This window comes from Streptomyces sp. NPDC093094 (genome assembly GCF_044754345.1).
Lineage (GTDB): Bacteria > Actinomycetota > Actinomycetes > Streptomycetales > Streptomycetaceae > Streptomyces.
This window is the reverse complement of record NZ_JBIVOX010000019.1, coordinates 54,378-111,207: the sequence shown is the minus strand read 5'-3', so window position 1 is coordinate 111,207 and position 56,830 is coordinate 54,378. Positions and strand designations below refer to the sequence as shown.

The 56,830-nt window shown below is 72.1% G+C and carries 45 protein-coding genes (1 of these 45 running past the window's edge); 25 read left to right on the top strand and 20 right to left on the bottom strand.

Translation table 11 applies throughout. The features are described from left to right. Window positions 1-63: 63 nt before the first annotated feature. Window positions 64-870: an alpha/beta fold hydrolase gene (locus ACIQGV_RS32080; RefSeq protein WP_402500847.1), complete on the top strand. Its 807-nt coding sequence runs from the start codon at window positions 64-66 to the stop codon at window positions 868-870. A 3-nt stretch (window positions 871-873) separates the two neighbouring features. Here ACIQGV_RS32080 and ACIQGV_RS32075 read toward each other — a convergent pair whose 3' ends face one another. Further along, on the bottom strand, window positions 874-1,614 hold the full coding sequence (locus ACIQGV_RS32075) for a hypothetical protein (protein WP_402500747.1): 741 nt from the start codon (window positions 1,612-1,614) through the stop codon (window positions 874-876). Window positions 1,615-1,837: 223 nt separating this feature from the next. On the opposite strand from ACIQGV_RS32075, the gene ACIQGV_RS32070 reads away from it, so the two are divergent. From ACIQGV_RS32070 to ACIQGV_RS32060, 3 genes are all read left to right on the top strand, one after another. Then, window positions 1,838-3,106: a histidine kinase gene (locus tag ACIQGV_RS32070; RefSeq protein ID WP_402500745.1), complete on the top strand. Its 1,269-nt coding sequence runs from the start codon at window positions 1,838-1,840 to the stop codon at window positions 3,104-3,106. Continuing rightward, a complete protein-coding gene (locus ACIQGV_RS32065; RefSeq protein ID WP_402500743.1) occupies window positions 3,091-3,744 on the top strand; it encodes a LuxR C-terminal-related transcriptional regulator in 654 nt (217 codons plus the stop codon). The genes ACIQGV_RS32070 and ACIQGV_RS32065 overlap by 16 nt, the downstream gene beginning before the upstream one ends. Window positions 3,745-3,932: 188 nt before the next feature. Continuing rightward, window positions 3,933-5,513, top strand: coding sequence for a DUF1996 domain-containing protein (locus ACIQGV_RS32060; RefSeq protein ID WP_402500740.1), 1,581 nt, complete (start codon window positions 3,933-3,935; stop codon window positions 5,511-5,513). 91 nt (window positions 5,514-5,604) lie between these two features. Here ACIQGV_RS32060 and ACIQGV_RS32055 read toward each other — a convergent pair whose 3' ends face one another. Continuing rightward, window positions 5,605-6,009: a hypothetical protein gene (locus tag ACIQGV_RS32055; RefSeq protein ID WP_402500738.1), complete on the bottom strand. Its 405-nt coding sequence runs from the start codon at window positions 6,007-6,009 to the stop codon at window positions 5,605-5,607. 110 nt (window positions 6,010-6,119) lie between these two features. Between ACIQGV_RS32055 and ACIQGV_RS32050 the strand changes: the two genes are divergently transcribed. From ACIQGV_RS32050 to ACIQGV_RS32030, 5 genes are all read left to right on the top strand, one after another. Then, on the top strand, window positions 6,120-6,620 hold the full coding sequence (locus ACIQGV_RS32050; RefSeq protein ID WP_402500735.1) for a tetratricopeptide repeat protein: 501 nt from the start codon (window positions 6,120-6,122) through the stop codon (window positions 6,618-6,620). A gap of 49 nt (window positions 6,621-6,669) precedes the next feature. Continuing rightward, window positions 6,670-8,589 (top strand): hypothetical protein, encoded by a 1,920-nt coding sequence (locus ACIQGV_RS32045; RefSeq protein WP_402500733.1) that lies wholly within the window; start codon window positions 6,670-6,672, stop codon window positions 8,587-8,589. 66 nt (window positions 8,590-8,655) lie between these two features. Next, window positions 8,656-9,561, top strand: coding sequence for a metal-dependent hydrolase (locus tag ACIQGV_RS32040; RefSeq protein ID WP_402500730.1), 906 nt, complete (start codon window positions 8,656-8,658; stop codon window positions 9,559-9,561). Next, the gene (locus tag ACIQGV_RS32035; RefSeq protein WP_402500728.1) at window positions 9,561-10,601 is read left to right on the top strand and encodes a PDR/VanB family oxidoreductase; all 1,041 of its coding nucleotides are present in this window, start codon (window positions 9,561-9,563) and stop codon (window positions 10,599-10,601) included. Before ACIQGV_RS32040 ends, ACIQGV_RS32035 begins: the two co-directional genes overlap by 1 nt. 82 nt (window positions 10,602-10,683) lie before the next feature. Beyond that, the gene (locus ACIQGV_RS32030) at window positions 10,684-11,373 is read left to right on the top strand and encodes a TetR/AcrR family transcriptional regulator (RefSeq protein WP_402500726.1); all 690 of its coding nucleotides are present in this window, start codon (window positions 10,684-10,686) and stop codon (window positions 11,371-11,373) included. Window positions 11,374-11,544: 171 nt separating this feature from the next. On the opposite strand, the gene ACIQGV_RS32025 is transcribed toward ACIQGV_RS32030, so the two are convergent. From ACIQGV_RS32025 to ACIQGV_RS31990, 8 genes are all read right to left on the bottom strand, one after another. Next, window positions 11,545-11,910: a 5-carboxymethyl-2-hydroxymuconate Delta-isomerase gene (locus ACIQGV_RS32025; RefSeq protein ID WP_402500723.1), complete on the bottom strand. Its 366-nt coding sequence runs from the start codon at window positions 11,908-11,910 to the stop codon at window positions 11,545-11,547. A 51-nt stretch (window positions 11,911-11,961) separates the two neighbouring features. Then, entirely contained in the window at window positions 11,962-17,370 is a 5,409-nt protein-coding gene (pulA, locus tag ACIQGV_RS32020) for a pullulanase-type alpha-1,6-glucosidase (RefSeq protein ID WP_402500720.1), read from the bottom strand. Window positions 17,371-17,497: 127 nt separating this feature from the next. Continuing rightward, entirely contained in the window at window positions 17,498-18,874 is a 1,377-nt protein-coding gene (locus ACIQGV_RS32015) for an alpha-amylase family protein (protein ID WP_402500718.1), read from the bottom strand. A 119-nt stretch (window positions 18,875-18,993) separates the two neighbouring features. Continuing rightward, a complete protein-coding gene (locus tag ACIQGV_RS32010) occupies window positions 18,994-19,827 on the bottom strand; it encodes a tetratricopeptide repeat protein (protein WP_402500715.1) in 834 nt (277 codons plus the stop codon). A 130-nt stretch (window positions 19,828-19,957) separates the two neighbouring features. After that, on the bottom strand, window positions 19,958-21,637 hold the full coding sequence (locus tag ACIQGV_RS32005; RefSeq protein ID WP_402500713.1) for a glycoside hydrolase family 13 protein: 1,680 nt from the start codon (window positions 21,635-21,637) through the stop codon (window positions 19,958-19,960). A 142-nt stretch (window positions 21,638-21,779) separates the two neighbouring features. After that, window positions 21,780-22,691: a sugar ABC transporter permease gene (locus ACIQGV_RS32000; protein WP_402500710.1), complete on the bottom strand. Its 912-nt coding sequence runs from the start codon at window positions 22,689-22,691 to the stop codon at window positions 21,780-21,782. A 13-nt stretch (window positions 22,692-22,704) separates the two neighbouring features. Further along, a complete protein-coding gene (locus tag ACIQGV_RS31995; RefSeq protein WP_402500708.1) occupies window positions 22,705-23,709 on the bottom strand; it encodes a carbohydrate ABC transporter permease in 1,005 nt (334 codons plus the stop codon). A gap of 100 nt (window positions 23,710-23,809) precedes the next feature. Next, complete coding sequence (locus ACIQGV_RS31990; RefSeq protein WP_402500705.1) at window positions 23,810-25,081, bottom strand: extracellular solute-binding protein; 1,272 nt, start codon at window positions 25,079-25,081, stop codon at window positions 23,810-23,812. A gap of 375 nt (window positions 25,082-25,456) precedes the next feature. Between ACIQGV_RS31990 and ACIQGV_RS31985 the strand changes: the two genes are divergently transcribed. Together ACIQGV_RS31985 and ACIQGV_RS31980 are read left to right on the top strand one after the other, a co-directional pair. Further along, window positions 25,457-26,491, top strand: coding sequence for a LacI family DNA-binding transcriptional regulator (locus tag ACIQGV_RS31985; RefSeq protein ID WP_402500703.1), 1,035 nt, complete (start codon window positions 25,457-25,459; stop codon window positions 26,489-26,491). Window positions 26,492-26,598: 107 nt separating this feature from the next. Continuing rightward, window positions 26,599-27,423, top strand: coding sequence for a phosphatase PAP2 family protein (locus ACIQGV_RS31980; RefSeq protein WP_402500702.1), 825 nt, complete (start codon window positions 26,599-26,601; stop codon window positions 27,421-27,423). A gap of 140 nt (window positions 27,424-27,563) precedes the next feature. Here the strand turns inward: ACIQGV_RS31980 and ACIQGV_RS31975 are convergent, their stop codons facing one another. Next, window positions 27,564-30,569 carry a bifunctional [glutamine synthetase] adenylyltransferase/[glutamine synthetase]-adenylyl-L-tyrosine phosphorylase gene (locus tag ACIQGV_RS31975; protein ID WP_402500700.1) on the bottom strand — a complete coding sequence of 1,002 codons (3,006 nt, stop codon included), beginning with the start codon at window positions 30,567-30,569 and terminating at the stop codon, window positions 27,564-27,566. A 408-nt stretch (window positions 30,570-30,977) separates the two neighbouring features. Between ACIQGV_RS31975 and ACIQGV_RS31970 the strand changes: the two genes are divergently transcribed. From ACIQGV_RS31970 to ACIQGV_RS31960, 3 genes are all read left to right on the top strand, one after another. Beyond that, on the top strand, window positions 30,978-31,418 hold the full coding sequence (locus ACIQGV_RS31970) for a VOC family protein (protein WP_402500697.1): 441 nt from the start codon (window positions 30,978-30,980) through the stop codon (window positions 31,416-31,418). An 812-nt stretch (window positions 31,419-32,230) separates the two neighbouring features. Then, window positions 32,231-34,402, top strand: a complete 2,172-nt coding sequence (locus tag ACIQGV_RS31965; protein WP_402500694.1) for an acyltransferase family protein — start codon at window positions 32,231-32,233, stop codon at window positions 34,400-34,402. Window positions 34,403-34,513: 111 nt separating this feature from the next. Next, window positions 34,514-34,654, top strand: coding sequence for a hypothetical protein (locus tag ACIQGV_RS31960; RefSeq protein ID WP_402500691.1), 141 nt, complete (start codon window positions 34,514-34,516; stop codon window positions 34,652-34,654). An 84-nt stretch (window positions 34,655-34,738) separates the two neighbouring features. On the opposite strand, the gene glnA is transcribed toward ACIQGV_RS31960, so the two are convergent. Next, window positions 34,739-36,100: a type I glutamate--ammonia ligase gene (gene glnA / locus ACIQGV_RS31955; RefSeq protein ID WP_402500689.1), complete on the bottom strand. Its 1,362-nt coding sequence runs from the start codon at window positions 36,098-36,100 to the stop codon at window positions 34,739-34,741. Between the two features lie 328 nt (window positions 36,101-36,428). Between glnA and ACIQGV_RS31950 the strand changes: the two genes are divergently transcribed. The 3 genes from ACIQGV_RS31950 to ACIQGV_RS31940 all read left to right on the top strand — a co-directional run bounded on the left by ACIQGV_RS31950 (window position 36,429) and on the right by ACIQGV_RS31940 (window position 39,597). After that, a complete protein-coding gene (locus ACIQGV_RS31950; protein ID WP_402500687.1) occupies window positions 36,429-37,097 on the top strand; it encodes a DUF3105 domain-containing protein in 669 nt (222 codons plus the stop codon). Next, window positions 37,094-37,720 (top strand): DUF305 domain-containing protein, encoded by a 627-nt coding sequence (locus ACIQGV_RS31945; RefSeq protein WP_402500685.1) that lies wholly within the window; start codon window positions 37,094-37,096, stop codon window positions 37,718-37,720. Before ACIQGV_RS31950 ends, ACIQGV_RS31945 begins: the two co-directional genes overlap by 4 nt. A 122-nt stretch (window positions 37,721-37,842) precedes the next feature. Beyond that, complete coding sequence (locus ACIQGV_RS31940) at window positions 37,843-39,597, top strand: NAD+ synthase (RefSeq protein WP_402500682.1); 1,755 nt, start codon at window positions 37,843-37,845, stop codon at window positions 39,595-39,597. Window positions 39,598-40,140: 543 nt separating this feature from the next. On the opposite strand, the gene ACIQGV_RS31935 is transcribed toward ACIQGV_RS31940, so the two are convergent. Both ACIQGV_RS31935 and ACIQGV_RS31930 read right to left on the bottom strand, forming a co-directional pair. Then, the gene (locus ACIQGV_RS31935) at window positions 40,141-41,361 is read right to left on the bottom strand and encodes an MFS transporter (protein ID WP_402500680.1); all 1,221 of its coding nucleotides are present in this window, start codon (window positions 41,359-41,361) and stop codon (window positions 40,141-40,143) included. A gap of 142 nt (window positions 41,362-41,503) precedes the next feature. Continuing rightward, on the bottom strand, window positions 41,504-42,553 hold the full coding sequence (locus ACIQGV_RS31930) for an endonuclease/exonuclease/phosphatase family protein (protein ID WP_402500677.1): 1,050 nt from the start codon (window positions 42,551-42,553) through the stop codon (window positions 41,504-41,506). 276 nt (window positions 42,554-42,829) lie between these two features. Here ACIQGV_RS31930 and panB point away from each other — a divergent pair, with 276 nt between their 5' ends. From panB to ACIQGV_RS31915, 3 genes are all read left to right on the top strand, one after another. After that, the gene (panB, locus tag ACIQGV_RS31925) at window positions 42,830-43,705 is read left to right on the top strand and encodes a 3-methyl-2-oxobutanoate hydroxymethyltransferase (protein ID WP_402500675.1); all 876 of its coding nucleotides are present in this window, start codon (window positions 42,830-42,832) and stop codon (window positions 43,703-43,705) included. 284 nt (window positions 43,706-43,989) lie between these two features. Beyond that, window positions 43,990-45,015, top strand: a complete 1,026-nt coding sequence (locus ACIQGV_RS31920; RefSeq protein WP_402500673.1) for an ATP-binding cassette domain-containing protein — start codon at window positions 43,990-43,992, stop codon at window positions 45,013-45,015. Further along, window positions 45,012-45,824, top strand: coding sequence for an ABC transporter permease (locus ACIQGV_RS31915; protein ID WP_402500671.1), 813 nt, complete (start codon window positions 45,012-45,014; stop codon window positions 45,822-45,824). Before ACIQGV_RS31920 ends, ACIQGV_RS31915 begins: the two co-directional genes overlap by 4 nt. A 10-nt stretch (window positions 45,825-45,834) precedes the next feature. Here ACIQGV_RS31915 and ACIQGV_RS31910 read toward each other — a convergent pair whose 3' ends face one another. Beyond that, the gene (locus ACIQGV_RS31910) at window positions 45,835-49,293 is read right to left on the bottom strand and encodes an AfsR/SARP family transcriptional regulator (protein WP_402500668.1); all 3,459 of its coding nucleotides are present in this window, start codon (window positions 49,291-49,293) and stop codon (window positions 45,835-45,837) included. Window positions 49,294-49,443: 150 nt separating this feature from the next. Between ACIQGV_RS31910 and ACIQGV_RS31905 the strand changes: the two genes are divergently transcribed. After that, window positions 49,444-50,244: a site-2 protease family protein gene (locus ACIQGV_RS31905; RefSeq protein WP_402500666.1), complete on the top strand. Its 801-nt coding sequence runs from the start codon at window positions 49,444-49,446 to the stop codon at window positions 50,242-50,244. On the opposite strand, the gene ACIQGV_RS31900 is transcribed toward ACIQGV_RS31905, so the two are convergent. Together ACIQGV_RS31900 and npdG are read right to left on the bottom strand one after the other, a co-directional pair. Further along, window positions 50,234-50,413 carry a hypothetical protein gene (locus ACIQGV_RS31900; protein WP_402500663.1) on the bottom strand — a complete coding sequence of 60 codons (180 nt, stop codon included), beginning with the start codon at window positions 50,411-50,413 and terminating at the stop codon, window positions 50,234-50,236. The genes ACIQGV_RS31905 and ACIQGV_RS31900 overlap by 11 nt on opposite strands. Before the next feature lie 62 nt (window positions 50,414-50,475). Beyond that, window positions 50,476-51,183 (bottom strand): NADPH-dependent F420 reductase, encoded by a 708-nt coding sequence (npdG, locus tag ACIQGV_RS31895; protein WP_402500660.1) that lies wholly within the window; start codon window positions 51,181-51,183, stop codon window positions 50,476-50,478. 124 nt (window positions 51,184-51,307) lie between these two features. On the opposite strand from npdG, the gene ACIQGV_RS31890 reads away from it, so the two are divergent. Next, entirely contained in the window at window positions 51,308-51,904 is a 597-nt protein-coding gene (locus ACIQGV_RS31890) for a hypothetical protein (RefSeq protein ID WP_402500658.1), read from the top strand. A 389-nt stretch (window positions 51,905-52,293) separates the two neighbouring features. Next, window positions 52,294-53,640 carry an MFS transporter gene (locus tag ACIQGV_RS31885; protein WP_402500656.1) on the top strand — a complete coding sequence of 449 codons (1,347 nt, stop codon included), beginning with the start codon at window positions 52,294-52,296 and terminating at the stop codon, window positions 53,638-53,640. A gap of 25 nt (window positions 53,641-53,665) precedes the next feature. On the opposite strand, the gene ACIQGV_RS31880 is transcribed toward ACIQGV_RS31885, so the two are convergent. Next, window positions 53,666-53,899 (bottom strand): hypothetical protein, encoded by a 234-nt coding sequence (locus ACIQGV_RS31880; RefSeq protein ID WP_402500653.1) that lies wholly within the window; start codon window positions 53,897-53,899, stop codon window positions 53,666-53,668. A gap of 59 nt (window positions 53,900-53,958) precedes the next feature. Between ACIQGV_RS31880 and map the strand changes: the two genes are divergently transcribed. Then, window positions 53,959-54,816, top strand: coding sequence for a type I methionyl aminopeptidase (map, locus tag ACIQGV_RS31875; protein ID WP_402500650.1), 858 nt, complete (start codon window positions 53,959-53,961; stop codon window positions 54,814-54,816). A 159-nt stretch (window positions 54,817-54,975) separates the two neighbouring features. Further along, entirely contained in the window at window positions 54,976-55,623 is a 648-nt protein-coding gene (locus ACIQGV_RS31870) for a heme oxygenase (biliverdin-producing) (protein WP_402500648.1), read from the top strand. Between the two features lie 93 nt (window positions 55,624-55,716). On the opposite strand, the gene ACIQGV_RS31865 is transcribed toward ACIQGV_RS31870, so the two are convergent. Then, window positions 55,717-56,361, bottom strand: a complete 645-nt coding sequence (locus ACIQGV_RS31865) for a PhzF family phenazine biosynthesis protein (RefSeq protein WP_402500646.1) — start codon at window positions 56,359-56,361, stop codon at window positions 55,717-55,719. 96 nt (window positions 56,362-56,457) lie between these two features. Further along, window positions 56,458-56,830, bottom strand: the 3' end of a protein-coding gene (locus ACIQGV_RS31860; protein ID WP_402500644.1) for an HtaA domain-containing protein. The gene runs 1,226 nt beyond the window's last position; only the last 373 of its 1,599 coding nucleotides appear in the window; its start codon lies off the right edge, out of view — the gene reads right to left on this strand; the stop codon is at window positions 56,458-56,460.

Here is a 56,830-nt window from a genome sequence, read left to right as displayed (position 1 = left end):
ATAATAGGGGGTGCTGTGCGTACGTACGACAGCGACGGCTTCGGCTCCGCGTACGACGAGGTGATGGCGAAGTGGCCGGCCGGGCACGAGGCGGTCGAGGTGCCCACGCCGTACGGCACGACGTACGTCAATGTCTGCGGTCCGCGGGACGGGCGCCCGCTCCTGCTGCTGCCCGGCGGCGGGGGCGCGACCTCGGCGTCCTGGTACGCGCAGGCGGCGGAGCTGGCCCGCACCCACCGGGTGCACGCGGTGGACCTGGTAGGGGCGCCGGGGCGCAGCGCGCGGACCGGCGACCGTCCGCTGCGGACGGTCGCCGATCTCACGGCGTGGGTGGACGCCCTGCTCGACGGTCTCGGCATCGACACGGCCGACGTCGGCGGGCACTCCTACGGTGCCTGGATCGCGCTGCATCACGCGCTGCACGCCCCGGCACGGGTGCGCCGCCTGTTCCTCCTCGATCCGACCGGATGCTTCGCCGGGTTCGAGGCGGCGTACCTGCTGCGGGCGCTGCCGATGCTGCTGCGGCCCTCGCCGCGCCGGGTGCGTGCGTTTCTGGAGTGGGAGACCGGGGGCACCCCTCAGGACCCCGCATGGCTCCGCCTCCAGGAGGCGGCCGCCGGCTTTCCTTCCAAGAAGCCGGTGACCGGACCGCGTCCGGCGCCCGAGGCGCTGCGCGGTCTGGACGTGCCGGTCCTGCTGCTCGTGGCCGCGAACAGCAGGACACATGACACGTGCGCGGTGGCGGCCGGGGCGGCCGGGCTGCTGCCGCACGCGGAGGTCGTGGTCCTCGCGGACGTCTCCCATCACGCGCTGCCGCAGTCGGCACCGGCTGACCTGGGCCACCGCCTCAGCGGGTTCCTTTCTGCGTGAGCGTCACCCCACCTTCTCGATCACGGCCCGGCGGATGAGGAACTTGCCGGGCTCACGGACCTGCTCGAAAGCCGCGTTGTTCAGCAGGACACAGCTGCCGGAGACCGAGGTGACCTCGACGGTCGTGGACTTGTTGTTGTCCAGGTTGGTCACCTTCAGCTTGGTGCCGGCCGGGAACTGGTTGCTGGACGCCGCCGGGGCTCCGCCCTCGCCGGAGAGGGTGACGGTGGAGCCGTTGCAGACCTGCTGGCCGGAGGCCGCGGGAGGAGCGGCCTGACCGCCGCCCGCCTGCTGACCGCCGCCCGCCTGCTGACCGCCACCGGCCTGCTGACCGCCGCCCGCCTGCTGACCGCCACCGGCCTGCTGACCGCCACCGGCCTGCTGACCGCCGCCCGCCTGCTGACCGCCGCCCTGCTGGCCGTTCTGCCCCGACTGGGAGCCCTGAGCCGACTCCCCAACGACGCAGTCCGACGCCTTCTGCTGCACCTTGATCTGTGCGATGACAGCCTCGCGGTTGGCGATCCGCGCCGCCGACTGGGCGTCGGGCTTGGCCTTCTGGTCCGCGATGAACCGCTCGTTGTTGCCGAGCGCGGTGGCGAGTCCCTGGCAGACGGTCGAGTCCTTCGCCGACTGCGCGGCGTTCGAGGTGCTCGCCATGACGAAGGCGCCACCTCCCGCCACCGTGGCGGCGGTCACCAGCAGCGCCACCTTCTTCTTCGCACTGAGGGTCCTCCTACGCGACATTGCGCGCCTCCTGGGAAGTCGGGGGAGAGTTCGCCGCTATGTACGAGATCCCGAACGGAGTTACTCAGCGGTCACACAGAAATGTCGAAGTAACCTGCGTCACACGGGAGTTGGCGGTCACCCCGAGGTGTACCTGGCACCACCCCCCATCCGGTCCCCCACCCCCGTGATCTGCGGCGCGGTCTCGGCGAGACTGGAGACCGCAACGAGAGAGGCGGGGGTCATGATCCGGGAGAAGGCGCGGGACGCCGTCGTGTCGGGGGCGCGGGGAATGGCGCTGGCGGTGATGGCGTGGACCGCCTCGATCGTGCTCAGCGTGCTGACGGTCGTCTCGGTCGTCTACATCCCGCTGGGCATCGGCGTCGTGACCACGCCCACCGTCCTGACCGCCCTGCGCGAGTACGCCGTCAAGCGGCGCGAGCTGGCCGCGAGCTGGTCCGGAGTGCGCATCCCCGCCCGGTACGCGCCACTGCCCGAGCCCGTCCGCGGCGGCATCATGGGCCGGGTCGAGCTGACCAACGCGCTGCTGCGGGACCCCGCGACCTGGCGGGACCTGCGCTGGCTGTGGGTGGACACCCTGATCGGCGGCGGCGTGGCGATCGTGGCGCCGGCGCTGCTCGCGGAGGGCGTGCTGGGACTGCTGATGGGTGCGGGCCTGTGGCGGCCGATCGTCGAGGCGGGCGGCACCTACTGGTTCGCCTTCGTCCCCGTCTCCGGGCAGGGCACGGCCCTGCTCGCCGCGCTGCTCGGCTGTGTGTGGCTGGCCCTCGCGCTGCGCTTCAACCCCGTCCTGGTCCACGCGCACTTCCGGCTCACCCGGGCCGCGCTCGCCCCCACCGAGACGGCCGAACTCACCCGCAGGGTGGAGAAGCTGACGGAGACGCGGCGGGACGCGGTGGACGCCTCGGCGGCCGAGCTGCGCCGTATCGAGCGCGATCTGCACGACGGGGCGCAGGCCCGCCTGGTGGCGATGGGCATGGACCTGGGAACCATCGAGATGCTGCTGGACAAGGACCCCGAGAAGGCCAGGCGGCTGCTGGCGCAGGCCCGGCAGTCCTCCGTGGACGCCCTCGCCGAGCTGCGCGACCTGGTGCGCGGCATCCACCCGCCGGTGCTGGCCGAGCGCGGACTGGGCGACGCCGTGAGGGCGTTGGCCCTGCGGATGCCGGTGCCGACCGAGGTGACCGTGGAGCTCGACGGGCGTGCCGAGGCGCCGGTGGAGTCGGCCGCGTACTTCGCGGTGAGCGAGCTGCTCACCAACGCCGTGAAGCACTCCGGCGCCGACCGGCTCTGGATCGACCTGCACCACTCCGAGGGCCGGCTGCGCGCCACGGTCACCGACAACGGCCGGGGCGGCGCGGACCCGGCGGCCGGTTCGGGACTGGCCGGGGTGGAGCGGCGGCTCGGTACATTCGACGGCGTCCTGGCCGTCAGCTCTCCCGCGGGCGGTCCCACCATGGTGACCATGGAGATTCCGTGCGAGTTGTCCTAGCCGAAGACCTCTTCCTGCTGCGCGACGGTCTGGTCAGGCTGCTGGAGGCGTACGACTTCGAGATCGCCGCCGCGGTGGAGACCGGCCCCGAGCTGGACCGCGCGCTGGCCGAGGAGCGGCCGGACGTGGCGGTGGTGGACGTACGGCTGCCGCCGACGCACACGGACGAGGGGCTGCAGTGCGCGCTGCGGGCCCGGCGGGAGCGGCCCGGACTGCCCGTGCTGGTGCTGTCGCAGCACGTGGAGCAGCTGTACGCGCGCGAGCTGCTCGCCGACGGCAGCGGGGGCGTCGGCTATCTGCTCAAGGACCGGGTCTTCGACGCGGACCAGTTCGTGGACGCCGTACGACGGGTCGCGGCGGGCGGGACCGCGATGGACCCTCAGGTGATCCAGCAGCTGCTGGCCCGCCGCGCCGGGCAGGACCGGCCGCTGGCCCGGCTGACGCCCCGTGAGCTGGAGGTGATGGAGCTGATGGCGCAGGGCCGTTCGAACGCCGCGATCGCCGGGAAACTGGTGGTGACGGAACGGGCGGTGGCCAAGCACACCGCCAACATCTTCACCAAGCTGGGCCTGGAGATCTCCGACGACGACAACCGGCGGGTGCTGGCCGTGCTCGCCTTCCTGGACCGGGACCGCTGAGGCCGCTCATGCCCTCGTCAGGGCCCGACGAGAACCGTCAGGGCCTGGCGGGAACCGTCGGGGACCGTTGAAACACGTGAATTTCCGGGACGTCTGAACACTCGTGGGACCACGTCCGTATGGATGGGAGCCGCTTCACTCCTGTCGGGCGCCTCGATGCTGCCCCGCAAGGAAGTCAGAGGAGTTCCATGGGACGCAACACACGAAAACGCCGTACGCCGCTGGCCACCAAGGCCATAGCCGCATCGGCGGCCCTAGCGCTCGGTGGGGGCGGGCTGATCTGGGCGAACTTCTACGCTTCGGCGCACGAGGACGGCCAGAAGAGCTGGGACCGGACGAAGGCGGCCGCCGCGCAGGTCGCCACGATCGACTGCCCGGACGTCGGCCAGCAGCTCACCTCGGTGCCGGACCGCGCCCGCGGCGAGGTCGACGGTGAACTGGCCACGCTGGACCAGCAGATCACCGAGTCGTACCAGCGGCTGGCGAGCACCCGGGACGCCCAGTCCCGGGACGCGAGCTTCGTGCAGAACAGCATCCTTCAGCCGCTGAAGGACCGCCGCACGGTGATCATCGATCGCATCAAGCTGGAGATCAACCGGGCCGGAGGCAGCGCCCCCGGCAGCCTGGACGGTCTGGCCGGCTGTGCCGCCGCCCCCGCGGAGCAGCCGCAGACCAACGCGGGCGAGGGCGGTGGCGGCCAGCAGCAGGACGGCGGCCAGCAGCAGGGCGACGGTCAGCAGCAGGACGGCGGCCAGCAGGACGGTGGCCAGCAGGACGGTGGCCAGCAGGACGGTGGCCAGCAGCAGGGCGACGGCCAGAACGGTGACGGCCAGCAGCAGGGCAGCAACGGTCAGGCCGGCAACGGCCCCGTCGCCGCCGACTTCGTGGACATCACCACCGTCCAGCCGAACGTGCAGTCGCCGCGCCGCGGCCGCAGCGCCTCCACGGGCACGTTCAGCAGCAGCTGCGGGACGAACGCGAACAAGAAGTTCAACACCGACAACGTGATCGTCGCGCCCGGTGTCACCAACGGTGCCCACCACCTGCACGACTACGTGGGCAACCAGGCCAACGACGCCTTCGCGAACAACGACACGTTCGCGGCCGCCGGCACCACCTGCGCCAACCAGGGCGACAAGTCCTCGTACTACTGGCCGGTGCTGCGTGTGCAGGACGGCACGCAGGACTTCGACCAGAACAACGACGGCGGTGGCAAGGAAGGCAACGTCGGCCGGATCCTCCAGGCCAAGCAGGCGCAGATCAAGTTCGTCGGCAGCCCGAAGTCCAAGGTCGTGGCGATGCCGAAGTTCCTGCGGATCATCACCGGCGACGCCAAGACCACGACCAACGGACTGGCGAACGCCAACGCGTCCTGGAGCTGCACCGGGTTCGAGAACCGGCAGCTGAAGGAGCAGTACCCGCTGTGCCCCCAGGGCAGTGACGTGGTGCGCACGTTCAAGTTCCAGAGCTGCTGGGACGGCCAGAACATCGACAGCGCCAACCACCGCACGCATGTGGCCTTCGCCGACGCGTCCGGCCGCTGCCAGAACGGCTTCAAGGCCATTCCGCAGCTCGTCATGCGGCTCGTCTACGACGTGGACGCTCCGGTGATCGAGAACGGGCAGGTGAAGAACGCGATCGCGGTCGACGGCTTCCCCGAGCAGCTGCACAAGCCGAGCACCGACCACGACGACTTCATCAACGTCTTCGACGAGAACCTGATGAACAAGATGGTCCGCTGCATCAACTCCGGATCCCGCTGCCGGTGATCTGACACCTCGCGGTTCCCCCCACAGGAGCGGGCGGTGGGTTCTCCCACCGCCCGCTTCCGCTGTGCCGGCACGGTCCCGGCGACAGTGCCTAGTGGTGACCGCCGCCGCCGTGGCTGCGGCCCTCCTCGATCATGCCGCCCAGCGTGCCGCGCAGCGCGGTGACGACGTCCGTGTCACCGACGGCGACCCACTTGCGGCCGACCAGGTAGTGGCCGCCGTAGTCCTTGGCCTCGTTGATCCACTCGCGCTGGCCGCGGTCGGTGGCGAAGGTGGCCAGGACGAACTTGCCGTCGCCGTTGCGGCAGATGGCCTGGCGGATCTCGTCGGCGTCGGTCTGCATGTCGGGAGCGCACTCGGCCTCGGCGGCCAGATGCTCCAGGCTGCCGGTGGCGGTCGGCGGCACGGACGTGCCGCTGTCCTGGGAGCCGCAGCCGGTCAGGGCCAGCAGTGCCGCGCCGAGCAGCGCGCTTGTCATCGGTCGGGGCAGCCTCATGTGATCCTCCGGGCAGAATGCAGGCGGGTGCCTGACGTCCGATACGGCTGTCACGCCCGCCGCGCTCAAATCCCGCGCCCCGCGGGGCACACCCGTGCGAGGGTAGGCCGGTGGACAAGGACTGGGAAGACCGTGTGAGCGCCGCCTGGGCGTCCTTCGACGACTGCCCCGAGGAGGAGGCCGGCGCGTTCCGCGCGGTGATCGACGCGCTGGTCGCCGAACTGCCCGACGGCAGTCCCGAGGGTCCTTTCGAGCAGGCGTGCGCCTGGGACTCCACCGGCCGCTCCGACCGGGCGGTGCCGCTGTACCGGGAGGCGCTGGCGCGCGACCTCGCCGGGTACAAGGGGCGGCGGGCGAGGATCCAGCTGTCCAGCTCGCTGCGCAACATCGGGCAGCCGGAGGAGGGCGTGGAACTGCTGACTCCCGAACTGGACGGCCCCTCCGACGAGTTGGACGACGCCGTACGGGCGACACTGGCGCTGTGCCTGTCCTCCCTGGGGCGCGACCGCGAGGGCCTGGCGCTGGTGCTGGGCGCGCTGGCCCCGCATCTGCCCCGCTACCAGCGGTCGATGGCCGGCTACGCGCGGGCGCTGGCCGGTCCGCGGGACTGAGCGGCCCGTCCGGCGGTGACCGACGGGGCGTTCGCTCGTTCTGCTGAACGTGCCGTCACAGGATGCCGCCCCGCGCCCCGCAGTCTCCCCCGCCGACCCGGTGGCCGACGCCGGACAGGCCGAGGCCGCGCTCGTCGAGCACTATCCGCGGCTGGTCCGGCTGGCCTATCTGGTGCTGCCGTCGGGCCTGGGCCGGGGCCGGCGCGTCCTGACCGCGCACGCCCTCACCCAGCGCGCACTGCCCCGGGGCGGCCGCACGTCCGCCCCGGCGGTGCCCGCGCAGAGCCGGCCCGGCGGCCGCGGCGGCGACCCGGGCTACGCCTTCGTGCGGCTGCGGGTGCTGCGCGCGGCGCTGGAGGCCGGTCTGCCGCTGACGTTCCGGGCCCGGCCCCGGCTGCCCGTGCTGCTGCCGCGGGTGTGGGGCCTGAAGCTGTTCCCGCGCTCGGGCGGCGCCGCCGAGCTCGCGCTGGACCAGCGGCTGTCCGCGCTGCCGGCCCCGGCCCGTGCCGCGTACGTGCTGCGGGGCCTGGAGCGGCTGGACGACACCGAGGTGCGCCGGGTGCTGGCGGCCGCCGGGGCCGACGACCCGGACGGCGCCCTCGCCGGGGCGGACGGCGTACCGGCGCAGTACGCGCTGCTGGAGTCCGCCGAGTTCGACGCCTGCTCGCTCCAGGCCCGGCCCACCGATCTGATGCGGCGCCGCCAGCACCTGCGGGCCGCGCTCGTCGCGACCGCGGCCGTGGCGCTGTGCGGGGCGCTGCTCGGACTGCCCGGCGACGGCTGGGGCCGCGAGGGGGCCGCCGCCCCGCCCTACGCCCGCAACCCCTCCGCGGAGGCCGCACTGGACCCGGCCCGGCTGGTCGAGGTGGCGCCCGCCGCGTGGCAGAGCTCCGCGCGCACCGACTTCTCGGTGTGGCCGGCCCGGGGTGAGCTCACCGGCGACACGGCCCTGCTGCGCCGGGCGCTCGCCGTGTGGGCCCGGCCCGGCGAGCGGGTCCTCGTCTCCGTGACACCCGGCACCCCGTCGGGCGGCCCGGCGGGCCCGGCGCAGCTGCTGTACGCGGGCGGCGTCGGCAACGCCCGGGTGGTGATCCTCTACGACGGTCTGCGCATCGCCCGGTACGCCGAGCCGAAGGACGGCACGGCCGGCGCCGCGATGGACTTCGCGCGGGTCGACGGGGCGAGCGGTGCGGAGGCGGGCGCGGTCGTCCTGGACCGGGCCGACGGCAATGTGCGGTACCTGACCGCGCCCTGGGTGGAGAAGGCGTCCGTGCGGGACCTGACGAAGCCGGGGTCGGGTGCGACGGAGCTGACCCTGGCCGACGGGATCACCTCGCCGCTGGCCGGCCCGGCCGGCCGCGGCGGCGCCTGTACGTCCTGGAACGCGCTGGAGCTGACGGGCAGGGACGGCACACGGCTGGCCACGGATCTCGGGGAGCTGGTGCCGGCCCGGCTGACCTCGGGGCGGCCCGGGTCCGCGCGGGACGTGACCGGCGCGCAGGCGCTGGACGGCTGGGCACCGTACGCCTGCTCGCTGGCGGACATGCGGGGGCACGGCGTACGGGCGGTCAACCTGTGGAGCTACGCCGCTCAGCCGCTGCCGGAGGGCGGCGGGACCGCCGGCTGGGTGTGCACGCGGGCGGAGACCTGGCGGGGCGGGGGACCGCGGGTGCTGGCGCAGTTCCGTACGCCGGGCGGGACGTACGGGGCCGTGGTGGCGAAGGCGGAGAACGTGGCGGCGTGCGGGCCGAAGGACCCGCATGTGCTGGCCGGGGTGCTGTGGAAGTCGGAGCGGGGTTCCTGGTACCTGCTGGCCGCGGGGAGCAGGGCCGTGGCGTCGGTCGGGGCGAGCGGCGGGGTGGAGGGCTCGGCGGAGGGTCCGCTGCTGGCCGTGGAGGCGCGGCAGGGGGCCCGGGCCGGGCTGAAGGGGGTCCTGGAGGACGGGCGGGAGATCGGCGGGCTGCGGTAGCGGCTCCGCGCACAAAGTCCGGGCGCAAGGCTTCCCGACGGCCTTACCCGTCAGTACATTGACAGCATGTCTAACAAGCAGGGCCGTCTCCCCCGGCCGGTCGACGCGGAGCGGATCGCGCTCAAGGCACGGAAGGTGTCCTTCGCCTGGGAGGACACCCCGCTGCACTGGGTGCCCGGCGATCCCTTCACCACGCACACCATCAACGTGCTGCATCTGCTGCTGCCGGCCGGTGAGCGGTGGTTCGTGCACGTCTACAGGCAGGTGCTGCCCCTCATCCGGGACGAGCGGCTGCGCGAGGACGTCATCGGCTTCATCGGGCAGGAGGCGATGCACTCCCAGGCCCATGACGAGGTGCTGCCGCATCTGAGGGAGCTGGGGCTCGACCCGACGCCGTACACCGCGCAGGTGGACTGGATGTTCGAGAAGCTCCTGGGCGACCGGACCCTGCCGCCGGGCCGGGCACGCCGCTGGTGGCTGCTGGAACGCGTCGCGCTGATCGCGGCGATCGAGCACTACACCGCGTTCCTCGGGGACTGGGTGCTCAACGCCGGGGAACTGGACCGGCGCGGGGCGGACCCGGTGATGCTGGACCTGCTGCGCTGGCACGGCGCCGAGGAGGTGGAGCACCGGTCGGTGGCGTTCGACCTGTTCATGCATGTCGACGGCAGCTACCGGCGCCGGGCGCGCACCTGGGCGACGGCGTTCGCGACACTCGTGTTCCTGTGGCAGCGCGGGACGCGGTTCTTCATGGAGAACGACCCGACCCTGCCGGACGGCAAGGCGTCGTTCAAGGACTTCTATCTGAGCGGCCGCCGGGGCACCCTGCCCGCGACCGGGGACATGCTGCGGTCGATACCGACCTATCTCAGCCGCGCCTACCACCCCTCGCAGGAGGGTTCCACCGCCCAGGCCCTGGCGTATCTGGCGAGTTCGCCGGCCGCGCTGGCCGCGGAGAAGGGGGCCGCGTGATGCCGAGGCCGCTGACCCTCGTCGCCGCCGCGGGTGCCGCTCTCCTCGTCCGGCGGGCGATGCGCCGCAGGATCCAGGACTCTCCGCTGTGGCCGATGCCCGCTCTGGAGGAGCCGGTGTCGGGACGGCCGCGCTCCCGTGCGCTGCGGCTGGAGGTGACCGCGCACGAGGAGATCGCCGACGGCGTCGTCCGGCTGCGCCTGGAGGGGCACGCCCTCCCGCGCTGGGAGCCGGGCGCGCATCTGGACCTGGTCCTGCCCTCGGGCCTGGTGCGCCAGTACTCGCTGTGCGGGGACCCGGAGGACACCTCCTCCTACACGGTCGCCGCCCGCCTGGTGCCGGACGGGCGCGGCGGTTCGCGCGAGGTGCACGAGCAGGTGCAGGAGGGCACCGAGCTGGAGGTGCGCGGGCCGCGCAACCGGTTCCCGCTGGTGGAGGCGGGATCGTACGTGTTCGTCGCGGGCGGCATCGGGATCACGCCGGTGCTGCCGATGCTGCGGGCGCTGCCGGAGGGCGCCGCGTGGCGGCTGCTGTACTGCGGGCGGAGCCGGGCGTCGATGCCGTTCCTGGAGGACGTGCTCAAGCTGGGCGGGGACCGGGTGACGGTCGTCGCCGAGGACGAGAGCGGCAGGCCCGACCTGGACGGGTTCCTCGCAAACGTGCCCGAGGGGGCCGCGGTCTACGCCTGCGGGCCCGAGGGGCTGATGGCGGCCGTCGCCGGGCGGGCGCCGAAGGTGCGCCTGGAGCGGTTCGCCCCCCGTGCGTCCGCCGGCGGCGACCATGCGTTCGAGGTCGAACTCGCGCGCAGCGGACGGACGGTGACCGTGCCGGCGGGGACCAGCGTGCTGGCCGCGGTGCGGGCGGAGCTTCCGGACACCCTCTACTCGTGCGAACAGGGCTTCTGCGGGACCTGCCTGCAGCGGGTGCTGGAGGGCGAGGTGGACCACCGGGACGAGCTGCTGACCGACGGCGAGCGCGACGACTCGATGCTGATCTGTGTGTCCCGGGCCCGCGGCGGACGTCTGGTGCTGGACATGTGAACGGAGCCGGCGGACGCGGCCTGTGAACCGTACGATCGATCCGGCCCGTTCGGCGGCCGGATCCGATCGGTAAAGTGTTCGCATGTCTACCGGGACGCGCCGCAGGTTGGGAGTCGAGGAGCGACGTCAGCAGCTGATCGGGGTCGCCCTCGACCTGTTCAGCCGCCGCTCCCCCGACGAGGTCTCCATCGACGAGATAGCGTCGGCGGCCGGTATCTCCCGCCCGCTGGTGTACCACTACTTCCCGGGCAAGCTCAGCCTGTACGAGGCCGCGCTGAAGCGCGCCTCGGACGATCTGGCGGGCCGGTTCACCGAGCCGCACGAGGGGCCGCTCGGGGCACGGCTGCTGCGGGTGATGGCCCGGTTCTTCGACTTCGTCGACGAGCACGGCCCCGGCTTCTCCGCGCTGATGCGCGGCGGCCCGGCCGTCGGTTCCACGACCACCAACGCCCTCATCGACTCCGTACGGCAGGCGGCGTACGAGCAGATCCTGGCCCACCTCGGCGTCGGCGAGCCGCCCGCCCGGCTGGAGCTGGTGGTCCGGTCGTGGATCTCGCTCGCCGAGTCGACCGCGCTGATCTGGCTGGACGGGCGGCGCGTCCCGCGCGAGGAGCTGGAGGTCCAGCTCGTGCAGAGCCTCGGCGCGCTGCTCGCGGTGAGCGCCGCGCACGACACGGAGACGGCCGAGCTCCTGCGTCCCCTGCTCAAGCAGGAGCCGGGTGACGGACCCTTCACGGACCTGGTCACCCGGCTCGTCACGCTCGCTTCCTAGGGCCTGTCCGCCCCTTCGCGTCGTCGCCCGAAGGGCGGCCGCGCGCCGTCAGGTGCGTGCTCTCGGCGTGCCGGCCCCAGGCCCTCGTACCGGACGTACCCGGGTCCGGGGCCGGTGCGGCGAGAGCGCGTGCACGGCGTCGCGCGGCAGACGGGAACGGTCAGACAGGCCCTAGGCTTCGAACTTCCGGTAGGAGGCGTCGAGGTCGCGTACCTCGGCGGACAGGTGCAGTCCGCCGTCCACCGGTTCGATGTGCTTGCGCAGCAGCTCCACCACGGTCTCGGTGAGCTTCGCCTTCGTCTCCTCGGTGCGTCCGGCGAGGAGACCGACGGTCACGTGCACGACGGCGTGCGGCTCACGCTCCAGGTCCGCGTAGGCGAACGCGGTGCTTCCCGACCGGAACAGCGTCTTGCACGCCTGCGGCCTGGCCGCCGCGATCTCCACGACCGTCTCGTGCAGCGCCCGGGCGAAGCCCTCCTGGTCGAAGGAGTCCGTCATGTCCAGCGAGGTGGAGTAGTCGACGGTGATCTGCGGCATGGGTGCTCCTGTTTCTGCGAGGGACAGGAGCACCCTAACCGCAGCGTCCGGCTAGCCGGCCCGGGTGAAGACCGCCACCGTGCGGGCCGGGACCGTGAAGGTGCCCGACTCCTGCGCGTAGGCGGCGTCCTTCACGACCGTGTCGGAGCCCGCGGCCTGCACCGGGTGCAGCCGGTAGCCGGTCCCGGCGAGGCCGGCGACCCGCTGCTGCTGCTCCTGCGGGGTCGCGTTGAAGACGACGACCAGGTCACCGAGGCGCATGGTGATCACGCCGGGCGTCTCGTCCGTCCCGGACAGCGGGAAGGAGAGCTGCGTCTGCACCTGCTCGGCGGTGCCGAGGGAGAACGCCTTCTCCGTCGAACGGATCTTCAGCAGGTCCCGGTAGGCCGCCGAGGCGCCCTGGATCTGCTCGCAGCCGACCTTCAGCGTGCCCAGCAGCGGCTTGGCGAACGGCCACTTGGCGGCGTTGTCGGCCGCCGGGGGCAGACCGCGGCCGAAGCCGTTGCCGTCGGCGCAGTTCCAGTGGATGGCGTTGAACCAGTCGCCGCTGTCGAAGGAGTTGCGGTCCAGCGACTTGGAGCGCAGCAGGTCGCTGCCCGCCTGCGAGAGCGCCGGGCCCTGCGAGAGGGTGGCGGTCGCCATCGCGAGCACCTGCATCCGGGCCCGGTCGCCGGCGCCCACCGTGGCGGGCAGCTTGAACGCGAGCGCGTCGAACAGCGACTCGTTGTCGTGCGCGTCGGCGTAGGCGAGGGCGTCGCCGGGTGCCGCCGCGTAACCGGCCGGGGCGCCGTTGTAGTCGACCTCGGAGCCCTTGACCTCCTTGCCGCCGGAGTCGGTGAAGCGGTAGCCGGCGAGGTTGCCGGACAGGCCGACCTTGATCAGGTCCTGGTAGTGCAGCAGGCGGGCCTTCTGCTCTGCCGGGGTGCCGTTCTCGGCGGCCGGGTTCGGTTCGGTGTACAGACCGGAGGCGAAGCCCTGGACACCGGGGTCGGCGTCGAAGGGGCCGCCGCCGCGGACCGCGTCACGGGCCCGGTCGGAGAAGGTGGCGATGCCGGTGCCGGCCATGTTCTTCTGCGTGGCCTGCACGAAGCGGGCGTCGTCGGCGATCTCGCCGAAGTTCCAGCCCTCGCCGTAGAGGATGATCTGCTTGCCGTCGACGCCGTCCTTCTCCGGGGTGAGGGCGTCGAGGGCCTTGCGCACGGCCAGGATGTTGGCCTTGGGGTGGTGGCCCATCAGGTCGAAGCGGAAGCCGTCGACCTTGTACTGCCTGGCCCAGGTGACGATCGAGTCCACGACGAGCTTGCCCATCATGGCGTTCTCGGTGGCGGTGTTGGCGCAGCAGGTGCTGTTCGCGACCGAGCCGTCGGCCAGCAGGCGCTGGTAGTAGCCGGGCACGATCCGGTCCAGGACGGAGGTCTCCGCCTGGCCGCTCGCGGCGGTGTGGTTGTAGACGACGTCCATCACGACCCGCAGGCCGTCGTCGTTGAGGGCCCTGACCATCTTGCGGAACTCGACCGTGCGGGCGGTGCCGTCGGGGTCGGTGGAGTAGGAGCCCTCGGGGACCGTGTAGTGGTACGGGTCGTAGCCCCAGTTGTAGGCGTCCTTCGCGGCGGTCTTCGCCAGGCACTCCTGCTGCTTGTCGGAGTCGGCGGCGAAGGAGGCCAGGTCGCAGTCGGGGGTGGCCTGGTCGGCCTTCTTCTCGGGGATCGTGGCGATGTCGAACGCGGGCAGCAGGTGCACGTACGAGGTGCCCGCCCCGGCGAGCTCGCGCAGGTGCTTCGAGCCGTCGCTGTCCTTGTCCGTGAAGGCCAGGTAGGTGCCCCGGTCGCTCGCGGTCCGGTCCTCCACGGAGAAGTCCCGGATGTGCAGTTCCTGGATCTGGGCGTCCTTCAGGGGGACGGCCTTCGGCTTGGTGTACGTCGTCCAGCCGCTCGGCGCGAGCGCCTTGTCGGCGAGGTCGACGATCAGGCTGCGCTCGGAGTCCGCGGTGAGGGCGAGCGCGTAGGGGTCGGTGACCTTGTTGGTGACGACCTTGCGGACGCTGGGCGCCCAGACCTTCACGACGTACCGGTACGGCTTGTTCTTCCAGGAGGCGGGCCCGGTGACCGACCAGACGCCGGTGGCGGAGTCCCGCTGCATGGCGACGGTGGTGCCGTCCAGCTCCAGGGCGACGCTCTGGGCAGTGGGGGCCCAGACCGACAGGGTGGGCCGGCCGCTGCGGAAGACCGGGCCGAGGCCGGCGGCGGTCGCGTCGTACAGGTCGTCGAGGACGCCCGCGATCTGCACGCCGGTCGCGGTGAGCACGGCACCGTTGGCGGCGTACTGCGCGGCGACGAGCTGGCCGGACAGGGCCTCGCGGACCCGGTCGCGGTCACGGGTGTCGACGGAGTAGGCGGTGTAGTTCTTCAGGTGCGGGAACTTCGCCTTCTGGGCGTCGGTGAGCTGTGTCCTGTCCAGCCGCAGCACGCGCGCGTCGGTACCGGTGAGCGCCCCGTCCTTCACCTCGACGGAGCCGGTGCGGGAGTAGAGCAGCCGGCTGGAGGCGGCGGCCTCGGAGCCGTTCCAGGCGAGGGTGTCGCGGTCGATCCAGACCGCCTTGGAGGTGGTCAGGTCGAGCGCGGCCGCGGACCCGGCGGGCTGCGGGAGCAGGTACTCCTCCTGGCCGCTCAACAGCCACACCTCGTGCCCGTCGGCCGTGAGGTCCAGCGACTGGTCGGCGGGCAGGTCCTTCTCGTCGCCCTTGTGCAGGATGTAGCTGAGGCTGGTGGCACCCTCGGCGAGGGGCACTTCGAAGACAGCGCCATAGGCATCAGTCTTCACCGGCTTCAGCGGGTTCGACCACTCGGTGGGGTTCGCGGCACCGGTCCAGGTGTGCAGGCCCCAGCCGTCGTGGTTCCCGTCGGCGCGCTGGTAGTGCAGGACGGCCTTCGCCTTGTCCGGGGCCGGGTACTCGGCGGCCGGGCGCTCGGTGAGGGCGGCCTCCTTGCCCTGCTCGATCCAGACCTCGCCGGTCTTGGTGACGTCGATCGAGCGGTCGGCGGAGACGTCCTTGTTCCCCTGCTTGTCGATCACCAGGTAGCCCACGTTCGAGGCGCCCGGCTTGAGCTTGACATAGGCGAAGGCGCCGTAGGCGTCCCGGCCGGTGAAGGGGTGGCTGTCCGGCCAGTTCGTGGCCTCGCCGTCGGCGATGTCGCCCCAGGCGTACAGGCCCCAGTCGGCGTAGTCGCCGTCGGCGCGCTTGTAGTGGACGACCGCGTAGTCGCGCGAGGAGGCGGTGGGGGTCTCCTCGGCGGGCGGGGTGCCGGTGGTGGAGGAGGCGGTGGCGGAGGCCGTGCGGCCGGCCGAGTCGATCACGACGGCCTTGTAGCGCAGGGCGGTGCCGGGGGCCACGTCCTTGCCGACGGTCTGCGTGACCTTGTAGGGGGCGTGGTCGGCGGAGCCGAGCGTACGCCACTTGCCGCTGCCGGTCTGGGCGGCGAAGACGACCCGGTTGAGCTGCCCGCCCTCGACGTCGGCGGTGAGCTCGACGGTGCCGGTGGCTCCGGCGGCGGGGGCCTTCAGGGTGACGGTGGGCTTGGCCGCGGGCGCGGCGAGCCTGCCCGCCGCCTTGTACACGACGGCGGAGCCGGCGGGGACGGTGACGGTGATCTTCTTGTCCGTGTCCGACCGCAGAGAGCCGACGGCCGTGTGGATCCCGTCGAACCGCATGCCGGCGGAACCCGTCGCGAAGGTCGCCTTCTTCGCCTCGGTGGCGTTGTTCACGGCGACGACGTACTCGACGCCGGTCCTCGCGTCCGTGCGGGAGAAGGCGTAGACGCCGGGGCCGTCGGCGGCGAACCGCTCGGTCTGGACACCGTCGGCGAGGGCCGGGTTGTCCCTGCGGAGCTTGGCGAGGGCGCTGATCTGCCGGTACAGCGGCGCCTTGGTGTCGTACGCGGCGCTCGCGTGGGTGCGGTCCGTGCCGATCTGGTCGTCGTCGAGGTAGTCGGCGGTGCGGGAGGCGAACATCGGCTGGCGGGCGTCCTTGTCGCCGCCGGCGCCGGTGAAGCCCTGCTCGTCGCCGTAGTAGACGACCGGGTTGCCGCGGCCGAGGAACATCAGCTCGTTGGCGAGCTTGTCCTTCTTCAGCAGCTCGGCGTCGGAGGCACCGGGATTGTCCTGCTTCAGGAACGTGCCGAAGCGGCCCATGTCGTGGTTGCCGAGGAAGCTGACCTGCTCGTAGGCGTTGGCCTTGTCGGTCGTGTACTTGTAGTCGTCGCCGAAGACCGCGGCCAGCTTCTTCGCGCTGCCGCCCTGGGAGACGTACTGACGCGCCGCCTCCTGGAAGGGGAAGTCGAGCGTGGCGTCGAGGCGGCCCTGGGTGACGTAGGGCGAGGTCACCGACGTGTCGGCGGAGTAGACCTCACCGAACATGAAGAAGTCGTCCCGGCCCCGGTCCGCCGCGTACTTGTCCAGCGCGGTGGCCCACTGGGTCCAGAACTCCATGTTGACGTGCTTGACCGTGTCGATGCGGAAGCCGTCGATGTCGAAGTCGCGCACCCAGCGCTGGTAGATGTGCTCCATGCCGGTGACGACCTCGGGACGCTCGGTCCACAGGTCGTCCAGGCCGGAGAAGTCGCCGTAGGTGGAGTTCTCGCCGGCGAAGGTCGAGTCGCCGCGGTTGTGGTACATCCGCGTGTCGTTGAGCCAGGACGGGACCTTGAGGTCCTTCTTGGCGGCGGGGACGGTCGGGGTGCGCGGGAAGGAGTCCTTGTCGACGCGCGGGAAGCGGGTGCCGCCCGCCGCGTAGTCGGCGTCGTCGAAGGGCCGGCCGTCCCTGGTCAGGTACGGGAAGGCGCCCTTGGAGAGGTACCCGTAGGACTTCTGCTCGTAGTCGACGACGTCGGCGGTGTGGTTGGTGATGACGTCGAAGAAGACCTTCATCCCCTTGGCGTGCGCCGCGTCGATGAGCTTCTCCAGGTCGGCGTTGGTGCCGAAGTGCGGGTCGACCTGGGTGAAGTCGGTGATCCAGTAGCCGTGGTAGCCGGCCGAGGCGTTCGCGCCGGTGCCCTGCACGGGCTGGTTCTTGAAGATGGGCGCCATCCAGATGGAGGTGGTGCCCAGGCCCTTGATGTAGTCGAGCTTCTGCGTCAGGCCCTTGAGGTCGCCGCCCTGGTAGAAGCCCTTGTCGGTGGGGTCGTAGCCGGTGGTGAGGCGGGTGCCGCCGAGGCGGCCCCGGTCGTTGGAGGCGTCACCATTGGCGAAACGATCCGGCAGAACGAAGTAGAACTGCTCCCGGGTCAGGTCGTGCCGGGCGGCCGCCTTGGCCAGTGCCGCGTCCGAGGGCGGAGGCGGCGGGGTGTCGGCGCGGGCGGCGAGCGGCTGGACCAGGGCCGCGGCGAGCGCGGCGGCGGTGACGGCCGCTATCCGTGTGCCCTGCGCGGTGCGGCGCGTCCCAGGCGCCGGCCATCTCGGTGTCACAGGCGTGAACTCCTTGCGATTACGGCTCATTCGGGTCCGACCCCGGCGCGACCGTACCGTCGGCGCAATGCTTGCAGCAAGGGTCGTGAAAGTAACGGAAAAGAATTTCACGACCCTTGCCGCGGGGTCAGCAGCTGGACTTGCCCGTGTAGAGGGCGAGGGCCGTGTTCGGGCCCAGGGTGGCGGTGAACTGACCGGCCGAGTTGACCGTCACCGGGGTGTTGTTCTGCACGTTGCAGTACGTGCCCGCCGGAAGCGAGGTCTGGTAGGTGCGGGTCAGGGCGGAGGACTCGTGGTTGATGGCCGTGTAGCCCTTGCTCCCGCGGCCGAAGGCGATGGCCTGGCTGCCGTTGTCCCACCAGTTGGTGACCGCCTCGCCGCGGGTGGCGTTGCGGAAGGCGACCATGCGCTGGATCTCCGGCCAGGCGTGCTGGCACTTCCAGCCGTCCTGCCAGCAGGCGTTCACCTGGCCGCCGTTGGGCGGGCCGGCGTCGATGTCCGACCACTCGTAGGCGGAGTTGATGTCGGGGGCGCCGTAGGGCCAGGCGAGCATGAAGACGTTGGCCAGCGTGTAGTTGGCGCCGTCCTTGTAGTTGAGGGTGGAGCCGTTGCGCTCGGTGTCGTGGTTGTCGACGAAGACCCCGGAGACGCCGCTGCCCATGTAGCCCCAGCCCTCCCCGAAGTTCTTCAGGTAGGCGAGCCGCTCGCTGTTGAAGACCCGCTTGAGGTCGTAGGCGTAGCGGAACTCCTGCACGTCGCCGTTGCCGGTGTACTCGGACGGCTGGACGGCCTCTCCGGCACCGTAGATGGCCTCCTGCTTCCAGTAGACCGACGGCTTGCTCAGCCGGGACTTGATGTTGGCGAGGTCGGCGGCCGGGATGTGCTTGGCCGCGTCCACCCGGAAGCCGTCGACGCCGTACGAGAGCAGGGTGTTCATGTACCCGGCGATGGCGGAGCGGACGTAGTCCTCGCCGGTGTCGAGATCGGCGAGACCGACCAGTTCGCAGTTCTGGACGTGCCAGCGGTCCTGGTAGTTGGTGATCTGCGCGGTGCAGTTGTCGAAGTCGGCCGGCGAGTACAGGCCGGGGTAGTTGTACTTCGTGTACGAAGAGCCGCCGGTGCCGGTGCCGTTGACGGCCGCCATGTGGTTGATGACGGTGTCGACGACGACCTTCACCCCGGCCGTGTGACACGTGTTGATCATGTTGCGGAAGGCGGTGGCGTCGCCGAGCCGGCCGGCGATCCTGTAGCTCACGGGCTGGTACGACGTCCACCACTGGGAGCCCTGGATGTGCTCGGCAGGCGGGGAGACCTGCACGTAGCCGTATCCGGCGGGGCCGAGGCGGTTGGTGCACTCGGTGGCGACCGAGGAGTACTTCCACTCGAACATCACGGCGGTGACGTCCTTGGTGCCGGGTGGGGACGCCTCGGCGGTGCCGGGTATGAGCACGGCTGAGGCCGCGGCGAGCGCGAGCGCACCCGAAACGGTTCTGCTGCTGGCCATGTGGGGGTCCTTCACCGTTGAAGGGGCTGGCTGAAATCTTTCAGAAACCTTGCGGTGGCCAGATGTTAGAGGCCCGTCGGCCAAAAAGGCAGCAGGGTGAAGGAAGTTGCTGCAAGAAGTTACAAAGCCGTGCCGGGCCCGGCGGTGAGGCGGGCCAGCAGGGCGCGGGCCTCCGCCCGGCGCGGATGGGAGGGGTGGAGGTGCGTCTCACAGCCGGCCAGCGCCTGCCGGGCCGCGGCCTCCGCCTCCTCGCGGCGGTCCAGGCCGAGCAGGGCGGCGGCCGTCACCAGGTCCAGTTTCCCGGCATGGCCCCGCTCCCACTGCGGGGTCGTCCGACGTGCCTCGGCGAGGGCTTCGGCGTACCGGCCCTGGCCGTTCAGGCTGCGCACGAGGGTGCAGTGCAGCGCGGCCCCCGCGCCCTCGACATCCTCGGCGCGGGGCAGATTCCCGCGGGCGATCGCCTCGGCCTCCTCGGGGCGGCCCAGCCCGCACAGGGCCTCCGCCAGGCCGTCGAGCACGCTCAGCTCCAGCCTCCACACCTTCGCCAGGTGCTTCAGACGGGACAGGTCGCGCAGCAGGGCGTCCCCCTCCGCCTCCGCCTCGGCGTACCGGCCCTGCCAGCCGAGGACCGCCGCGCGGTTGTTCCGGACCAGCAGCGGGAGGGTCCGCAGCGATCCGGCCGCACCGTCCATCTCCGTGACCAGGGCCTCCATCTCGGCCAGCACCTCGGTGCCGCGCCCGTGGGCACAGGCCACCGCCGTGGCCGTCGTCCTCGCGTACCACGTCATCGCAAGGCGGCGCCCGCTCGGCCGCAGTCGCCGGGCCCCGGCCTCGACCGCCCTGGCCTCGGTCTCGGCCTCCTCGAACCTGCCTTCCGCCGCGAGCCGGAGCGCGTGCTGCAGGGAGGCGCCGAGGCGCCGTGAGCGGAACGAGTCCGGCGTAGGGAGCTTCACACCCGGGAGGTTACGTGAACATGCCCAAACGATGCCCGGGCGGGTGCGGGAGGCCGTCCCGGACGCACGACCGGGGCCCGCCACCGGAAGAACCGGTGGCGGGCCCTGGGACCGTGGGTTGCCGCGACTGTCAGGCCGTCGTGAACCACACCGTGGTGTCGGCGGGCACCTTGACCTCGCCGCCGGTCTCGCTCACCTCGCCGCTGGAGAGCAGCACCTCGCCGTACGCGGGGGTGCTGACCGACTCGCCGGTGGTGTTCGCCACGCACACGAACTCGCCGCGGCGGAAGGCCAGTACGCCCTCGGGCGCGCGCAGCCACTCCACCGAGTCGCCCGCGCCCAGGTCGGGCCGCTCACGGCGGGCGGCCAGGGCCGCGCGGTACAGCTCCAGCGTGGAGCCGGCCGCACCGGTCTGCGCCTCGACGCTCAGCTCGCCCCAGCTCGCGGGCTGCGGCAGCCAGCTGCCGCCGTCACCGAAGCCGTACGACGTGCCGGTGCGGGTCCACGGGATCGGCACCCGGCAGCCGTCGCGGAACCCGTCCTGGCCCTCGCCGCGGTGGTACGCCGGGTCCTGCCGGACGTCGTCGGGCAGGTCGACGACGTCCGGCAGGCCCAGCTCCTCGCCCTGGTAGATGTACGCCGAGCCGGGCAGCGCCAGCATCAGCAGCGTGGCGGCGCGGGCACGGCGCAGGCCCAGCTCACGGTCGCCGGCGATGCGGATCTGGGTGCCGAGGCCGGGCGGGTTGGCGAAGCGGGTGGCGTGGCGGGTGACGTCGTGGTTGGACAGCACCCAGGTGGCGGGCGCGCCCACCGGACGCATGGCCTCCAGGGTGCGGTCGACGACGGCCCGCAGCTCCTCGGCGTCCCATTCGGTGCCCAGGTACTGGAAGTTGAACGCCTGGTGCAGCTCGTCGGGGCGGACGTAGTTGGCGGTGCGCTCGACGGTCGGCGTCCACGCCTCGGCGACGAAGATGCGCTCGCCGGAGTACTCGTCGAGGATCAGCCGCCACTGGCGGTAGATGTCGTGGACACCGTCCTGGTCGAAGAACGGCATGACATCGTTGCCCAGCAGGTGGAGCTGGTCGTGGGCGCCGATGTCGGGCAGACCCTCCGCCTTGACCATGCCGTGGGCGACGTCGATCCGGAAGCCGTCGACGCCCATGTCGAGCCAGAAGCGCAGGATCGAGCGGAACTCGTCACCGACGGCCGGGTGCTCCCAGTTGAAGTCGGGCTGCTCCGGCGCGAACAGGTGCAGGTACCACTCGCCGGGGGTGCCGTCGGGCTCGGTGACCCGCGTCCAGGCGGGGCCGCCGAAGATGGACTCCCAGTCGTTGGGCGGCAGTTCGCCGTTCTCGCCCTTGCCGGGGCGGAAGTGGTAGCGGTCCCGGCTCGGCGAGCCGGGGCCCTCCGCCAGGGCACGCCGGAACCACTCGTGGTGGTCGGAGGAGTGGTTGGGCACCAGGTCGACGATGATGCGCAGGCCCAGGGTGCGGGCGTCACGGATCAGCGCGTCGGCGTCCAGCAGGTTGCCGAACATCGGGTCGACGGCGCGGTAGTCGGCGACGTCGTAGCCGGCGTCGGCCTGCGGGGAGGCGTAGAAGGGGCTGAGCCACACGGCGTCCACGCCGAGATCGCGCAGGTACGGGAGTCGGGAGCGTACGCCTTCCAGGTCGCCCATGCCGTCGCCGTTGCTGTCGGCGAAGCTGCGCGGGTAGACCTGGTAGATCACCGCGTCCCGCCACCAGTCGCGGCGCTTGGCGACGGTGGCTACGGCGGAGTTCGGTGCCGGGTCGGCGGAGTGCTGGCTCATGGCGTCCTTGATGTGTGACTGAGTCGGTGTCATGGGGCTTCGGGTCGGGCGACGAGGCGGCCGCGGTGTCAGCGGGGTCGGATGGACACCGCGGCCGCCTACCCGCGCGAACGAACGCGCGGGAGCCCGGTGGGGGGGGCGGTCAGCCCTTGGTGCCGCCCGCGGTGAGGCCGGTCACCAGGTTCTTCTGCACGAGGTAGAAGAACGCGGACACGGGTATCGCGACCAGCACCGCCGTGGCGGCCATGAGGTTGCGCTGCGCGTCGTGCTCGCTGACGAAGCTCTGCAGACCGACGGCGAAGGTGTACTTCGTGTCGCTCAGCATGAACGTCGAGGCGAAGGCGACCTCACCGAAGGCGGTGATGAAGCTGTAGAAGGCGGCGACCGCGAGGCCCGGCTTGGCCAGCGGCAGGATCAGCCGGAAGAAGGTGCCGAACGGGGTGAGCCCGTCGACCCGGCCGGCCTCGTCGATCTCGAACGGGATGGTGTCGAAGTAGCCCTTGAGCAGCCAGGCGCAGTACGGCACCGCGGTCGAGCAGTAGACCAGGATCAGACCGAAGTAGGTGTCGATGAGCTGGAGCTCCGACAGGATCTGGTACATCGGCACGATCAGCACGGCGATGGGGAACATCTGGGTGACCAGGAGCACCCACATGAACTTCTTGTAGCCGGGGAAGCGCATGCGCGAGACGGCGTAGCCGGTGGTCGCGGCGATGATCACGCCGATGACCGTGGTGCCGAGGGAGACGATGAGCGTGCTCGTCAGCCAGTCGAAGAAGTTGGTCTCCGTCAGGACGTACGAGTAGTTCTCGAGCGTCATCTTCCCCCAGATGCGACCGGGGTGCAGATAGTCGTCCTTGTCCGGGCCGAGGGACAGGAAGACCAGCCAGAGAATCGGGAACAGCGCGATCAGGCTGCCCGCGATGAGGATGCCGTGGGAGGCGAGCGTGCCGAGGAGGCCGCGCCGGCCGCGGCGGGGCGCGTTGCCGCGGGAAGCGGTCGTGGAGCCGGCCTGGGCCTCTGGGGCGGAGGTCGGGGCGGTGGTCGTACTCATGGGGGCTCCTGCCTCAGATCGCGAGCTGCTGGTCATTGCGGTTCAGCCAGCGGCGGTAGAAGGAGGTGAAGACGATCAGGATGGCCAGCAGCAGGATGCCGTAGGCCGCGGACTGCGCGAAGTCGCGCGGCTGCTGCCCGAAGCCCAGGTAGTAGGCCCAGGTGACGAGGATCTGGGCGTCCGGGGCGGTGTCGCCGAACAGCAGGAAGATCACGGCGAACTGGTTGAAGGTCCAGATCACGCCGAGCAGGACGACGGTGGAGCTGACCGAGCGCAGGCCCGGCAGGGTGACGTAGCGGAACTGCTGCCACTTGCTCGCGCCGTCCATCTCGGACGCCTCGTACAGCGAGGCGTCGATGGACTGCAGGCCGCCGAGCAGGGAGACCATCATGAACGGCACACCGCACCAGGTGTTGACCATGATCGCGGCGAACCGCTGCCAGAAGGTGTCCTCCAGCCACGCCGGCGTCGGCAGATGCAGGAACTCCAGAGCCGAGTTGATGACGCCGCCGTCGGCGAGCATGAACCGCCAGCCGAAGACGGTGACGAAGGTCGGCACGGCCCACGGCAGGATCAGGATCAGCCGGTAGAAGGTGCGGCCGCGCAGCTTCTGGTTGAGCAGCAGCGCGAGGCCGAGGCCGATCGTGTAGTGCAGGGCGACACAGGCGGCCGTCCACACGATCGTCCAGACGAAGTGCGACCAGAACCGCTCGTAGGCGGTCGGGCCCCACAGGATGTCGGCGTAGTTGTCGATGCCGATGAACTTGTAGGTCGCCTCGATCTCGTTGACGCCGATGGTGCGCGCCGTGTTGAGGCTGGTGGCGTCGGTGAGCGTCAGGTAGAAGCCGTACGCCAGGGGATAGAGCACGAGGACGCCGAGCACGACCGCCACCGGGGTGATCATGGCGTAGGCGTACCAGTGCTTCTGGTAGGCGTGCTTCAGGCGCTGTCCGAGGCCGGGCTTGCGCCCGCCGTCACCGCGGCTCTTGCCTGTCGCTCGGTCGATGGCGACTGTCATGGTTCGGCACCTTCTGGAAGTTCAGGGGGAGTACGGCGCACAGGCCGGTGGCCGCCGGAACGCTCCCCCATGATCAGGGCGTTCCGGCGGCCACAGGCGATCACTTGGTGAAGTCCGGCACCAGCTTGGCCATGGCGGTCTCAGCGCTGGTCAGACCCTCGTCCAGGGACTTCTTGCCGCCGGCGACGGCGAGCAGCTCGGTGTCCAGCGGACCCCACAGGGAGCTGTACTCGGGCAGCGCGGGGCGCGGCTGGGCGGCGCCGAGCACCGTCTGGTAGCCGGCGATGCCCGGGTCGGCCTTGACCTTCGCGGTGTAGGCGTCGTCACGCGTGGGCAGCGTGGAGTTCTTCAGCGCGATGGTCTCCTGGGCGTGCGCGGAGGTCATGAAGTTCACGAACTTCAGCGCGGCCTTCTGGTGGGCCTCGTCGGAGCCGGCGTACACGGAGAGGTTGTGACCGCCGGTCGGGGCGCCCGCCTTGCCGGAGGAACCGGCCGGGACGGTGGCGATGCCGAGGTTGTTCTTGTCCTTGAACGCGGCACCCTTGTAGAAGTTGGTGATCTCCCACGGGCCCTGGACGATCGCGGCGACCTTGCCGTTGACGAACGCGTCCTGGATGTGGGCGTACGCGTCGGCGGTGGTGTCGGCCTTGTGCAGACCCTTGCCGTCGAACAGATCCAGCCAGGTGCCGTAGGCCTTCTTCGCCTCGGGGGACTTGATCGTGATCTTCTTGGCGTCGACGTCGACCGTGTTGGTGCCCTCGCCGTGCAGGAAGGACTGGGCGTAGTAGGCCTGGGTGGAGCCCCAGTAACCGTCGACGCCGGTCTTCGCCTTGATCGTGGCGGCGGCCTTCTTCAGCTCGTCCCAGGTCTGCGGCGCCTCGACGCCGGCCTTCTCGAACAGCTCCTTGTTGTAGACCAGGGCGAGGGTGTCCGTGGTGAACGGAACGCCGTAGGTCTTGCCCTCGTACTTGGCCTGCTCGATCAGGTTCGTCTTGAACTTCGCCTGGTCGGCGAGGGCCTCGGTGCCGTCCAGCGGCAGGAAGAAGCCCTTCTTCGCGAAGGCGGGGGTCCAGCCGACCTCGGAGCGCAGGATGTCCGGGGCGCCCTTGGAGCCGGCCGCCGTGTCGAACTTGTTCTGCGCCTGGTCGAAGGGGACGTTGACGTACTTGACCTTGACGTCCTTGTTGGCCGCCTCGAACTCCTTGACCAGAGCCTTGTACGTCGGCGCCTCGTTGGTCGCGTTGGAGGTGTCCCACCACGTGATGGTGACCGGACCGCCGTCGGCCGAGTCTCCGCTGTCACTGCCGCCGCAGGCCGTCGCCGCGAGGGCGAGGGACGCCACCAGCGCGCTGGCCGCTATGCCACGCCGCATGAGTTCTCCTTGGGGTGAAAGCCCGTGTGATGCAGGGGACGGTCCCGATCGCCGCTCCTGCTCGCCGACTGCGCCGTTGCGGCGGCCGGGCGACTGGAACGTAACAGCCATGTAAGCGGCTGGAAAGACCTTGCAGAAAAAAAGTGCAAGGGATCTCATCCGTTACTCCTGCGTGACCTTCCACCGGTTGTGGCGGGGCCCTGTATTGCCGGTGATCAGCGCGCAGAGGAACACTTGTGCAAGACTCTGCAAGCTCTTGCCGCGATTTTCAGAGGGGACGCCATGCCGCAGCAACCCACAGCGCGCCGGTCAACCGTCCGCACCCGGCGTCCGGTTGGTGTGCAAGGCGACATTCGGCCGGTACAGTCCACTGGCGTGACCACACGGCTTGCGGACATCGCTGCGCAGGCGGGGGTGAGCGAAGCGACCGTCAGCCGCGTCCTCAACGGGAAGCCTGGCGTCGCCGCCACCACCCGCCAGGCCGTGCTGGCCGCCCTCGACGTCCTCGGCTACGAACGCCCCGTGCGGCTGCGCCAGCGCAGCGCGGGCCTGGTCGGGCTGATCACGCCCGAGCTGGAGAATCCGATATTCCCGGCTCTGGCCCAGGTCATCGGGCAGGCGCTGACCCGCCAGGGCTACACCCCGGTGCTCGCCACCCAGACCCCGGGCGGCTCGACCGAGGACGAGCTGACCGAGATGCTGGTCGACCGCGGTGTGGCCGGCATCATCTACGTCTCCGGACTGCACGCGGACACCACCGCCGACACGCAGCGCTACGAGCAGCTGCGGGCGCAGGGCGTGCCCTTCGTCCTCGTCGACGGCTTCTCCGCCAAGGTGCAGGCACCTTTCATCTCCCCCGACGACCGCGCGGCGATGACGCTCGCGGTCACGCACCTGGCCTCGCTCGGGCACACCCGGATAGGGCTGGCGCTCGGGCCGAAGCGGTTCGTGCCGGTCCAGCGCAAGATAGACGGCTTCGTCCGCGCCATGACGGACCAGCTGGGCCTGAACCCGGAGGAGGTCGAGTCCGACCTCGTGCAGCACTCGCTGTACACGCTGGAGGGCGGTCAGGCTGCCGCCACGGCGCTGATCGGGCGGGACTGCACGGCCGTGGTGTGCGCCAGCGACATGATGGCCCTCGGTGCGATAAGGGCGGCCCGCCAGCGCGGTCTGGAGGTGCCCCGGGACATCTCGGTGGTCGGCTTCGACGACTCCCCGCTGATCGCCTTCACCGACCCGCCGCTGACGACCATCCGCAAGCCGGTGCCCGCCATGGGCCAGGCCGCGGTGCGCACGCTGCTGGAGGAGATCGGCGGGACCCCCGCGCCCCACAGCGAGTTCGTCTTCATGCCGGAGCTGGTGGTGCGCGGTTCGACCGCTTCCGCCCCGGGTGACCGCAATCGTCCCTAGGGCGTGAGGGGCCCGGTGCGGGCTCTCCCCGGGGCGCAGGAGGTGCGTTCCGGGGCCGACCGGGGGATGATCGGTGGGGTAAAGAATGTCTGGCAGACTCTGTGCCCATGGGTGAGACGACCGTGACGACACTGGAAGGCCGCGAAGAGGCCGCTCCGCAGACTGTCACGGACACGACGGAGCAGGTCTTCCTGCGCCGGCTGCGCACCCCCCGGCGTCCGCGCTTCTGGTTCGAGATCCTGCTGATCGCGGTGAGTTACTGGACGTACTCACTGATCCGCAACGCCGTCCCGGAGCAGAAGGCCGACGCGCTGCGCAACGCCGACTGGATCTGGAAGGCCGAGCACCAGCTCGGCATCGCCGTCGAGCAGTCCGTGAACCATGCGGTGAACTCGGTGACCTGGCTCATCGTCGGCATGAACTACTACTACGCCACACTGCACTTCATCGTCACTCTCGGTGTTCTGGTGTGGCTCTACCGTAGTCATCCCGGCCGTTACGCGGCGACCCGGACCGTGCTGTTCTGCACCACCGGTGTGGCCCTGGTCGGTTACTACCTGTATCCGCTCGCCCCGCCCCGGCTGATGAACGGCATGGGCTTCATCGACACCGTGCTGGTCCACCAGACCTGGGGCTCGATGGCCTCGGGCGACCTGAAGAACATGTCGAACCAGTACGCGGCGATGCCCTCGATGCACATCGGGTGGTCGCTGTGGTGCGGGCTGACGATCTTCGCGCTGGCCTCGGTGCCCTGGGTGAAGGTGCTGGGGCTGCTGTACCCGGCCCTGACCCTGGTGGTCATCGTCGCCACGGCCAACCACTTCTGGCTGGACGCCGTCGGCGGCATCCTGTGCCTCGCCTTCGGCTACACGGTGGCCCGTCTCTGGTACGGGGCGCTGCCGTACTCGCTGCCGAGGACCGTGGGCGGCTGACCCGCCGCCCGTCGCGGACACCTGCTGTCCAGGCCGTCGGTCCGTTCTCGGGCCGGCGGCCTGTCTGCGGGACCGGCGGCCTGTCTGCGGGACCGGCGGCCTGTCTGCGGGACCGGCGGCCTGTCTGCGGGGCCGGCGGCCTATTTCTCTGCCGCCCCGTAGAAGAACTCGTCCACCACCGCGCGCGCGAGCCGGGTGGTCCGCCGGTATCCGTCCAGCATGTCCCCCACGTGCCCGGGGCCGTACCCGAGGTACCGCCCCACCGCGGCCAGCTCCCGCGGGTCGGACGGGAACGTGTCGCCGGCCCTCCCCCGGACCAGCATGACGGCGTTGCGGACCCGGGTGGCCAGCACCCACGCCTCGTCGAGCGTCGCCGTGTCCTCCTCGGACAGCAGTCCGGCGGCGCAGGCGGCGGCCAGCGCCTCACGCGTGCGGGTGGTGCGCAGTCCCGCCACGGCGGCCCCGTGCTGGAGCTGGAGCAGCTGCACGGTCCACTCCACGTCGGACAGCCCGCCCGGCCCCAGCTTGGTGTGCAGCTTGGGGTCCACCCCGCGGGGCAGCCGCTCGGACTCCATGCGCGCCTTCAGCCGGCGGATCTCCCGCACCGCGTCCTCGGCCAGCCCTCCGGAGGGGTACCGCAGGGGGTCGACGAGCGCGATGAAACGCCGTGCGAGGTCCTCGTCACCGGCGACCGGCTCGGCCCGCAGCAGTGCCTGCGACTCCCACACCAGGGACCACCGGCGGTAGTACGCCTCGTACGACTTCAGCGTGCGCACCAGCGGCCCGGACTTGCCCTCGGGCCTGAGGTCGGCGTCGATCAGCAGGGGCGGGTCGGCGCTGGGGATCTGGAGCAGCCTGCGCATCTCGGAGACGACCTTGTGGGCCGCCTCGGACGCCTCCTGCTCGCCGACCCCGTCGCGGGGCTCGTGCACGAAGACGACGTCCGCGTCGGATCCGTAGCCCAGTTCGTGGCCGCCGAAGCGGCCCATGCCGATGACGGCGAACCGGGTGGGCAGCATGTCGCCCCAGTTCGCGCGGACCACCGCCCGGAGCGTGCCGGCGAGGGTCGCGGCCGTGAGGTCCGAGACCGCCCCGCCCACCCGGTCCACCAGGGCGCCCTGGTCGGCCACGGCGGGCTGGGCCTCGGTGCCGTAGGAGCCGACGATGTCCGCGGCACAGGTGCGGAACAGCTCGCGGCGGCGCACCCCGCGGGCGGCCGCGACGGCCTGTTCACCGTTCTCGGCGCGGCCGACCGCGGCGAGGATCTCCTGCTCCAGATGGGCGCCGGGGCGCGGGCCCAGGCCGCCGCCGTCGCCGTCGCCGAGCAGGGCGACGGCCTCGGGGGCGCGCATCAGCAGGTCGGGGGCGAGCCGGCCGGCCGACAGCACCCGGGCGAGGTTCTGCGCGGCGGCGCCCTCGTCGCGCAGCAGCCGCAGGTACCAGGGCGTCTTGCCGAGCGCGTCGGAGACCTTGCGGAAGTTCAGCAGGCCCGCGTCGGGGTCGGCGGAGTCGGCGAACCAGCCGAGCAGCACCGGCAGCAGGGTGCGCTGGATGGCGGCCTTGCGGGTGACGCCGGAGGCCAGGGCCTCCAGATGGCGCAGGGCCGCGGCCGGGTCGGCGTAGCCGAGGGCGATGAGCCGCTCGCGGGCCGCCTCGGGCCTGAGCCTGGCCTCGCCGGGGGCGAGCTGGGCGACGGCGTCCAGCAGCGGGCGGTAGAAGAGCTTCTCGTGCAGCCGGCGTACGACGCCGGTGTGGCGGCGCCACTCGCGGTTCAGCTCGGCGACCGGGTCGGTGCGCAGCCCCAGCGAGCGGCCCAGACGCCGCTGGTCGGCCTCGGCCTCGGGCACCAGGTGGGTGCGGCGCAGCCGGTAGAGCTGGATGCGGTGCTCCAGGGAGCGCAGGAAGCGGTAGGCGTCGTCGAGCTGGACGGCGTCCGTGCGGCCCACATAGCCGCCGGCGGCGAGGGCCTGGAGGGCGTCGAGGGTGGTGCCGCTCCTGAGGCCCGGGTCCGTGCGGCCGTGCACCAGCTGGAGCAGCTGCACGGCGAACTCGACGTCCCTGAGACCGCCGGGGCCGAGCTTGAGCTCGCGGTCGACCTCGGCGGCGGGGATGTTCTCCACGACCCGGCGGCGCATCCGCTGCACGTCGGTGACGAAGTTCTCCCGCTCGGCGGCCTGCCAGACCAGGGGCGCGACCGCGGCGACGTACTCCTCGCCCAGGTCGAGGTCCCCGGCCACCGGGCGGGCCTTGAGCAGCGCCTGGAACTCCCAGGTCTTGGCCCAGCGCTGGTAGTAGGCGACGTGGCTGCTGAGGGTGCGCACGAGGGGGCCGTTGCGGCCCTCGGGGCGCAGATTGGCGTCGACGGGCCAGATGGAGCCCTCGATGGTCGTCTCGGAGCAGATCCGCATCATGTGCGAGGCCAACTTGGTGGCCGACCGCAGGGCCTTGGCCTCGTCGGCACCCTCGGTGGCCTCGGCGACGAAGATGACGTCGACGTCGGAGACGTAGTTCAGCTCGTGGCCGCCGCACTTGCCCATCGCGATCACCGCGAGCCGGCACAGCGCGGCGTCGTCGGGCGCGTCGGCACGGGCGAGGGCGAGAGCGGCACGCAGGGTGGCCGTGGCGAGGTCGGCGAGCTCGGCGGCGGTCTGGGCGACGTCGATGGTGCCGCACACGTCACGGGCGGCGATGGCCAGCAGACAGCGCCGGTAGGCGACGCGCAGCGCGACGGGGTCGTCGGCCTCGGCCAGTCCCCGTTCGAACTCCTCGACGCCCGGGTGCAGGTCGCGCGGCTCGTACGTGACGAGCACCTGCCAGTCGCCGGGGTGCCGGGCGAGATGCTCGCCGAGGGCGGCGGAGGCGCCGAGCACGCCGAGCAGACGGTCGCGCAGCGGCTTGGCCGAGATCAGGGTGTCCAGCAGTTCCCGGCGGGCGGTGGGCGCGGGCTGCGCCTCCAGCAGCCGGGCGAGGCCCCGCAGGGCGAGGTCGGGGTCGGCGGTGCCGCCGAGCGCCTCCAGCAGCACCGGGTCGCTGCGCAGGGGCGCCAGCTCGGGGCCGTCCAGGAGGCGTTCCGCGCCGGACGGATCGGTGAAGCCGTGCCGCAGCAGCCGTGTGAAGGTACTGCTTCTGCGCCCCGGCGCCGTCATGCCCCGCCTCCCGTCCGATCGGGCCGGTCAGGCCGATCAAGGTCGTCGTCCGCAGTCGAGCCTAACCGCAGTGTGCGCCGGGGGCGCCGACGAGTTCTGCCTGTGAGACGGGTCTGTCCGGTACCGGACGGGCCGGGCGCGGGCCGGGGCGCGGGGCGTGCGGCCGCCGGCCCGCGCGGAACCGTTCCGGATCCCGCCCGTACGGCCGGACGGGCGGCCGCACCCTTCTCGCGGACGCCCGGGCACGCGTGCGGGACCGTGCGGGACACGGGACGGCCGGTTCCCGCACGGCGCGGGACACGCCGCCGTCCGCGTGGTGGCGCCACGGACCGTTTTCGGGTTCGGTAAGGGGAGCCGTCCGGCGGGACCCGCCGGTGGTTCGCCTGACGTCGACAAGGGAGTCACGCCGTGCAGATGAGCCTCGAAGTCGTCCTGCTTCCGGTCTCGGACGTGGACCGGGCCAAGGAGTTCTACCGGGACAGGGTCGGGTTCCATGTCGACCTCGACGGCGAGGTGATGCCCGGGGTGCGGATCGTGCAGCTCACGCCGCCCGGCTCGGGCTGTTCGATCGCGCTGGTCGACGGCCTCCAGGTACCCACGGGCACCCCGCAGCCCGGCACCTACCACGGCCTCCAGCTGTGCGTGACGGACGCCAAGGCCGCCTACGACGAGCTGACCGGCCGGGGTCTCGACATCTCCGAGCCGCAGCGGTTCTCCGAGCAGGACGGCGCCACGTTCATGTACTTCACCGACCCCGACGGCAACGGCTGGGCCGTCCAGGAGTACCGCCGCCGGCTGACGGAGCCTCTGCACAAGGTGCTGGCGGATCTCGCGGAACAGGGCGGCTGAGCCCGCTCCGGGGCAGAACCCGGCGGGAAGGGACGGTCCCGGCTGCGGCTCCGGTTTCCGGCTCCGGCTCCGGTTTCCGGCTCCGGCTCCGGTTTCCGGCGACGCCCCGGCCGGTCACCGCCGTACGGTCCCGGCAGGCCCCGGTGCCAGCGCGGCGCGAGCCGGGTGACGCCGGGAAGGACGTCTCGATCGCGGGCCGGCACCTCGTACCGGTGGACGGCGAGGCGGCCGCGGGCGGCCGGTGCCCGTGGACGCGGCCCGGCGCGGGGCGACGTCCCACCGGCATGAACACCGCTTCCGGACGCACGGCCGGCGAAGGCACTGCCGGTGGAGGCGCTGCCGGCAGACGCACGGCCGGCAAAGGCTGCTCGGCCGGCAGAGACTGCTCGTCGCGCGGCGTGCCGGACCGGCCGCGCGCGTCGGCCTTCCGCGTGTCGGCCTTCCGGGTGGCGGGCGTACTCGTCATGCCGGGCATACGCATCATGCCGGGCATCCGGGGCATGCGTGCCGTGCAGGTCGTACGGGTCGTGGACGGCGTCAGGCCCCGGCCGCGGCGTGCCGGGCGCCGCGCGGACGGACCCGGCGCCGTCCGGCCGGCATCCGTTCATGTAGATTCAAGCCCGCCTCCGCCGTTTGTTGTGACGATGTGATAACAACGTCATCGCTCACGGACCCGGCCGAGGGTAAGTTCGATCGTCCGGCTCCGGGCGATCACGGCGCCGCCTCCTGTGGCGGTGAACCGTCCCCGGAGCCTTTGCCGATGGCGCGTGGAGGCGTCTCGGCGACGTCCCACGAGCAAGGAGATCCTCACGGTGCCCGTCCGCCGCCTCGCGCACCCTCCGCGGCCCACGTCCGAGGAAGCCGCATCGATACCGAAACCGCGCGACGGCGCTCCCGGGGAAGGCGGCAGGCCCACCGCGGCGGCCGGCAACGCGGGCCTGAGGCTGGACATCCAGGGCCTGCGCACGGTGGCCGTCTCACTGGTGGCGTTCTCGCACGCCGGGGTGACCCAGGTGGCCGGCGGCTACATCGGTGTGGACGTCTTCTTCGTGATCTCCGGCTTCCTGATCACGTCGCTGATGCTCCGCGAGCACCGGCGTGAGGGCAGGATCGCGCTGGGCCGCTTCTACGCCCGCCGCGCGCTGCGGCTGCTGCCCGCCTCGACGCTCGTCGTGATGGTGACGCTGGCGGGCTCCTGGCTCTTCCTCGGCCCGCTGCGCTTCGCGGACTACGCCAAGGACGCCATCGCCTCCGCCTGGTACGTGGTCAACTTCCGGCTCGCCGACGCCGGCACCGACTACTTCAACACGGACGTGCCGCCCTCGCCGTTCCAGCACTTCTGGTCGCTGGCGGTGGAGGAGCAGTTCTATCTGATCTGGCCGATCGTCCTGATCATCGCCCTGAAGCTGTTCCGGCGCCGGGCGCTGCTCGCGATTCCGCTGCTGGCCCTGGCCGCGGGCTCCTTCGCGGTCAACCTCCAGCTCACCGAGACCTCGCCGTCCTGGGCCTACTTCGGCTCGCAGGGCCGGATCTGGGAGCTCGCGGTCGGCGCGCTGCTGGCCCTGGTGGCGGACCGTCTCGACGACATCCCGCAGCCCGTCGCCGCGGTCGTCAGCTGGGCCGGCCTGGGGGCGATCGCCTACGGTGCCGTCGTCTTCGACGAGAGCACCGTCTTCCCCGGCCACAACGCGGTCATCCCGGTGTTCGGTGCCGCCGCGGTGCTGGCCTGCGGTTCCGCGGGCGGCCGCTGGGGCGCGGGTGCACTGCTGTCGCTGCGCCCGGCCGTCTGGGTCGGCGGCATCTCCTACGCCTGGTACCTGTGGCACTGGCCGCTGATCATGCTCGTGCCCGCCGCCGCCGGCTTCGGCCAGCACGACGGGCCGTTGCGTCTGATCGCCGCGCTGTGCGGCATCCCGCTGGCCTGGCTGACGCTGCACCTGGTCGAGAACCCGATGCGTTTCCACCGCGCCTTCAAGGCACGGGCCGGACGGGGCCTGGTCCTGGGTCTGGGCCTGTCGGCCGTCGCGGCGTGCGCCGCGGTGGTCGCCGCGCAGTTCCCGCCGCAGCTGGCCGAGGGCGCGGCCCGGCAGAACACCAAGGAGGCGCTCGCCCAGGCGTCGGACCCGCGCGCGGCGCTGACCGAGCTGCTGGGGCAGAAGGTGGACAAGCTGCCGTCCAACCTCTCGCCCAGCATGCGCGACACCGCCTACAAGCGATCCGCGGTGTACACCGACGACTGCGCCCTGACGATGACCGGCACGGTGCAGACGCAGCCCTGTCTGTACGGTGACACCAAGGCGGACCGCAGCGTCGTCCTGTTCGGCGACTCGCACGTCGCCCAGTGGTTCCCGGCGCTCGACGCGATCGCCGAGAAGCACCACTGGCGCCTCTACTCGTTCACGAAGAACGCGTGCAAGGTCTCCCAGATCACCATCGAGTACAACAAGGGCCCCTACTCGACGTGTGACGACTGGCGGGAGGTCACCATCGAGAAGATCCTCAAGATGGAGCCCGAGCTCGTCATCACCTCCAGCTCCAACTCGGCGAAGCTGTGGGGCGACGGTGACACGGCGACGGCCTGGGGCAAGGGCCAGGCCGAGACGTACCGGATGCTCCAGAAGGGCCGCACCCAGGTGATGACCATCCTGGACACCCCGTGGCCGAAGAACAACGCGGTGGACTGCGCGACCGCCCACCCGGGCGACCTGAGCGCCTGTGCCCGTGACCGCTCGGAGGCCGACCCGAAGCCGGACGTCACCAAGGCGATCAGGGCGGCCGCGGACGCCGAGGGCGTGACGGTCGTCAACCCGTACGACTGGGTGTGCGCGCCTTCCGGCAACTGCCCGGTCGTCGTGGGCAACACGATGGTCTACCGCGACTACGGCCACCTCGCGGACGGCTACGTGGAGGCCCTCACCCCGGTCGTCGAGGACGAGCTCCTGCGCCTGTTCGGCGAGGACCTCGCCAAGCACCCGGGCGCCTGACACGCACCGCGAAGGGGCCGGTGGTCGACGGACGACCACCGGCCCCTTCGCCGTTCCCGGTTCCGCTCCCGGTTCCGTTCCCGCTCGTTCCGTCTTCGTCAGGAGCCGTCCATGCCATCCATGCCGTCCACGGGCCGTGGCCGATCGGCGGGCTGGGCGAGGGCCCTCGCCGCCTTCGTCCTCCTGGTCCTCATGCCGCTGGTGATCTGGTTCCTGATCTCCTTCCGGGGCTCGCACGCCTTCGTGTGGTGAGCCCCCGGCACCCCGGGAAACGCCTCGGGGGCCGCCGGTCCACGACCGGCGGCCCCCGAAGGACGTTCGCGACCTGCCCCGCGCCTACAGCACCGGCAGGTTCTTCCGCAGCTCGAACGCGGTCACCTCGGAGCGGTACTCCTCCCACTCCTGGCGCTTGTTGCGCAGGAAGAAGTCGAAGACGTGCTCGCCGAGGGTCTCGGCGACGAGGTCGCTGCGTTCCATGAGGGTGAGGGCCTCGCCGAGGTTCTGCGGGAGGGGCTCGATGCCCATCGCGCGGCGCTCGGCGTCGGAGAGGGCCCAGACGTCGTCCTCGGCACCCGGCGGGAGCTCGTAGCCCTCCTCGATGCCCTTGAGGCCGGCGGCCAGCAGCAGGGCGTACGCCAGGTACGGGTTCGCACCCGAGTCGAGGGAGCGGACCTCGACCCGCGCCGAGCCGGTCTTGCCCGGCTTGTACATGGGAACGCGGACCAGGGCCGAGCGGTTGTTGTGGCCCCAGCAGATGTACGAGGGGGCCTCGCCGCCGGCGCCAGCGGTGCGCTCGGAGCCGCCCCAGATGCGCTTGTAGGAGTTCACCCACTGGTTGGTGACGGCCGAGATCTCCGCCGCGTGCTTCAGCAGGCCCGCGATGAAGGAACGGCCGACCTTGGAGAGCTGGTACTCGGAGCCCGACTCGTAGAACGCGTTGCGGTCGCCCTCGAAGAGGGACAGGTGGGTGTGCATGCCGCTGCCCGGGTGCTCGGAGAACGGCTTCGGCATGAAGGTCGCCTGGACCCCCTGCTCCAGCGCGACCTGCTTCATGACCAGGCGGAACGTCATGATGTTGTCGGCCGTGGAGAGCGCGTCGGCGTAGCGCAGGTCGATCTCCTGCTGGCCGGGGGCGCCCTCGTGGTGGGAGAACTCCACCGAGATGCCCATGGACTCCAGCATGGTGATCGCCTGGCGGCGGAAGTCCATGCCGATGTTCTGCGGGGTGTGGTCGAAGTAGCCGGAGTTGTCGGCGGGCGTCGGCCGGGAGCCGTCCAGCGGGCGGTCCTTCAGCAGGAAGAACTCGATCTCCGGGTGGGTGTAGAAGGTGAAGCCCAGGTCGGAGGTGCGGGCCAGGGCGCGCTTGAGGACGTAGCGCGGGTCCGCGAAGGACGGGGAGCCGTCCGGCATGAGGATGTCGCAGAACATCCGGGCCGTGCCGGGGGCCTCCGCGCGCCAGGGCAGTACCTGGAAGGTCGACGGGTCCGGCTTGGCGATCATGTCGGACTCGTAGACCCGGGCGAAGCCCTCGATCGCGGAGCCGTCGAAGCCGATGCCCTCGTCGAACGCCTGCTCCAGCTCGGCCGGGGCCACGGCGACGGACTTGAGGAAGCCCAGCACGTCCGTGAACCACAGGCGTACGAACCGGATGTCGCGCTCCTCCAACGTCCGGAGCACGAACTCCTGCTGCTTGTCCATCTTCCGCTTCCCCATCCTTGCTGGTCAGGCCGCCTGCTCCCGCGCCACGACAGGCGGTCGGGCACCTGAGCATCCCACCACACCACCGTTTCGTGCGCGTTGCGGGCCATGATCGTCCGGCCGACTCCGGGCCGAACGCCCGCCGGACGGCAGGTGAACGCTCTGGTGCCCATCTTGCCTGCTGGGGCCGACATCCGTAATGGGCAGAGGGCTCGTCGTGCGGGCCGGCGGACCGGGCAATCCTCCGCCCTCCCTACGAACGCACGGTCGTATCCCATTACGATCAGCGCACCCGACCGTCCTCCACATCCCCAGAAGGGGTCCCCCCATGGGTTCCGCGAAGAACAAGAACAGCGCCGAGCGCAAGGCACGCATAGAGGAGATGCGGCGCGCCGAGCGTTCGCGCGAGCGCCGCAGCCGGATCCTCACGATCACCGCCAGCGTGGTCGTCGTGGTCGGCCTCGTCGTCGGCTGTGTCGTCCTCGTGCAGAACCAGTCCGACGACTCCGCCGACACCGCGAGCGACGGCAAGACGACCTCCGGGAAGTTCGTCACGGGCGAGGACGGGGTGAAGACGTGGAAGGGCACGCTGTCGCGCAACCACGTCTCCAAGTCGGTGAAGTACGCCTCGGAGCCCCCGGTCGGCGGTGACCACAACCAGGTGTGGATGAACTGCAACGGCGACGTCTACACCGAGCAGCTCAAGAACGAGCACGCGGTGCACTCGCTGGAGCACGGCGCGGTCTGGGTCACGTACACCTCCAAGGCGGCCAAGACCGACGTCGACGCGCTCGCGGCGAAGGTGAAGAAGACGCCGTACACCCTGATGAGCCCGGACGAGAAGCAGACTGACCCGATCATGCTGAGCGCGTGGGGCCACCAGCGCACGGTGACCGGCGCGGACGACCCGAACGTGGACAAGTTCTTCGAGAAGTACGTCCAGGGCGAGCAGACGCCCGAGAAGGGCGCGGCCTGCCAGGGCGGGCTGCCGCAGTGAGGCAGGCGCAGGCCGGCTGGATCGCCGGGGCCGCCGCGGCGGTCCTGGTGGCGGTCGGGGCGCTCACCTACGCCGTCGCGGAGGACGGCGGTTCGAGCGCCACGCCGTCCGCCGGCTCCGCCGACGCCGGGTTCGCCCGGGACATGGCGGTGCACCACCAGCAGGCCGTGGAGATGTCGTACATCGTGCGGGACCGTACCGACGACGAGGAGGTGCGGCGCCTCGCCTACGACATCGCGCAGACGCAGGCGAACCAGCGCGGGATGCTGCTGGGCTGGCTGGACCTGTGGCGTCTGCCGAAGGTGTCGGCGGACCCGCCGATGACCTGGATGGGCATGGGGGACATGCCCTCCGAGGGCGAGGGCTCGCTGATGCCGGGCATGGCGACGGACGCCGAGATGGCGCGGCTCGGGAAGCTCGGCGGGCGCAAGGCCGAGGTGTACTACCTCCAGCTGATGATCGACCACCACAAGGGCGGCATCCACATGGCCGAGGGGTGTGTGGACCGGTGCGCGGTCGGTGTGGAGAAGGACCTGGCGCAGGGGATGGTCGAGGGCCAGCAGTCGGAGATCGACCTGATCGAGGGCATGCTGCGCGAGCGTGGCGCGACGCCTCGGAGCTGACCCGCCGCGGGAGTCGGCCGCGGGAGTCCTCCGAGGTCCCGTGCGGGCCGCGCGCGGTGCCGTGGGCGGGGCCACACCCCGCCCGCCCCCCATTGCGTCGCTCTGACGATTACACTGGGGGCGTGCCTCAACTTCGCCTCGCCCTGAACCAGATCGACTCCCGAGTCGGCGACCTCGCCGGCAACACCGAGACGGTCCTCGCCTGGACCCGGCGCTCCGCCGAGCAGGGAGCGCACCTGGTGGCGTTCCCCGAGATGGTGCTGACCGGGTATCCCGTGGAGGACCTGGCCCTGCGCTCGTCCTTCGTGTCGGCCTCCCGCGCGGCCCTGCGCGATCTCGCGGTGCGGCTCGCCGAGGAGGGCTTCGGGGAACTGCCCGTGGTCGTCGGCTACCTGGACCGCAGCGAGCGGGCCCAGCCGCGGTACGGCCAGCCGGCGGGCGCCCCGCAGAACGCCGGCGCGGTGCTGCACCGCGGCGAGGTGGTGCTGAACTACGCCAAGCACCACCTGCCCAACTACGGCGTCTTCGACGAGTTCCGCTACTTCGTGCCCGGTGACACCATGCCGGTGCTGCGGGTGCACGGCGTGGACGTCGCGCTCGCGATCTGCGAGGACCTGTGGCAGGACGGCGGCCGGGTGCCGGCGGCGCGTTCCGCGGGCGCGGGGCTGCTGCTGTCGATCAACGCCTCGCCGTACGAGCGGGACAAGGACGACACCCGGCTGGAGCTGGTGCGCAAGCGCGCCCAGGAGGCCGGCTGCACGACCGCCTATCTGGCGATGACGGGCGGCCAGGACGAGCTGGTCTTCGACGGCGACTCGATCGTGGTGGGCGCGGACGGCGAGGTGATCGCGCGGGCGCCGCAGTTCTCCGAGGGCTGTGTGGTCCTGGACCTCGATCTGCCCGCCGCGGCCGCGGACGCGCCGACCGGTGTGGTGGACGACGGTCTGCGCATCGAGCGGGTGGTGCTGTCCGAGAAGCCGGTCCCGGCCTACGAGCCGGAGCACACCGGCACGTACGCCGACCGCCTCAACGACGACGAGGAGGTCTACTCGGCGCTGGTCGCGGGCCTCGGGGCGTACGTACGGAAGAACGGCTTCCGCTCGGTCCTCGTCGGTCTGTCCGGCGGCATCGACTCCGCGCTGGTCGCGGCGATCGCCTGTGACGCGGTGGGCGCGGAGAACGTGTACGGCATCTCCATGCCGTCGAAGTACTCCTCCGAGCACTCCAAGGACGACGCGGCCGAGCTGGCCCGGCGCACCGGCCTGAACTTCCGTACGGTGCCGATCGAGCCGATGTTCGACGCGTACATGGGCTCGCTCGGGCTCACCGGCCTCGCGGAGGAGAACCTCCAGTCCCGGCTGCGCGGCACGCTGCTGATGGCGGTCTCCAACCAGGAGGGCCACATCGTCCTCGCCCCCGGCAACAAGTCGGAGCTGGCGGTGGGCTACTCGACCCTCTACGGCGACTCGGTCGGCGCCTACGGCCCCATCAAGGACGTGTACAAGACGTCGGTCTTCCGGCTCGCCGAGTGGCGCAACCGGTCGGCCTCCGAGCGCGGTCAGACCCCGCCGATCCCCGAGAACTCCCTCACCAAGCCGCCGAGCGCGGAGCTGCGGCCCGGCCAGGTCGACACGGACTCGCTGCCCGACTACCCGGTGCTGGACGGGATCCTCGCCCGTTATGTCGACCGCGACGAGGGCGCCGACCTGATCGTCGCCGCGGGCTTCGACCGCGAGCTGGTCACGAAGACGCTGCGGATGGTGGACACGGCGGAGTACAAGCGGCGCCAGTACCCGCCGGGCACGAAGATCTCCCCGAAGGGCTTCGGCAAGGACCGCCGTCTGCCGATCACGAACGGCTGGCGCGAGACGGTGTGACCGCCTGAGCGCGTGACCGTTCGGCCATGGACGCCGGGTGCCTTCGGGCACCCGGCGTCCATGGTTCCGGCGGACCGCCCGCCGCCACGACGGACTGCCCGCCGTCACGGCAAACCATCCAGCGCCACGGCGAGCCGCCCGGCATCCCGCGGACCGTCCACCGTCACGGCCGACCGTCCACCGTTCCCGCCGGCCGTCCGCTGTCACGACGAACCGTCCAGCGTCACGGCGAGCCGCCCGCCGTCACGGCGAGCCGCCCGGCATCCCGCGGACGACCACCCACCGTTCCCGCGAACCGTCCGCCGTCACGGCCGACCATCCACCGTTCCCGCCGGCCGCCCGCCGTCACGGCGAGCCGTCCAGCGTCGCGGCGAGCCGCCCGGCATCCCGCGGACGACCACCCACCGTTCCCGCGAACCGTCCGCCGTCACGGCAAACCGTCCACCGTCGCGGAAGACCACCCGCCGTCACGGCAAACCCTCCGCCGTCGCGGCGGACCGTCCGCTGGTCCCGCGAGCCGTCCGCCGCCAGGGCGGGCCGGGATCAGCCCGCCACCCGCTGCGTCTCCTGCCGCGCCGACGCCGCCACCAGCAGCTCCCGCGCGCCCGCCAGGCCGCCCCGGCGCCGGTCGACGCCGTACGCCACGGCCGCCACCCCGATGCCCAGCGCCGCGAGCGCCGCGCCCGCCAGGGCCGGGGACGTCACGCCGAAGCCCGCGGCGAGGGCCAGGCCGCCGATCCACGCCCCGCCCGCGTTGGCGAGGTTGAAGGCGGCCTGGTTGGCGGAGGAGGCCAGGGAGGGGGCGGCCGACGCCTTCTCCATGACCATGAGCTGGAGCGGGGAGCCCGTCACGAAGGCGGCCGTGCCGAGCAGGACGACCGCCAGGGCCGCGGTCCACTCCGTGCGCATCAGCAGCGGGAACGCCGCGAGCACCGCCACCAGGGACGCCAGGCCCCCGAACAGGGTCGCGCGCATCGCGTGGTCGGCCAGGCGCCCGCCGAGGAGGTTGCCCGCCGTGGCTCCGACGCCGAACAGGGCCAGCAGCAGGGTCACGCTGGCGTCGGCGTAGCCCGCCGCGTCCGTGAGCATCGGGGCGATGTAGCTGTACGCCGCGAACAGCGCGCCGAAGCCCGCGACCGTCGTGCCGAGGGCGAGCCAGACGGGCAGGGAGCGCAGGGCGGCCAGTTCGCCGCGCAGGCTCGTGGCGGGGGCGCCGCCGTGATCGCGCGGGATCAGCAGGGCCAGGGACGCGATGGCCGCCAGGCCGATCGCGGAGACGCCGAGGAAGGTGGCCCGCCAGCCCAGGTGCTGGCCCATGAGCGTGGCGGCGGGCACTCCGACGACGTTGGCGACCGTGAGGCCGAGGAACATCAGCGAGACGGAGCGGGCCCGGCGTTCGGGCGCGACCATGTTCGTCGCGACGACCGCGCCGACGCCGAAGAAGGCGCCGTGCGGCAGGCCGCTGAGGAAGCGGGCGGCCAGCAGGGCCTCGTTGCCGGGGGCCAGTGCGGACAGGGCGTTGCCGGCCACGAAGAGGGCCATCAGGCCGATGAGGACCGCACGGCGGGACATCCGGGCGGTGGCGGCGGCCAGCAGCGGGGCGCCGATCACGACGCCGAGGGCGTAGGCCGACACCAGGTGGCCGGCGGCGGGGAGGGAGATGTCCAGGTCTGCCGCCACGTCGGGCAGCAGGCCCATCATGACGAACTCGGTGGTACCGATGCCGAAGGCGCCCACGGCGAGGGCGAGCAGGGCCAGAGGCATGAGGGGCCTTTGCCTTTCGAGAGCTTCCGGGTGCCTCACGGGCGCTGCCGCGAGACGGGTTTCGTCACTGCGTATGTTCAGTGGCGAAACAAATTCTCTCAGACCCGGTATTCCGTTCTCGTGCCAGCCCCGTACCAGGACGTCAGTCGGAGACGGCGAGCCGGATCCGAGCCGCCACCGGCAGATGGTCGCTGCCGGTCTCCGGCAGGGTCCAGGAGCTCACCGGCTCGATGTCGCGGACCATGATCTGGTCGATCCGCGCCATCGGGAACGACGCCGGCCAGCTGAAGCCGAAGCCGCTGCCCGCGGCACCCTGGGTGGAGCGCATCTGGGAGGTGACGGCGTTGAGCGCGCGGTCGTTCATCGTGCCGTTGAGGTCGCCGAGCAGCAGCACCCGCTCCAGCGGCTCGCCGGCGATCGCCTCACCGAGCGCGTCGGCGCTCTTGTCGCGCTGCCGAGCGGTGAAGCCGGCCTCCAGCTTCACCCGCACCGAGGGCAGATGGGCGACGTAGATCGCGGCCTGTCCGCCCGGCGCGGCCACCGTGGCCCGCATGGCGCGGGTCCAGCCCAGCTTGATGTCGACGGCCTTCACCCCGCTGAGCGGGTACTTGCTCCACAGCCCGACCGTGCCCTGCACGGAGTGGTACTTGTACGCCGGCTTCAGCGCCTTCTCGTACACCGGCACCGCCGCGGACGTCAGCTCCTCCAGCGCGACGACGTCCGCGCCGGACGCGGCGACGGCCCGGGCGGTGCCCTCGGGGTCGGGGTTGTCGGCGTTGACGTTGTGGGTGGCGACCATCAGATCGCCGCCCGGGGCGGACCGGTCGACGAGCAGCCCGCCGAAGAGGTTCAGCCACACGACCAGAGGCACCAGCAGGGCGATCAGCGCGGTGGCGGACCTGCGCCACACGGCGAGCACCAGCAGCAGGGGGATCAGCAGCCCGAACCAGGGCAGAAACGTCTCGCCGAGGCTGCCGAGGTTGCCGACCGCGTTCGGGATCTGCGCGTGCAGCACCATCACCAGGGCCAGCAGCACCGCGACGGCCGCGACGACGATGCCGCGGCGCCAGATGCGCCGGTCCCCGCGCCAGCCGTCGAGCAGCCGGTGAGCCAGGCGCCGAAGCCGAGATCCGCGCGGCTCGGGCTCCGAGCCGCCGTCGTCCGTCTCCGTTGCGTACGCCTGCTGCGCCATACCGTCGCCTCGCTACCTGCCGTGCAACACCGTCGTCCCCCGCGCCTACGACCCTAGGGGATGATCGGCTCCGTTCCTGCCCTCCAGGACGGTGCCGGGGGCGGCGGCGGTTTCCCTTGTAACGAAACGCGCACATTCGGGCCCTCTGGAGTCCCGCTGGGGCGTGCTCCTTGTCTCTCCGGGCGGCCTGGCACTCGGCGGGGCCGAGGTGCCACCATGGGAAGCGGTCCGGGGACGCCGTCAGGGCGCCTCGAGATGACGTAAGGAGCCGTTGCAATGACGCAGCTTTCGGCTGCCCAGCCTGCGCAGCAGACCCCCTCCGACGGCAGCAGGGCGCTGTACGGGGGCAAGGGAACCCGCCGCATCACCGTCCGCGACATCGCCCTCGCCAAGGAGCGGGGCGAGAAGTGGCCCATGCTCACCGCCTACGACGCGACGACCGCGTCCGTCTTCGACGAGGCCGGGATCCCGGTGATCCTCGTCGGCGACTCGGCGGGCAACTGTCATCTGGGCTACGAGACCACCGTGCCCGTCACCCTCGACGAGATGACCATGCTGTCCGCGGCCGTCGTCCGCGGGACGAAGCGCTCGCTGATCGTCGGCGACCTGCCCTTCGGTTCGTACCAGGAGGGTCCGGTGCAGGCGCTGCGCTCGGCGACCCGGCTGGTGAAGGACGCCGGGGTGCAGGCCGTCAAGCTGGAGGGCGGCGAGCGGTCCTACGACCAGATCCGGCTGCTGGTGGAGGCCGGGATCCCGGTCATGGCGCACATCGGGCTCACCCCGCAGTCCGTCAACGCCATGGGCTACCGCGTCCAGGGGCGCGGCGAGGAGGCGTCCCACCGGCTGCTGCGCGACGCGAAGGCCGTGCAGGACGCGGGCGCGTTCGCGGTCGTGCTGGAGCTGGTGCCGGCGGAGCTCGCCGCCGAGGTCACGCGCACGCTGCACATCCCGACCGTCGGCATCGGCGCCGGGTCCGCGACGGACGCGCAGGTGCTGGTGTGGACCGACATGCTCGGGCTGACCGGCGGCCGGGTGCCGAAGTTCGTCAAGCAGTACGCCGACCTGCGCACGGTCATGGGCGACGCGGCGAAGGCATTCGCCGAGGACGTCGTCGGCGGAACGTTCCCGCTGGAGGAGCACTCCGTCCACTGAGCAAAGCGCGCCACTGAGCAAAGCGCGCCACCGAGCCAACACGGCACCACGGACAGCCCGTCGATCTTCCCCCGTCGACGGGCTGTCCCCTTTCCCCCTTTCCTCGCTTTCCCCTGGTCCCGCGTCTCCCTCGTCTCCCTCGTCTCTCTCGTCTCTCTCGGCCGCCGTGCCCGGGGCTCTTCCCCGGACCCCGTCGGCGGACTGTCGGCGGTCTGTCGGCGGCCTGTCGGTGCTGTGTGCGGACTGTCGGCGGTCTGTCGGCCGGCCCTGACACCGTCTTCCTCATGACGCGAATCGAGAACGAGCCCGGGGGAACGGGCGCCGCCGTCTCCGTGCGGGGGCTGGTGAAGCACTACGGCGAGACCAAGGCGCTGGACGGTGTCGACCTGGAGGTCCGCGAGGGGACCGTGATGGGGGTGCTCGGCCCGAACGGCGCCGGGAAGACCACCCTCGTACGCATCCTGTCGACGCTGCTCACCCCGGACGCCGGGCAGGCGACCGTGGCCGGGTACGACGTCGTACGGCAGCCCCGCCAGCTGCGCCGGGTGATCGGGCTGACCGGGCAGTACGCCTCGGTGGACGAGAAGCTGCCCGGCTGGGAGAACCTCTACATGATCGGCCGGCTGCTGGACCTGCCCCGCAAGGACGCCCGGACCCGCGCCGACGAGCTGCTGGAGCGGTTCTCGCTCACCGAGGCCGCCAGGCGCCCGGCCTCCACGTACTCCGGCGGTATGCGGCGGCGGCTGGACCTGGCCGCGTCGATGATCGGCCGCCCGTCCGTGCTGTACCTGGACGAGCCCACCACGGGCCTGGACCCGCGCACCCGCAACGAGGTGTGGGACGAGGTCAAGACGATGGTCGACGAGGGCGTGACCGTGCTGCTCACCACCCAGTACATGGAGGAGGCCGAGCAGCTCGCCTCGGAGCTGACGGTCGTCGACCGGGGCCGGGTCATCGCCGGCGGCGCGATCGACGAGCTGAAGTCCAGGGTCGGCGGGCGCCGGCTGCGGATCAGGCCGGCCGACCCGCTGCGGGCGCGGCAGCTCGCCTCCGCGCTGGACGAGCTGGGCATCACGGGCCTGGCGACCACCGAGGTCGACACGCACAGCGGCTCGGTGCTGGTGCCCGTGCTCAGCGACGAGCAGCTGACCGCCGCGATCGGCGCCGCCGTCGCACTCGGCATCACCCTTGCCTCCGTCACCACCGAACTTCCCAGCCTGGACGAGGTCTTCCTGAGCCTCACCGGCCAGCGGGCGACCGTCCCGCAGTCCACCGAGTCCCCCGACGCCCTCCAGGAGGTCGCCGTATGAGCGCCGCCACCGCCTCTGCCCCCGCCGACTCCCGGATCACGCTGCGCGGGCATCTGCGGCACACCGGCGCGCTGGTCCGGCGCAACCTGCTGTGGATCCGGCAGGACCCGGAGTCGATGTTCGACGCCCTGCTGATGCCGATCGTCTTCACCCTGCTGTTCGTCTACGTCTTCGGCGGCTCGATCGGCCAGGCGCTGGGCGGCGGCCAGGACCGGTACGTGCAGTATGTCATCCCCGGCATGATCGCGATGATGAGCATGACCCTGTCCCAGGGCGTCGGCACCGGCTTCAGCCAGGACTTCAACAGCGGTGTCATGGACCGCTTCCGGTCCCTGCCGATCGGACGCGGCTCGGTGCTGTTCGCGAAGATCGCGGTGGAGCTGGCGCGGATGCTGTTCGCGACGGCGGTCCTGATGGTGGTCTCCGTGCTGGTCGGGTTCGAGATCACCAGCTGGTCGGGCATGTTCGCGGCGGTGGGCCTGGCCTCGCTGTTCGCGTCCTCGATCATGTGGGTGTTCCTCACCCTCGGCGTCGTGCTGAAGAACGCGCAGTCCGTGCAGGCGATGGGCTTCCTGGTGCTGTTCCCGCTCCAGTTCGGCTCGTCGATCTTCGCGCCGCCCCAGTCGATGCCGGGCTGGCTCCAGACATTCACCGACTACAACCCGCTGTCCACGCTCGCCGACGCGGCCCGCGGCCTGATGACCGGCGGGCCGGTCGCCCACGACCTGTGGATCACGGTGGGCTGGTCGGTGGCGATCACCGCGGTGATGGCGCCGGTCGCCATCCACAAGTTCCGCACCAAGACCTGAGCCCGTGCGCTCACAGCAGGGCGGTGGCCTCCTCCGGAGAGAGGCCGCCGCCCTCGGCGTACGCCGTGTCGTAGGCGGCGTCGTCCAGGACGGCCCGGACGGCGGCCTCGGCGCGCTCGCGGGTGGTGCGCTCCAGCAGGGAGGGCACGTGCGCGGGCGGCAGTGCGGCGTCGGCGGCACCCAGACAGCGGGCGGCGTCCACGGCCCGGCGGCCTGCCTCGTGCTCGGCCAGGGCCCGCGCGGCGATGCACAGATAGGCGGAGCGCATGCTCGGCTGCATGGCCCGTGACAGCGGGTCGGCGGCCATGCGCAGCGCCTCGCGGAGCTTGTCCAGGCCCTGGGTGTACCGGTGCTCGTCCACGTCCAGCCCGGCCTCGGCGCCCAGGATGAACGCGTCGAAGACGACGAAGTGGGCGAGCTGGAACTCCTCGCGCAGCAGCCGCAGCTGCTCGCCCGCCTCGGCGGTGCGGCCGGTGACGCCGAGCCAGCCTGCCAGGAACAGCCGGGCGGCGGGCATGCCCTCGCTGAGCGTGCCCTCGTGCTCGGCGATCACCTCGCGCAGGATCCGCTCGCCGCGCTCGGCCTCCCCCGCCTCCAGCAGCGCGGCCCCGAGCCGGGAGGCGAGTACCGCGGTGTGGGAGCGGGCGCCGAGCTGCTCGGCGTAGTCGCGGGCCTCCTGGTAGTCGGCGGCGGCGAGGGTGAACCTGCCGTGCCGTTCGCGGGCCTCGCCGCGTGCGGAGAGCGCCTCGGCGTAGCCCCAGTCGTCGCCGATCCGGCGGAAGATCGCCAGTGCCTCCTCGGCGTCGCGTTCGGCGTCGGCGGCCCACGCACTGTGGTTGGCGCGGAAGTTGGCCCGCATCTGGAGACTCACGGCCAGTTCCCAGTCGAAGCCGGGAGTGGTGCGGCAGGTGTCCACGCAGGCGTCGACGATCTCGTAGACGCGGTCGATGTCGCCGGTCAGCATCACCGCGTAGAACCAGAGCATGCCGGGTATCCGGCAGGTCTGCGGCTGACCGGGTTCGTAGGCGTCGGCGATGAGCCGCATCTTGGCCTGGGCCTCGGGGGTCTGCCAGGCGTCCAGCTCGGTCTCCATGGAGGCCATGTGCGCCAGATGCACGCCGCGCCGGGCCTCGGTGAGGGCCTCGCCGGTCAGCGGCGGCGGCGCGGCGGTCAGGCGTTCCCACACGGGGGCGGCCCGCCGGAGGGGCTCGGCGAAGGGGTCGGGGCCGAGGGTCATCACCTCGGCGCACCAGTTGCGGCTCTCGTGGCGCAGGTCGCGCATCTGCCAGAACATGACCAGCGACAGCACCAGGCTGATCGCCTCCTGCTCGTCGCGCTCGGCGACGGCGTGCCGCAGGGCGGTGCGCAGGTTCTCGTACTCCAGCTCCAGCACGGCGATGGCGGCGCGCTGGCCGGGGCTGCGCAGCAGCGGGTCGGTGGTGCGGGCGAGTTCGCGGTAGTGGACGAGGTGGGCGCGCTCGGCGGGGGCTCGCTGCCCGGCCTCCTCCAGCCGTTCGCGGGCGTACTCGGCGACGGTCTCCAGGAGCCGGTAGCGCATCTCGCCGGTGCCCGAGGGGGCGGCCACCACGAGGGACTTGTCGACGAGCTGGCCGAGGACGTCCAGCGCGGCGGGCCCGCACACGGCCTCGGCTGCGGTGAGGTCGCAGCCGCCGGCGAACACCGACAGCCGGCCGAGGACGTCGCGTTCGTCCGCGTCGAGCAGTTCCCAGGACCAGTCGACGACGGCCCGCAGGGTCTGCTGGCGGGGCAGCACGGTGCGGCTGCCGGTGGTCAGCAGCCGGAAGCGGTCGTCGAGCCGGTCGGCGATCTGCCGCAGGGTGAGCATGCGCAGCCGGGCGGCGGCCAGTTCGATGGCGAGCGGCAGTCCGTCCAGGCGGCGGCAGATCTCGGCGGCGGCCTCCGGGTCCTCGTCGGGGCTGAAGCCGGGCCGGGCGGCCGCGCCGCGGTCGGTGAGCAGCCGCAGCGCGTACGGCTCGGGCAGCGGCTCGACCGGGCGCACCAGCTCCCCGGGCACGCCGAGGGGTTCGCGGCTGGTGGCGAGCACGGTCAGACCGGGACAGCGGGCGAGCAGCTCGGCCGTCAGCCGGGCCGCGGCGTCCACGACGTGCTCGCAGTTGTCGAGGACGATCAGCATGCGGCGGCGGCCGCAGTGCTCGGCGAGCCGGGTGAGGGCGTCGTCGTGGTGGTGGTCGGAGACCGCGGCCCGCATGCTCTCGGCGCCGGCGCCGTAGAGGACGGTCTCGCGGGCGCCGATCGCGGTGAGCACGGCCTCGGGCACGGCGGCCGGGTCGTCGACCGGAGCCAGCTCCGCCAGCCACACCCCGTGGGGGGCCAGTTCGGTGACGCCCTCGGCGGCCTCCTGCGACAGCCGGGTCTTGCCGGCGCCGCCGGGTCCGAGGAGCGTGACGAGCCGGGCGGAGGCGAGGTCGGCGCGGATGGCCGCGATGTCGTCCTCGCGGCCGACGAACGAGGTCAGCCGGGCGCGCAGATTGCCGCGCGGCCGGGCGGGAACGTCCGCGGCCGGGGACGCGGGAACGGACCCGGACGCGGGAACGGGCAGGGAAGGAGGACCGGGCAGGGAAGGAGGACCGGGCAGGGAAGGGGGAACGGAAGCGGAGGCGGGCGCGGGGGCCTCGGTGGCGTGGCCGGATCCCGGTGCCGTGCCGGGCGCGGGCCCGGGGCGGGCGGGCGGCGCGGGCGCTGTCCCGGGGGCGCGTGCCGGGGGCTCGGCCGGGCTCAGCAGCTCCGCGTGCAGGGCCCGCAGTTCCGGGCCCGGGTCGGTGCCGAGCGACTCGGACAGCAGCCGTCGTACGGCGTCGTAGGCGGCCAGCGCCTCTGCGGTGCGGCCGGTGTCGCGCAGGGCGCGCAGCCGCAGGACCTGGAGCGGTTCGTCGAGCGGACGGGCGTCGCACAGCGCGGTCAGCTCGGGCAGCGCCCGGTCGGCCCGGCCGAGGGCGAGGGCGGCGGTGAGGCGGCCGCGGCGCGCGTCGAGGTGGAGGCGCTCCCAGCGGGCGGCCTCGCCGGTGCGGCCGGGCAGATCGGCGAGGACGGGATCGCGCCACAGCGCGAGGGCGTCGTCGAGGACGGCGGCGGCCTTGGCGGGGTCGCCGTCGGTGAGGGCGCGCAGCCCGTCGCCGGTGAGGCGGTCGAAGCGGTGCAGGTCGATGTCGTCGGGGACGGCGGCGAGCCGGTAGCCGCCTTCGCCGGAGACCACCGCGTCCGCGCCGAGCGCTCTGCGCAGCCGTCCGATCAGGGCCTGGAGTGCGCCGCCGGCGTCGGCGGGCGGGTCGCCGTCCCACACCTCGGCCACGAGTGTCCCGGCCGGCACGACCCGGTCCGGGCGCAGCGCGAGCACGGTCAGCAGGGCGCGCAGCCGCGCCCCGCCGACGGGGACGGGGGTGCCGTCGGGGCGGAGAGCCTGGGTGGTGCCGAGGATGCGATAGCGCACAGGTCATTCTCTCCGGTGCGGCGGGGGGCCGGGCACCGGGTTTTCCGCTGCGTCTTTCTCAGGAACCGTCGTCCGTTCCCGGGACGTTGTCCCGGTACGCCGGGTACGGTCGGGCAGGCCAGCCGCCCGAGCCCCGGAGGTGTCCCGCTCATGACCACCGCGACCAGTCGGCACAGCGACCGCAGGATCAGCCCCGTCTTCGTGGGGATCCTGGCCGTGACGGCGGTGACCGGCTGGGCCACCTGGACCGGGTTCGCGGAGCAGCCGGGCCTGGCCGTGTTCCTGTTCGTGACGGCGGCGTGGATCGTCTCGCTGTGTCTGCACGAGTACGCGCACGCGCGCACGGCCCTGCACAGCGGGGACATCTCGGTGGGCGCCAAGGGCTATCTGACGCTCAACCCCTTGAAGTACACGCACGCTCTGCTCAGCATCGTGCTGCCGGTGCTGTTCGTGATCATGGGCGGGATCGGTCTGCCGGGCGGCGCGGTGTTCATCGAGCGGGGGCGCATCAAGGGCCGGTGGCGGCACAGCCTGATCTCCGCGGCGGGCCCGCTGACGAACGTGCTGTTCGCGCTGGTGTGCACGGCGCCGTTCTGGCTGGACGCACTGGACGGGGTGCCGCGGGACTTCCGGTTCGCGCTGGCGTTCCTGGCGCTGCTCCAGGTGACCGCGGCGGTCCTGAACTTCCTGCCGGTGCCGGGCCTGGACGGCTACGGCGTGATCGAGCCCTGGCTGTCGTACAACGTGCGGCGGCAGGTGGAGCCGCTGGCGCCGTTCGGGCTGCTGATCGTGTTCGCGCTGCTGTGGATCCCCTCGCTGAACGGCGCGTTCTTCGACATGGTCGACGCGCTGCTGCGCGGTCTCGGGATCAGCGACTTCGACACGTACTGCGGCTACGACCTGTACCGCTTCTGGCGCGGCACGGACGGCATCTGCTCGGTCAGTTCGTGACGGACTTCCTGAGCTTCTCGCGCCTGAGGTAGTACCAGGTCATGTTGGACGACAGTCCCGCGACCAGCACCCAGACGACGCCCAGCCAGCTGCCCTGCGCGAAGGAGACGACGGCGGCGGCCACGGCGAGGAGGCAGACGATCAGGGCGTAGAGGGCGAGGCGGGGCATGTCGGCGGGCTCCTTGCGGGGGGACACTGCTGCGGTGATGCCCACCAGTGTCCCCCATGGGGTCATACGTCCGTGACGCGGAGCCCGGCGTGTGCCTTGTAGCGGCGGTTCACGGAGATCAGGTTGGCGACCAGCGACTCGACCTGGTGGGCGTTGCGCAGCCGGCCCGCGAAGACGCCGCGCATGCCGGGGATGCGGCCGGCCAGTGCCTGGACGGTCTCCACGTCGGCGCGGTCCTCGCCGAGGACCATCACATCGGTGTCGATGCGCTCGGTCCCGGGGTCCTGGAGCAGGACGGCGGACAGGTGGTGGAAGGCGGCGGTGACCCGGGATCCGGGCAGCAGGGCGGCGGCCTGCTGGGCGGCGCTGCCCTCCTCGGGCCTGAGGGCGTAGGCGCCCTGCTTGTCGAAGCCGAGCGGGTTGACGCAGTCGACGACCAGCTTCCCGGTCAGTTCCTCGCGCAGGGACTCCAGGGTCTTGCCGTGGCCGTCCCACGGCACGGCGACGATCACGATGTCGCTGCGGCGGGCGGTCTCGGCGTTGTCGGCGCCCTCGACGCCGTGGCCGAGTTCCTCGGCGGCGGCCTGCGCGCGCTCGGCGGCACGCGAGCCGATGATCACCTTCTGTCCGGCCAGGGCGAGCCGGTAGGCGAGGCCCTTGCCCTGCGGGCCGGTCCCGCCGAGCACGCCGACGACCAGCCCGGAGACGTCGGGCAGGTCCCAGGGGTCCTTGGCCGGGGCCTTCTGTGCAGCACTGTCGGTTGAGGTCATGCGCCGACTCTACGGCGGCGGGCGCGGGGCCCGTCGGGCGGTCCGGCGCCCCGGTCCGCCGGTTCGGGGGAATCCGCGGTGAACTCCGGGTGTCGGCCGTGCCGGTGCGGCAGGATGCGGGCGCATGGACGCCGTACGGGTCGCGCTGCTGCGCGAGGTGCTCGCCGGGACGGAGTGGCCGGCCGCGACGCGGCGGTTCGCCGGGGTGCTGCGCGGGTCGGTGGTGTCACGCGGGGGCGGGCTGCTGCTGGTCGGCACGCCGCGGTACGAGCCGTGGCATCTGGCCGCGCATCTGGTGGACGAGGCCGCGTGGTCGGGCACCCCGGAGCTGGCGCCGACGCTGGTACGGCATGCCGCGCGGCCGTCCGATCCGGCGCATCTGTCGGTCGGTCCGGGCCGGATCGGGGCGGCGGGGCGCGGGGAGACGCTGCTGGCGGTGGCGCCGGACGAGGACGCCGCGCTGCTGGAGCGGGTGCACGAGGCCCGGCGGGCCGGGGTGACGGTGCTGGCGCTCGGGTCGGGGGGTGAGCTGGAGGCCATGGCGCACGAGTCGCTGCCGGTGCGGGAGGGGGCCGAGCTGGACCTGGACACGGTGCAGCATCTGGTGAGCGCGGCCGCCGGGGAGAACGCGGGGCCGCTGCCGCGGGGGCGCCGCAGGTTTCGGGATCGGCTGTCCCGGTGGGCCGACGCGCTGACGGCTCCGCCGCCGGCCGGGTGGTGAGCGGGTCGCGGGGCGGGTGCGGGCCCGGTGGGGGCTGATCGCGCAGTTCCCCGCGCCCCTGAGGAGATGGGCCTCGGCCGCTTTCCGTGGTCAGGGGGCGGGTGCGGGCCCGGTGGGGGCTGATCGCGCAGTTCCCCGCGCCCCTGAAGAGATGCGCCTCGGCCGCCTTCCGCGGTCAGGGGGCGGGTGCGGGCCCGGTGGGGGCTGATCGCGCAGTTCCCCGCGCCCCTGAGGAGATGGGCCTCGGCCGCTTTCCGTGGTCAGGGCGCCCTCGTGCCTCTGAGGGGGGTGCTTGGTCTTCTGGGGCTCTGCGGAGGTGGGTCTCCGTGTTTCTTCGGGGTGGAAACTCGGTTGCGGCGGGCGTGGGGGGCCACCGAGCATGGCCCGTCGTGAACGACGACGTACCCGCCTCCGCCTCGCGTCTGCGCGGCCTGCTTCCCGACCTGTCCCCCTGGCGGGCCTCCCGTGACTTCCGCAGGCTGTGGGTGTCGGGGGCGGTCTCCAACTTCGGCAGCTTCCTGACGTTCGTCGCGCTGCCCGTGCAGATCAAGGAGCTGACGGGGTCGGCCGCGGCGGTCGGGGCCGTCGGAGCCGTGGAGCTGCTGCCGCTCATCGTGTTCGGGCTGTACGGCGGTGCGCTCGCGGACGCGCTCGACAAGCGCGGCCTCATCGTGTGGACGGAGGCCGGCCAGGGCGTGCTGAGCGCGGTCCTGCTGGTGAACGCGCTGCTGCCGCGGCCCGCCGTGTGGCCGCTGTATCTCGTGGCCGCGCTCTCCTCTGCGCTGGTGTCCGTGCAGCGGCCCGCGCTGGACTCGCTGTGGCCGCGGATCGTGGCGCACGAGCATCTGCCGGCCGCGGCCTCGCTGAACTCGCTGCGCTGGACCGTCGGCGGGGTCGCGGGACCGGCCCTGGCGGGTGTGGTCGTGGCGTACGCGGGACTGGGCTGGGCGTACGCGGCGGATCTGCTGACCTTCGTCGTGTCCGTCGCGCTCGTCCTGCCCCTCGCCTCCTCCCCCGCCGCCCGCGAGGCCGCGAAGCCCTCGCTGAAGGCGATCGCCGAGGGTGCCCGCTACGCCTGGAGCCGCAAGGAGCTGCTCGGCACCTACGCCGTCGACCTCGCGGCGATGTTCCTGGCGATGCCGCTGGCGGTGCTGCCGTTCCTCGCGGACGACCTGGACGCGGAGTGGTCGCTGGGCCTGATGTACGCGGCGGTGCCGCTGGGCTCGCTGCTGGTGAGCGTGACCAGCGGCTGGACCGCGCGGATCCACCGGCACGGGCGCATGGTGGTGCTGGCGGCCGCTCTGTGGGGCCTGGCGATCGCGGCGGCGGGCGTCTGCGGGAACGTCTGGCTGGTGCTGCTGTTCCTGACCGTCGCCGGGGGCTGCGACATGGTCAGCGGGATCTTCCGCGGGGTGATGTGGAACCAGACGATCCCCGACGAGCTGCGGGGCCGGCTCGCCGGGATCGAGCTGCTGTCGTACTCGGTCGGGCCGACGCTCGGCCAGGTCAGGTCGGGCGGGTTCGCCGCCTGGTGGGGGGTGCGGACGTCGGTCTGGTCCGGCGGGCTGCTGTGCGCGGGCGCGGTGGGACTGCTGGCACTGTGCCTGCCGAAGCTGATGACGTACGACGCCCGCACCGACGAGCACGCCGCCCGGGTACGGGCCCAACGGGCGGCGGCCGCGGCCGGGACACCGACCGGGGAACCGGCCGGGCCCCAGGCCGGGACACGGGCCTGAGCGGCGCGCGGGCCCGGCGGCCCGGTCAGTCCTCGTCAGGGGCCCGGCCGGTGGCGGCGTCGTGCCAGCGCGGGTCGTTCTCCCACTCCAGGTTGCGCTCGCGGGCCGTCTCCATGGCGTGCTCGGCCTCGGCACGGGTGGTGTAGGGGCCGAACCGGTCCTTGCCGGGGCATTCCGGCCCCTCCTCGACCTTCTTGTGCTCCAGGCAGTAGTACCACTCGCCCGGCTTGCCGGCCGTGCGCTTCTTGAACAGGGCCATCAGCGGCTCCTTTCGCCAAGGTCATGGTCCCCCAGGACCGCTGTCTTAGACTCGCTGGCATGTCTGGCCAGTCGCTGCTCGTACCAGGGGAGCTGTCTCCCACCCGTTCCGTACCCGGAAACATCCGGCGCCCCGAGTACGTCGGCAAGCCCGCGCCGACGCCGTACACCGGTCCGGAGGTGCAGACGCCCGAGACGGTCGAGGCGATGCGCCTCGCCGGCCGGATCGCCGCGCGGGCGATGGCGGAGGCCGCGAAGATCATCGAGCCGGGCGTCACCACGGACGAACTGGACAGGGTGGCGCACGAGTACCTGTGCGACCACGGCGCCTATCCCTCGACCCTCGGCTACCGCGGCTTCCCCAAGTCCCTGTGCTCCAGCGTCAACGAAGTCATCTGCCACGGGATCCCGGACTCGACGGTGCTGCGCGACGGCGACATCGTCAACCTGGACGTCACGGCGTACATCGGCGGGGTGCACGGCGACAACAACGCGACCTACCTGGTCGGTGACGTCGACGAGGAGAGCCGGCTGCTGGTGGAGCGCACCCGCGAGTCGCTCACCCGCGCGATCAAGGCGGTCAGGCCGGGGCGGCAGATCAACGTCATCGGCCGGGTCATCGAGTCGTACGCCAAGCGCTTCGGCTACGGCGTGGTCCGGGACTTCACCGGGCACGGCATCAACTCGTCGTTCCACTCCGGCCTGATCGTCCCGCACTACGACAGCCCGCACGCCACGACGGTGATGCAGCCGGGGATGACCTTCACGATCGAGCCGATGCTGACGCTCGGGACCCATGAGTACGACATGTGGGACGACGGCTGGACGGTCGTGACGAAGGACCGCCGGCGCACGGCGCAGTTCGAGCACACGCTGGTGGTCACGGAGACGGGAGCGGACGTCCTCACCCTGCCGTGACCTCCGGCGGCCCGGCCGCCCGCCTCCTGCCCGCCTCCCGCCCGTCCTCCCCCACGGTCTCCGACCGGGTGAGGGCGGGCTCTTCCTTGCGGCTTTTTGCCGACAGACTGTCGGCAAGGCTATTGACTTAGGTAAGCCTAACCTTGAAGGATGGGGTGCATGGAGAGCTTCTCGACCGTCATCCGCACCGCGTCCCACGAGCAGCACACGGAGGCGGAGACCTCTACGTTCATGAGCGACCTGCTCGGCGGCCGGCTCGGCGTGGACGCGTACGCGCGCTACACCGAGCAACTGTGGTTCGTGTACGAGGCCCTGGAGGCCGGTGCCGGGCGGCTGGCCGCGGATCCGGTCGCGGGGCCGTTCGTCAGACCGGAACTGTTCCGGCTCGCCGCGCTGGAGCGGGACCTGGAACATCTGCGCGGCCCCGGCTGGCGGGCGGGCCTGACCGCGCTGCCCGCCACCCGGGAGTACGCGGACCGGGTGCGGTACTGCGCCGGGAACTGGCCGGGCGGCTACGTCGCCCACCACTACACCCGCTACCTCGGCGACCTCTCCGGCGGACAGATCATCCGCGACAAGGCGGAGCGGACGTGGGGCTTCGCCCGCAAGGGCGACGGTGTGCGCTTCTACGTCTTCGAGCAGATCCCCAACCCCGCCGCCTTCAAGCGGGACTACCGGGAACTGCTGGACACCGTCGCGGCGGACGAGCTGGAGCGGCAGCGGATCGTGGCCGAGTGCCGGGACGCCTTCGCTCTGAACACGGCGGTGTTCGGGGCGCTCGGCGAGGAGTACCCGCTCAGCGCCTGAACACCGCCGCGGGTGGCTTTGTCGGCGGTGCCCCGCGGCACCGCCGTGGCCCGTCGCGCAGTTCCCCGCGCCCCTGGGACGTGCCTTCGAGGGCTAGCGTTCCAGGACCACCCTGCCGCCCAGTTCGACCCAGCCGTGAGGCTGGGGGGCCGTGAGGAGCTGGGAGCCGGCTCCCTGGGTGATGTTCAGGGCGCGGCCCAGCTGCGCGGTGAGCAGCAGCGCGGCCGCGCCGGTGGCCTCGTCCTCGTCGATGCCGTCGTCCCGGCCCGGGAAGGCCCGGGCGCGGATCCGGCCCGCGGCCTCGTCCTCCCAGGCCCAGGCGTAGATCCACTCCCCCTTGGGCGGCACCGTCAGCGCGTCGACCTCGGCGGCCGAACCGTGCTGCCGCAGGGTGCGCGGCGGGGCCCACTCCGCGCGGGCCTCGATCCAGCTGAACTCGCCGTCCTGGCGGGCTCCCACCAGCCCGGCGGGAGTGACCAGTTCGGGCACGTCCAGCAGCCAGGCCGCGCCGACGCAGGGGTAACCGGCGAAGGGCAGCCGCAGGGTGGGGGTGTAGATGTCGACGACCCCGCGCTCGGGGTCGTCGACGAACACGGTCTCGCTGAAGCCGAGCTTGCCGGCCAGCTCCTGCCGGCCGGCCCGCTCCGGCACCGTCGAGCCGTCGCGTACGACGCCCAGCTCGTTGCCGTAGCCGCCGTTCGCCGCGCAGAACACGCGCAGCACGTCGTAGTCAGTCACCGGGGAATTGAACCATCGGTCGGCGCCGGTCGCGCGGGAGAGGTGACCTGCCGGTCTTCTCTCCCGCGCGGACGCCCGTTCTCACGGGTGCCGGTGTCATGCCTGCGTACGGCGGCGGCGCACGGCGAGGACCGCGCCCGCTCCGGCGGCGGAGGTCACCGCGGCGGCCGTGCCCAGCGCGGCCACCGGGACGCCGGCGCCGGTGGCGGCCAGGCCGCCGCCGGTGACCATGCCGGTCGTGCCGCCGCTGCCTCCGGTGGTGCCGCCGCCTGCCGTGACGCCGCCGCTGCCGCCGTCCGCGGGCCGGGTCGTGCCGCCCGAGGGGCTCGCTCCGCCGCCGGGGGGCAGTGCGGCGCCGTCGGTGAGGGCGACGGCGAGATCGACCGGGTCCAGGGCGGTGCCGGCCGGGTAGAAGCCGCCGAAGGCCCGGGAGCCCGCGGCGGTGAGCTTCGCCGCGACCCCGTCGACG

What these genes read in the sequence shown, in the direction of transcription:
- ACIQGV_RS32080 (WP_402500847.1), top strand. Translation starts at nt 64, where the DNA reads ATGGCGAAGTGGCCGGCCGGGCACGAGGCGGTCGAGGTGCCCACGCCG.
- ACIQGV_RS32075 (WP_402500747.1), bottom strand. Translation starts at nt 1,614, where the DNA reads ATGTCGCGTAGGAGGACCCTCAGTGCGAAGAAGAAGGTGGCGCTGCTG.
- ACIQGV_RS32070 (WP_402500745.1), top strand. Translation starts at nt 1,838, where the DNA reads ATGATCCGGGAGAAGGCGCGGGACGCCGTCGTGTCGGGGGCGCGGGGA.
- ACIQGV_RS32060 (WP_402500740.1), top strand. Translation starts at nt 3,933, where the DNA reads ATGGGACGCAACACACGAAAACGCCGTACGCCGCTGGCCACCAAGGCC.
- ACIQGV_RS32055 (WP_402500738.1), bottom strand. Translation starts at nt 6,009, where the DNA reads ATGAGGCTGCCCCGACCGATGACAAGCGCGCTGCTCGGCGCGGCACTG.
- ACIQGV_RS32040 (WP_402500730.1), top strand. Translation starts at nt 8,656, where the DNA reads ATGTCTAACAAGCAGGGCCGTCTCCCCCGGCCGGTCGACGCGGAGCGG.
- ACIQGV_RS32035 (WP_402500728.1), top strand. Translation starts at nt 9,561, where the DNA reads ATGCCGAGGCCGCTGACCCTCGTCGCCGCCGCGGGTGCCGCTCTCCTC.
- ACIQGV_RS32030 (WP_402500726.1), top strand. Translation starts at nt 10,684, where the DNA reads ATGTCTACCGGGACGCGCCGCAGGTTGGGAGTCGAGGAGCGACGTCAG.
- ACIQGV_RS32025 (WP_402500723.1), bottom strand. Translation starts at nt 11,910, where the DNA reads ATGCCGCAGATCACCGTCGACTACTCCACCTCGCTGGACATGACGGAC.
- ACIQGV_RS32015 (WP_402500718.1), bottom strand. Translation starts at nt 18,874, where the DNA reads ATGGCCAGCAGCAGAACCGTTTCGGGTGCGCTCGCGCTCGCCGCGGCC.
- ACIQGV_RS32005 (WP_402500713.1), bottom strand. Translation starts at nt 21,637, where the DNA reads ATGAGCCAGCACTCCGCCGACCCGGCACCGAACTCCGCCGTAGCCACC.
- ACIQGV_RS32000 (WP_402500710.1), bottom strand. Translation starts at nt 22,691, where the DNA reads ATGAGTACGACCACCGCCCCGACCTCCGCCCCAGAGGCCCAGGCCGGC.
- ACIQGV_RS31995 (WP_402500708.1), bottom strand. Translation starts at nt 23,709, where the DNA reads ATGACAGTCGCCATCGACCGAGCGACAGGCAAGAGCCGCGGTGACGGC.
- ACIQGV_RS31990 (WP_402500705.1), bottom strand. Translation starts at nt 25,081, where the DNA reads ATGCGGCGTGGCATAGCGGCCAGCGCGCTGGTGGCGTCCCTCGCCCTC.
- ACIQGV_RS31980 (WP_402500702.1), top strand. Translation starts at nt 26,599, where the DNA reads ATGGGTGAGACGACCGTGACGACACTGGAAGGCCGCGAAGAGGCCGCT.
- ACIQGV_RS31975 (WP_402500700.1), bottom strand. Translation starts at nt 30,569, where the DNA reads ATGACGGCGCCGGGGCGCAGAAGCAGTACCTTCACACGGCTGCTGCGG.
- ACIQGV_RS31960 (WP_402500691.1), top strand. Translation starts at nt 34,514, where the DNA reads ATGCCATCCATGCCGTCCACGGGCCGTGGCCGATCGGCGGGCTGGGCG.
- glnA (WP_402500689.1), bottom strand. Translation starts at nt 36,100, where the DNA reads ATGGACAAGCAGCAGGAGTTCGTGCTCCGGACGTTGGAGGAGCGCGAC.
- ACIQGV_RS31950 (WP_402500687.1), top strand. Translation starts at nt 36,429, where the DNA reads ATGGGTTCCGCGAAGAACAAGAACAGCGCCGAGCGCAAGGCACGCATA.
- ACIQGV_RS31935 (WP_402500680.1), bottom strand. Translation starts at nt 41,361, where the DNA reads ATGCCTCTGGCCCTGCTCGCCCTCGCCGTGGGCGCCTTCGGCATCGGT.
- ACIQGV_RS31930 (WP_402500677.1), bottom strand. Translation starts at nt 42,553, where the DNA reads ATGGCGCAGCAGGCGTACGCAACGGAGACGGACGACGGCGGCTCGGAG.
- panB (WP_402500675.1), top strand. Translation starts at nt 42,830, where the DNA reads ATGACGCAGCTTTCGGCTGCCCAGCCTGCGCAGCAGACCCCCTCCGAC.
- ACIQGV_RS31920 (WP_402500673.1), top strand. Translation starts at nt 43,990, where the DNA reads ATGACGCGAATCGAGAACGAGCCCGGGGGAACGGGCGCCGCCGTCTCC.
- ACIQGV_RS31915 (WP_402500671.1), top strand. Translation starts at nt 45,012, where the DNA reads ATGAGCGCCGCCACCGCCTCTGCCCCCGCCGACTCCCGGATCACGCTG.
- ACIQGV_RS31905 (WP_402500666.1), top strand. Translation starts at nt 49,444, where the DNA reads ATGACCACCGCGACCAGTCGGCACAGCGACCGCAGGATCAGCCCCGTC.
- ACIQGV_RS31900 (WP_402500663.1), bottom strand. Translation starts at nt 50,413, where the DNA reads ATGCCCCGCCTCGCCCTCTACGCCCTGATCGTCTGCCTCCTCGCCGTG.
- npdG (WP_402500660.1), bottom strand. Translation starts at nt 51,183, where the DNA reads ATGACCTCAACCGACAGTGCTGCACAGAAGGCCCCGGCCAAGGACCCC.
- ACIQGV_RS31890 (WP_402500658.1), top strand. Translation starts at nt 51,308, where the DNA reads ATGGACGCCGTACGGGTCGCGCTGCTGCGCGAGGTGCTCGCCGGGACG.
- ACIQGV_RS31880 (WP_402500653.1), bottom strand. Translation starts at nt 53,899, where the DNA reads ATGGCCCTGTTCAAGAAGCGCACGGCCGGCAAGCCGGGCGAGTGGTAC.
- map (WP_402500650.1), top strand. Translation starts at nt 53,959, where the DNA reads ATGTCTGGCCAGTCGCTGCTCGTACCAGGGGAGCTGTCTCCCACCCGT.
- ACIQGV_RS31870 (WP_402500648.1), top strand. Translation starts at nt 54,976, where the DNA reads ATGGAGAGCTTCTCGACCGTCATCCGCACCGCGTCCCACGAGCAGCAC.